We start from the raw sequence: 57,671 nt of genomic DNA on the forward strand, positions 1-57,671 counted from the left end.
CGTTGAGATAGACGGGGATCGTCTTGAGCCCCGGCACGTCGCGCACGGCGAGATGATAGGGAATGGCCACCGAGTGATCGACCGTCAGCGCCTTGGCATAGGCCCAGTCGATACCCTCGCCATAGCCCGTCTTCAGGATGTGGTTGGCCAGCGGCACGTTGTTTTCGATCGGTGATCGTTCGATGCCGAGGAACGGCTCGACCGGGCCTTCGACATCGCCGATCGCGATAAGGTAGGCGGGGATGCAATGCGGCCCGAAGTTGGTGTAGTGATCGTCACCGATCACGATCACCGTGTCCGCGTTCAGATCTTTCACGCGCTGCACGATCGTCTCGAAGGCGTCGAACACCACCTTCGTCTGTGCCCGATCGGCCACGTCGCGGGCCATTGCCAGCATCGGATTGTGCGGCATCAGGAACCCGCCGACTACTTCTGCCATTTCCCATTCCTCTCGAATTCGCATTCCCGGGCCGATCGGATGGCCCTCAGGAACGGCGCGTCAGCGCGGCTGGTTGATCTTGGTGACGTATTCCATCATGTCGCCTTTCCCGGCGACGGCGTTGAACGACATCATCAGCAGCATCGGATTGACGCCCCGGTCAGCGAGCCCGGCAACATCCCAATCGAGCAGCAGCGCCCGCTCCTCGTCGTCGATCCTGAAATTGTTCAGGTAGGCCTCCGGCTCGGCGCGAAACGTCCCGGCATCGGCCGGATTGCTACATGCCTGCCAGAGCAGCTTTTCGATGGCGAAATTGCTCACGTCCGATCTCTCCCGTTTGGCCTCAGGCCGCTTCCGTGGCGCTCAACTGCTTGTCAAGCGCGGCCCAGCCCGAGCCCGAGATGCGCGCACCTTCCATGTATTCATCGGGCACGAAGAGGTAGGGCGGGCGGCAGGGGCCGGCCTTCATCCAGCCGCCGGCATCGATCCGCGCCTTTTCGAGGCCGATGTTGTACTTGTTGAATTCCTCGAAGTTGTTGCCCCCGGGGATCAACGGCCAGACCGTCTTGCCGATCGCATCGGAAAGTTCCGTCGCCGCAGCCCAGTCGCCCGAGGCCTTGGCCGCTACCACCGCGTCGCGCAGGCGCGCGGCAAGCTTGGGTCCGCAGGCCGCTCCGCTCGACCAGAACGCCGTCATCTGTTCAGGCGCCGCCTGGGCTGCACCGAGATAGACCGCCTCGATCGGCATCAGCCGCACGCGCCCTTCGACGGCCGCCAGATCGGCCTGCAGCGCCGGCACCGCGCCATGCTTGGCCATGACGACCTGCGGGATCTTCGACACTTCGGCCCAGAAGCTGGGCGAGAAGGGAAAACGGAATGCGGCGATATTGGCGTAGACGCAGATCGCCATGCCCGGCACGGCTTCTGCCACGTCCTGGAAGAAGCGCACGGCCGTCTTCTCGTCGGCGGCGCACCACATCGGCAGGCCGAGCATGGTGCCGCGCGCGCCTAGATCGTAGGCCTCGCGCGTCTGCTCTATGGTTTCGCGCGTGCCGAGGCTGGTGGTGCCGGTGAAGAAGGGAACGCGCCCCGCCGCGGCCTCAACGGCTGTCGCGACGAACTTGCGCTTTTCGGTGCGGGTCAGCGTGGCGCACTCGCCAAGCGTACCGAGCGAAAGGATGCCGTCTAGTCCGGCGTCGATCATGCCTTCCACGGCCCGCGCGGTCTCTTCGGCATCGACCGTGTCGCTTGCGCGCCAGTCGGAGGCATTGTCCGTGGCAGGCGTGGGCATGATCGCCCATGCGCCATGCACCTCATCGACAGTCATCAGGTTCTTGTTGGCCATCAGGTCCCCTCCTCGGCAATCAGTAGAATCGATCAAAATGGAGCTGGCTTGCCGGCACCTTGGCCTCGAGCATCAGCATGCGGTGAACAGCGTCGGTCATCGGCGGCGGGCCGCAGAAATAGTACTCGTATTGCGCAAAGCCCTCGCCGAGACTCTCGCGCACGAGATCGTGGATGAACCCGCGGTGGCCGGCCCATTCGGCCGCGCCCGAGGCCTCGTCGTCCGAAATTGCGAGGTGCAGTTCCACCCGGTCGCGCAGGGCAGGCTCGGCGCCGAGCATTTCTGCCACGCACATGTCGGTTGGCCCGCGACCGCCGTAGAAGAACATCACCCTGCGGCCGTCAAAGCGGCTGTCGGCGCCCAGGCCCCTGAGGATCGACATGACCGGCGACAGGCCGGAGCCGCCCGCGATGCAGACGATAGGCCGCTCTGTGTCGGTGCGCAGATAGCTGTTGCCGAAAGGCCCGTCGATTTCGATGGCAGTCCCGGCCGCCAGCCCGTCGAAGAGCGCTTCGGTGCCCTGCCCGCCGGGCACCCGCTTTATGATGAAGCGCCACAGGCGTTCCTCGTTCGCGAGGTTGGACATGGAATAGGCGCGCGCGCCATCCACTCCCGGCAAGCGCAGCATGGCGAACTGGCCGGGCAGGAAACGGGCCGCCCCTTGCGAGCGGAACGTGAATTCGCTCATGTCCGGCGTCAGCTGGCGAACATCCTCGAAGATGGCGGTAAGAATCGCAGGGCATACCGGCACGGCATCCGCGCTCAGGCGCACCTTGATCGTACAATCGCCGGTCGGCACCGTTTGGCACGCCAGTCGCCGGCCACGGCCGCGCTGACGATCAGAGATTCCCGGCGCCTGCGGCCAGGCATCATCGACGTCGCCTTCCACCAGTTCGAACTGGCAGGACCCGCAGCCGCCGGAATTGCACTCGTAGGGGAAGGCAACACCGCTCCGCAGGGCCGATGCGAGAACGGTATCGCCCGCGATGCAGCGGAACCCTTCGTCGCTCCCCTGAAGCCTGATGGTATGGGCCGCCCCGCGCTGCACGTTTGCTTCTCTCATCCCTTCCCGACGCCAAATCCCGAAACCGACTGAATCATTTTTCTCGAGATTTTGATTTTTTCTCTTAATCCATCTATAAAATCAGTTGTCAAGCAATTCATCATAGATTTTTGATGGGGTTTTGCGCATGATGGCGGGACGCGGAGTTCGGACTGAAAAATCGGATACGCTCCTGCGGAAGGTGCAATTGCGGCGGTTTGCGGAGGATCGACCGCAGGGAACGAGAGGGTTGGAAGGATGCATTTCAAGGGACTCGATCTGAATCTGCTGGTGGTGCTCGATGCGCTGCTCGAGGAAGTCAGCGTCTCCAAGGCGGCCCAGCGCCTGCACGTTTCGCAGCCGGCCATCAGCGCCGCACTCGCCAAGCTGCGCTGGCACACGGGAGACGAGCTGCTCGAGAAGATCGGGCGCACGGTCAGGCTCACCCCGCGCGCGAAGGAGATGATCAAGCCCCTCAAGGAGATCCTGTTCCAGATCGAGTCGACGGTAAAAGGGCAGTCGGAGATCAATCCGCAGACCCTGAGCCGCGACTTCTCGATTTCCATGACCACCTACTGCGCCCAGATCCTGCTGCCCAGCATGATCGACAGGCTCCAGGCCATCGCCCCCAACGTGACCTGCCAGGTCGAGGACATCGCTTTCGATTCGGTCACACGCATCAAGGGCGGGGCGCTAGACCTGTGCGTGACGTTCCTGCAGACCAAGCTGCTGAACCCGCGCGAGACCCTGGACGAGCTTTCCTACGTCCCGCTTTTCAGCGATCACTGGGTTCTGGTAAGTTCCAAGACGAATCCCAAGGTCAAGCAGGGCATGAACTTCGATGCCTTCCGTGCGCTGCCCTATATCGAGGTCCGGCCGGGTGGCGTACCCAGCCTTGTCGAACGCACGCTTGACCAGCTCACCAATCGCCCTCGCCCCGTCGTGAGCGTGCCGTCGTTCAGTCTTGCGATCCGCAGCGTGATCGACACCGATTGCGTGACGATCGTTCCGTCCCGGATCATCGACAGGCACACCCGCCCCCACCTCAATGTAGTCGACGCTCCCTTTGCAATTCCCGAGATAGACGAATGCCTCGTATGGCATTCACGCAATGACGAGGAACCTGGGCATCGCTGGTTTCGCTCCCTCCTCGTCGACTGCGTGACGGAGATCATCAACGTCGGTGCCTTGGCGGATAGATGCCCCGACAAGGAAGGTGAAAAGACCGCTTCCGAACTCGATACGGAACCCGGTTGACACGAATCCAGCCGGCCCGGCCGTCTTGAGATTTCACGGGCTGGGCACACTGGCCAGTTCAAGCGCGGGTGCAAGGCGCGCGCCGAACGGACGTACGACTTTGCACGACGTGTCAACCGCGTCGGGAACGCTGCGGGCTGCAAAACCGTTGGCTTTCATGAACACATTCGCGTCACGGCGAGAGCTCCCGCAATGCGGCTATGGCCTGCGGGCGTCCTGTTGGGTCCGAACCACCGCGAAAAGAGGTGATAATGAAGGCACGCACCATTTGCTGGCTAGGCGCCGTTGCGCTGCTCGCCGGCTGCAACCAGACCACTCCCGCAAGCGAAGGGGGCAGCGACAAGCAGGTCACGGATTCGGCCACCAGCCCCGCCATGCCTGCCCAGGACTTCATCGACAAGGCGGCCGCCTACGATCTCTATGCCCTTCAGGCGGCGCGGATCGCACGCGACCACGCCCGAAGCGATGAGGTGAAGTTCTATGCGAACAACATGATCGAGGAGCTTGGCAAGGACCAGTCGCGGCTCATGACGGCAGTGGCGGCGGTCGACGGCGGTCTGCTCTACGAACCCAAGCTTGATCCCGACCAGCAAGCGCAGCTCGAAGCCTTGCGCGGTGCGGTCGGCACCGTGGACCAAGCTTACGTGCAGCAGCAGATCTCTGCCGACAAGGAAGCTCTCGCAATGATGCATGCCTATGCCGAGCGCAGCGATGTTGGGGCGCTGAGCGAATATGCCCAGAACACTGCCCAGATGGTTGCCAAGCACCTCATGCAGGCCAAGGATCTGCCAGGCGCTTCCGACACGGACATGCCGAGAGACCGCTGAGGAAGTTGGTCCTTCACCCGGGCCCTCGCAACCGTTGACGACGGCGAAGGTTGGAAAGAGGGACTACCCACTGGATCGGAGCCACCAATGACGGGACGCATCCGCGCGGAAAAACCCCTCGTGCTGATCACTGGGGCGACTGGCAATATCGGATCATCGCTGGTCGCTGCGCTCGGGCAGGACTACGGGGTGATAGGGCTGGACCGTTCGGAGGGAAACGCAGACTTCGAGGTCGTCCCTTTCGACATCACATCGAGCGATGCGGTATCGCAAGCACTGGAAAAGATCGCTCGGGACCATGGACGCAGTATCGCGGCCGTCGTGCATCTCGTTGCCTATTTCGACTGGAGCGGCGAAGCCAGCCCGCTCTACGACAAGGTCAATGTCGAGGGCACCCGCAACCTGCTGGCAGCTCTCGAAGGTTTCGAGGTCGAGCGCTTCATCTATGCCAGTACGATGCTGGTGCACGCACCGGGCAAGCCGGGCGAGCGTATCGATGAGGACAGCCCGCTGGGGCCGCGCTGGGAATATCCGCGCTCCAAGCTGCAGACGGAAAACGTGATCCGCAGCGAAGCCAGCATGCCTTTCACCATCCTACGCCTCGCCGGCGTCTACGACAGGCAGAGCGCCGTTCCGACGCTGACGCAGCAGATCGCGCGAATCTACGAGCGGCAGCTTGAATCGCATCTCTATTCCGGAAACCTCGACGCCGGCCAGTCGATGCTGCACCGCGAGGACATGATCGATGCGGTGACCCGGGCGGTCGATCACCGCGGCGACCTGCCGCCCGATGCCCACATCCTGATCGGCGAGCCCGATGCGATCGGTTACGACGATCTGCAGGACCGGATCGGCGCGCTGATCCACGGCGAGCGTGACTGGGCGACCATGCGCGTTCCCAAGCCCGTGGCCAAGGCGGGGGCGGCGATGCAGGAAAAGCTCGAGCCGGTCATTCCGGACGAGATCGACAAGGGCGAGCCGCCCTTCATTCGCCCCTTCATGGTCGAGATGGCCGACGATCACTACGCCCTCGACGTATCCCGCGCACGCGATTGGCTGGGCTGGCAGCCGCGCCATTCACTCGGCGAGGAACTGCCGGGGATGATCGACGACCTCAAGGCCGATCCAGCCGCATGGTACGCCCGCAACAAGGTCCCGGCACCCGACTGGGTTGCGACCGACAAGGTCCAGGACACGCCGCCCGAGAGCTTGCGCGCCGACGTGCAGGATTCGCGCATTGCGCAGCACCGGCGATCGCGCTGGGCGCATTTCCTGACCATGGCTCTGGCGTTCTGGCTGATTACCCAGCCGCCGCTGATCGGCATCGACCAGCCCGGCTACGCGTGGAGCGAGGTGATCCTCGGCGCGGCGCTGCTGATCACGGCCACGCTCTCTCTCAGCTGGAAGCTCGCCTGGGCACGGTGGCTCTCGGCAGGCATCGGCGCGCTGGTCATGGCGCTACCGGTCCTGTTCGTCACGCCCAATGGCGCTGCCTACCTTTCCGACACGCTGACCGGCGGGCTGATCTTCGGGCTCGCCGTCGGTGTCCTGCCGGAAGTCGGCCCCCGCATCGCCGCTCGCGAGCCTGCGCCGCAAATACCCGCGGGATGGAGCTTCAATCCCTCCGCCTGGGTGCAGCGCCTGCCAGTGATCGCGCTCGCGCTGGCGGGGCTGATGTTCTCCCGCTACCTCGCCGCCTACCAGATGGGCCATGTCGACAGCGTCTGGGAGCCGTTCTTCGCAGGCAGCGCCGCCGACCCGCGCAACGGAACCGAGGAAATCATCACCTCGAGCGTCTCGGAAGCGTGGCCCGTGCCCGATGCCGCAGTCGGCGCCTATACCTACATGCTGGAGATCCTCACCGGCATCGTCGGCTCGCGCGCGCGCTGGCGCACCATGCCGTGGCTGGTGATCGCCTTCGGCCTGATGATCGTGCCGTTGGGTATCGTCTCTATCGGCTTCATCGTCATCCAGCCCATCGTCATCGGCACGTGGAGCACGCTGGCGCTGATCGGCGCTGCCGCGATGCTGATCCAGATACCCTATTCGCTCGACGAACTCGCGGCCAGCCTGTCCTACCTGGCGCGCCGCAAGCGGCAGGGCGACAGCGTGCTCGGCACGCTTCTGTTCGGGGGCCCCGACGAAGGCACGCGCATGACCGAGCCGTATCACGAATTCGAGCGCTCCCCGCGGGCGATCCTGCACGACATGTGGACGGGGGCCGTGAACCTGCCCTGGACCCTCTGGCTGGCGCTGGCGATAGGCATCTCGTTCCTGTTCACCCGGCTCACACTGGACGCTTCTGGCGGGATGGCCGATGCGGACCATCTGCTCGGCTCGCTGGTCGTGACCACGCTTGCCGTCGCTGCTGCCGAAGTGACCCGCGTGGCACGCTTTGTCCTGATACCGCTGGGCCTTGGCATTGCGATCGCGCCCTGGATTTACCAGGCGAACACCGCGCACGTGATCGTCAGCGTGGTCGCCGGACTGGCACTGGCGGCGCTCAGCTTCAAGCGCGGGGCAATTACCGAGCGGTATGGCACGCTGCAGGCCTGGATCCGCTGAGCCGGACCATCTCCGCAAGAGCAAGCAAGGAGCCTGCGCTGCCTGACCTGACCACTCTGTCTCTTCCGATGCTCGGCCTCATCTTTGCCGCAGCCGCCGCGCTGGTCTGGTGGGCGGGGACCAAGATCGCCGCCTATGCAGACGAGATCGCGGACCGCACCGGGCTGGGCCAGGCGGCCATCGGGGTCATCCTGCTCGGCGCCGCAACCTCGCTTCCCGAAATCGCGACGACCACGGTCGCAACTCTGAACGACAATGCCCGAATGGCGGTGAATAACCTGCTGGGCGGCGTGGCGTTCCAGATCCTCGTGCTGGCGCTTGTCGACCTTTTCGTGAGGCGCGGCGCGCTGACGGTGATGGTCCCCAGCCCCAGGGTCATGCTCAATGCAGGCATCTCGATCATCCTGCTGCTGATCGCGGCCATCGGGGTGATGGTGGGCGATGTGCCGATACCCTATCTGGGGGCGGGACTGTTTTCGCTAGCGCTCGGCGTGGTTTATGTGTTCGCCGTCTGGCAGCTCAACAAGGAAGGCGCGACATCGGGCTGGGAACCGACCGAAATCTTCGTCGAGCCGGTGGAAGAGGTGGAGGCGGACCGGATGCCTGCTACCCGGCTGGCTCTCGCCACGCTCGCCGCATCGCTGGCCATCCTCGTCGGCGGAACTGCCCTCACCTTGAGCGCGGAAGGCATCGCTGCCCGAACCGGCCTCGATACCGGGCTCATGGGCCTCACGTTGCTTGCCATGGCGACATCCCTGCCCGAACTCAGCACGTCGATCGCCGCCGTCCGCCTTGGCCGCGCCGAACTGGCCATCGGCGACGTGCTGGGCGGAAACATGTTTGATGTGGCACTGATCCTGCTGGTCGATGTGCTCTACCGACAGGGATCGGCCCTGCACGAGGTCGACCGCGCGTCCATGACCATGGCGCTGAGCGGCACGTTGATGACGGCGATATTCCTGATCGGGCTGATCGAACGCCGCAACCGCTCGTTGATGCGGATCGGATACGACAGCCTGGCCGTGATCGTGGTCTATGTCGCGACCATCACCGCCGTTGCCATGGCCCTGTGAAGCTAGCTACGGCTCCATGCGCCGCGCATTAACAAGCTGTAGAGCGGTTTGGTCGCGTGTCCTCGCAGCCCCAGACGAACGAGAGCGGCGGTCTCCTTCTCGTCGGGTCTATATTTCAGACCATCGAGCGCAAGCCTGACCAATGCGCGCTTCGACGAGCCGGCCTTCTTGAGCACGCCAAGGCCGCGCAATGCGGTACGTTCGGGCTCCGTGAAGTCGCTGCCGAAGGGAAAGTCGGGAAAGAATCCATCGGCACGCGCGTCTGCCAATAGAGCTTCCAGCCGCTCCGGCCGGTTGTGCTGCCAGAGGCCCTCCTCGATGTCCGCGACCTTGCCGGCCTTCCCGGCCTTCTCGGCAAGTTCACCGGCAAATCGGGCATCGGCGATCGCAACCATGCGGCGGATGCAGGCGGCATCGCTCGCGCCCTTTAGCCGGGCCACGCCGTATTCGGTAATCACGACATCGCGCATGTGCCGCGGTATTGTGGTGCGGTCGAGTTGCCAGACCACGTTCGATTCCACCGCATCGTCCTTCGTGCGCGTGGCGTTGAGCATCAGGATCGAGTTCGCGCCCCTCAGCGCGATCGCCTGGTCGACAAAATCGTGCTGTCCGCCGACGCCACTGACCACACGGCCATCGCCCAGCGTGTCCGATTGCACAGCGCCCAGCACATCGGCCTTCATCGCGTTGTTCAGGAAGCGGGCATGCACGCGGTCGGCGCGCTTTTGCGCCTCGTCGCCATAGAGCGCGTTGGTGAAGGAGACGGCGGTCATGTCGAAGTCGGCGCGCTGCTCTTTCGGCATCGCTTTCAGGCGGTCGTAGAAGCCGCGCGAACCGACGAAGAATGCTGCGTGCAGCACCGGCCCTGCTTGTGAACGCCGCTTGAGGATGCCCGCCTCGTAGAGTTCGAGAAAGCCGTCCACGAACATCTCGCTCGCACCGTACAGGCCCACTTCGAACGGCGCGGTTTCGCGCGGCTCGTCGGTCAGCGAGGCCAGCAGGCTGCGGAACAGGGCATTGTGCTTCTGCCTCAGGATCAGGGCGTACGTCACGGCATCGCCAAGCGATCCGATGCCGATCTGCAGCGTGCCGCCGTCCTTGACGAGACTGGCTGCGTGGAGACCCGCAACGTATTCCGCCGTCGCAACCGGACGGCGCGGGGCGGCGAAGACCGGGAATTCCACCGAGGGGTCGTCCAGCACGGCATCGAAGCGGCTCGCATCGATCTCGGCCGTGCCGGGCATGAACGGCAGATCGCGGTTGACCTGCGCTACGAACAGGAACGGTGTGCCCTTGGCACGACCGGCTTCCAGCTCGGGCAGGATATCCAGCGTTACATCGGGATTGGACGCAAGGCTGTAGCGCGGCGTCGGGCCGCTTTCGTCCACCGCCACAAGCTGCGCCAGAATGTTGATCGGGCGGGCAAGGATCACGTCGCGCGCCGCCGCGCTGTAGTTCACGCTGACATAGGCTTGCTGGACTTGCGGCGTGGATAGCCAGACGCCCGAATTGAGGAAGAATTCGGTGACATGGACATTGTCCGGCAGGCGCTTGGCGCGCAAGTCGCGGGCATAGTCGAGTTCGATATAGCCCGCGAAATGCCGGTCCGCGAACGGCTCCAGAAACCGCGCCTCCAGATCCGATGAGGCATGCGGCCGTTCCAGCGTCAGCGCGGTGAAGATGTCGAGGTCGATGGTCCTGTCCTCGCGCGCCATGGCGTAGAGGGCATTGGCGATATGGGTGGCCTTGCCGATGCCCAGCGGCAGCGCCATGCGCAGGTCATGGCCCAGTTCGCCAACGATCCACCGCGCCAGATCGTCGGGATCGGCAAAGCGGCGTGTCAATCGTGCGCCCTCTGCCACCAGCGGCTCGGCGTAAAGCGCGGGCCGTGGACCAGCACCAGCTTCTCCATGGTCGCGGCGACATCCGCATAGCCGCGCTCCTTCGCATAGTGCATGGGCCCGCCACGGAACGGCGCAAAGCCGGTGCCGAAGATCATGGCTGCATCGGCGCTGTCCGCATCGGGCACGACACCGGCTTCCAGTGTAGAGGCGACGGCATCGAGCATGGGCAGGAGCATCCGGTCACGCATGGCCTTGTCGGGCGCCTGTTTGACCTTGTCCTTCTTCGGCTTGTTGTCGGAATCGTAGTCGTACAGACCCTTGCCCGTCTTGCGGCCAAGCTGCCCGGCCTGGACTTTCTCGCGCAGCCATTGCGGCACCGGCGGCATGGGCCGCTCGAGGCTCTCTGCCAGCGAATCCGCGACGGCCAGGCAGATATCGAGACCGACCTGATCGGCCAGTTCCACCGGGCCTACCGGCATTCCGAAGGCTTCGGCGGCGGCATCGATGCGTTCGGGTTGCTCGCCCTCGTCGATCATCAGCAGCGCCTCGCCGAGGTAGGGCATCAGCGCACGGTTGACGAGGAAGCCGGGCGCGGCCTTCACCGGCAGCGGCAGCTTGCCGATATCGGCGACGAAGCGCAGTGCCTTGGAATAGACCTCTTCGTCCACGCCGTCATGGCGCACCACCTCGACGAGATCGAGCTTCGACACCGGATTGAAGAAGTGGATGCCCACGAAACGGTCGGGCTTGGCGAGCCCTTCGAACAGCGCCGCCAGATCGAGGCTGGAGGTGTTGGTGGCGATGATGGTGTCGGCGCGCACTTCCTTTTCCAGCCGCGCATAGATCGAGCGCTTGAGCTCCGGCTTCTCCGGCGCCGCCTCGATCACCAGATCGGCATGGCGGAGGCCAACGCCGTTGGTGTCGGGAATGAAGCGGTCGCGCGCGTGCAGCGCCTCGGGGCCATGCAGCTTGCGGTTGATCAGCTTGTGCGCACCCGCCACGGCCCGCCCGAGCGAGGCGACCTGCGGGTCCTCAATGGTCACGCGCATACCCTTCAGCGCGCACCATGCGCCGATCTCTGCGCCCATGGTGCCGGCACCGACGACATGGACGTGGGCGATGCCCGACTTGCCCTTGCCGTTCCCCTTGAGCTTTTCGCGCAGGAAGAAGGCGCGGATGAGGTTCTGCGTCACCGGCAGCGGCAGAAGCTGCGCGAAGGACTGGCGCTCGGCCTTCAGCATGTCCGCTTCCGAACCGCCGTGTTTCTCCCACAAGTCGATCAGCGCCTGCGGGGCCGGATAGTGCTCGGCCGGCGCGCGCTTCTCGGTTTCGTTCCGCATCTGGTAGGCAGCTGCCTTGCGCGCCGGATAGAGATTGAGCGCATCGCCCGTGCGCCCGCCGCCGCGCCGCTCCATGCGGCCGGCAACCGCTTCGTCGACCGCCTTGCCGACGTCGCGTTCGGGCACCACGGCATCGACGAAACCGAGCGAGCGGCCCTTGCGGGCATCGACGGTCTTGCCGGTGAGCATCAGCGTCATCGCCTCGATGGGCTGAATCCGATGGGTGAGACGCGCCGTACCGCCCAGACCGGGGTGGAGGCCGACGAGCACTTCGGGAAAACCGAACTTCGCATCGTCGCGCGCAACGATCCGGTCGCAGGCAAGCGCCAGTTCCAGTCCGCCGCCGACGCAGGTGCCGTGCACGACGGCAATCGTCGTGGCCTTGAGCGCGGCGATGCGGTCGATAACGGCATTCGCTTCGGCGATCCGGGCATCGAGTTCGGCGCTCGGCTCAACGCCGCGGAACTGCGAAAGATCCGCCCCCGCTGCAAAGCCGCTGTACTTGGCGGAGCGGAAGACTATCGCCTTCCAGTTCTCCTGCTCGGCATGCGCCAGCAGCGCATTGAGTTCGCGGAAGACCTCCTCGTTGAAGGTATTGGTGGAGACCTCCTGCCGATCCAGCACCAGCCACAGCCGGTCGCCATCCTCATGACGGATCCAGTGCCGCCCGCGTTCGCCGTCGATGCCGGTCATCGGCTCGGGGCCGAGAAATTCCTGTACGGTTTTCATCGTCATATCCATCACGCAACCTCCACCAGCATCGCGCCCCCCTGCCCGCCGCCGATGCATTCGGTGGCAATGCCGCGCTTTCCGCCCGTGCGCCGCAGCGCGTTGACGAGGTGGAGAACGATGCGGGTGCCGCTGGTTCCAACCGGGTGACCGAGACTGACGGCGCCGCCATCGATATTGAGGCGCGCCCGATCGATCATTCCCACCGGCGCATCCAGCCCGAGCACCTCGCGGCAGAAGTCGGCGTCCGCGAACGCCTCGAGGCAAGCCAGAACCTGCGCAGCAAAGGCCTCGTTGATTTCCCAGAGGTCGATATCGTCGAGCGACAGCCCGGCGCGCGTCATCAGTGGCGAGGAAGAAAGCACCGGCCCCAGCCCCATGACCTTGGGATCGAGCGCAGCCCATTCGCTGTCGCGTATGGTCGCGAGCGGCGTCAGTCCATGGCGAGAGACCGCTTCGTCGGACGCCAGGATCATCCAGCATGCGCCGTCGGTTACCTGGCTGGCGTTGCCGGCGGTCACATCGCCGTAAGGCTCGAACACCGGCTTGAGCTTGCCCAGCGCCTCGATGGTGCTGTCGGCGCGCACGCCGTCATCGTGGTCATATGCAGTGCCATCGGGCGCGAACATCGCTTCGACTTCGCCTTCCAGCCAGCCTTCTTCCTGCGCTTTCGCCAGCCGGCGGTGGCTTTCCAGCGCATAGTCGTCCGCCTGCCAGCGAGTGATGCCGAAGCGGTGGGCCAGTTCCTCTGCGGTCTGCCCCATCGACATGCCGGTGAAGGGATCGGTGAGCCCCTGCTTCAAGCCGATTTCGGGCGAGAGGAAACCCAGTTCGAACTGCGTCAGCGCCTTGACCGTCTGGCCCGGCGTCTTGGCCTGCTGGAACTCGGCCAGCCACTCGGTCGCGTCATCGGCAAGGATCAATGGCGCGCGGCTGAGCGCTTCGGTGCCGCCGGCCAGCACCATGTCCATGTCCCCATGGGCAATCGCGCGGAAGGCGTCGTCGAGCGACTGCATGCCCGAGCCGCAATTGCGGTGCACCGTCCAGGCGGGCATCTGCTCGCCGCAGCCAAGCCGCATCGCGGCCACGCGCGCAACGTTCATTTCCCCCGCGATCTGGTTCGCGCAGCCGACGATTACCTGATCGAAGGCATCCGGCGCAAAGGGCTGGCGCATGAGCAGCGGGCGGCCGCATTGCACGGCGAGATCGGCGGGGCTGAACGGTCCGGGCTTGCCCCGCGCCTTGATGAAGGGCGTGCGCGACCCGTCGATTACGTGGACGGGACGGGCTTGCGATCGGGCTGATCGGGCGATGGCTTCTGCTCCTCTTCCGTTTTGCTGCGTCCGGCAAGAACGCCAGTCAGTTCGTCGGGATCGAAATCGTCCACGGCAATGACCGCCGCGACCGCTTCCTCGGCAGCGGCAAGCGCCTGCTGTTCGGCGTCGTTGAGCGCATCGGCACCCAACTTGCGGCGGCGATCGCGCAGCGGCTGGGTTTTCTCGACGAGATCGAGCGCGACCTCGAGCTTGGAAAGCGATGCGTCGGGCGGGCCTTCATGGACGCCGCAGGCGACGCGGTCGCGCTGCGCACCGCTCTTGAGAATGGCGTCGGCACAGGCGAAGATGCACTCGTCCGTCGGGCCGCGCGGATGGCTGCGGAACGGCAGGGTCACGGCGCGCAGCACCTTGTCGAGCACAGGCACCGGGAAGTTCACGAAGATCGCATCGAAACGGTCCTCGATCCGCGAGAACCCGGTCTCGCAGGCCCATTCCACCAGCGGCAGGTCTTCCTTGAGGCAGCCGTCGTCCTGCCAGCGCTTGAGCACGGCGCTGAGCAGATAGAGTTCGGCCAGGATGTCTCCATAGCGGGCCGAAACCGCTTCCTTGCGCTTGAGGCCCCCGCCGATGGCAATCAGCGCGCCTTCCGCCGCCGTGGCGAGCGCGGCGCTGTAGCGCGACATCTGCTTGTAGTAGCCTTTGACCGGCCCGGCCTTGGGGGCGCTGGCAAAAACACCGCCCGACCAGGCCGAGGTCATCGAGCGGGCCAGATTGCCCATGATGTGCGCCGCGTGCTTCCACACGACGTCGTCGAAGGCGGCAAGGCCTTCCTCGTCGTCGCTGCTGAGCGCGGCCATCTCGTCGATGAGATAAGGGTGATCGCGCGTCGCGCCCTGCCCGAAGATGATCAGGCTGCGCGTGACAATGTTCGCACCTTCGACGGTTATACCCACCGGCACCGAGCGATAGACATTGCCGAACCAGTTGAGCGGCCCGTCAATGATCGTCTTGCCGCCATGCACGTCCATGGTGTCGTTCACCGCTTCGCGCATGCGGTCGGTCGCGTGATATTTCATGATGGCCGAGACGATGGAGGGATGATGCCCCTGATCGATCCCGGCACAGGTGAAGCGCCGCGCGGCTTCCAAAAGATAGGCCGTGCCGGCAAGGCGGCCGAGGCGCTCCTTCACGCCCTCGAACTTGCCGACGGGGATGCCGAACTGTTCACGCACCCGCGCATAGGCACCTGTCGTACGAGCACCCAGGCACGCCGCCGCCGTGGCAAGCGAAGGCAGCGAAATGCCGCGCCCGGCCGCCAGCGCCGCCATGAGCATTTTCCAGCCCTGCCCGATCTGCTCCTGCCCGCCGATAATCGATTCAATGGGTACGAAGACGTCCTCGCCCGAAACCGGGCCGTTCTGGAAAGCCTGCATCGAGGGCAGATGGCGCCGCCCGTGCTGCAGGTTGGGCGTATCGGTGGGAATGAGCGCGACGGTAATGCCGCGGTCTTCCTCGTCCGAAAGCAGATGCTCCGGATCGCGCAGCTTGAACGCCAACCCCAGCACCGTCGCGATCGGCGCCAGTGTGATGTAGCGCTTGGAAAATGTCAGGCTGATGCCGAGCTGCTCGCGTCCATCCACCATGCGGCGGCAGACAGTGCCGCTATCCACCATCGCCGAGGCATCCGAGCCGGCCTCTTCGCTGGTGAGGGCAAAGCAGGGAATTTCGCTGCCATCGGCAAGGCGCGGCAGCCAGTGCTGCTTCTGCTCGTCGGTGCCGAACTGCAGCAGAAGCTCGCCTGGGCCCAGCGAGTTGGGCACCATGACCGTAACCGCCGCGGTTACCGACCTCGTCGAGATGCGCTTGACCACTTCGCTGTGGGCATAGGCGCTGAAGCCGAGGCCGCCGTGCGCCTTGGGAATGATCATCCCGAAGAACTTCTCGCGCTTCAGGAAGTCCCAGATATCGGGCGGCAGGTCCATGTCGATGGCCGAGATGCGCCAGTCGTCGAGGCGGTCACATAGCTCCGCAACCGGGCCGTCGAGAAACGCCTGCTCTTCGGGCGTAAACTCCGGCACGGTCATCGCCTGCATGGCCTTCCAGTCCGGGGCGCCGGAAAACAGCTCGGCATCCCACCAGACGTCCCCCGCTTCCATCGCCTCGCGCTCGGTGGGCGAGAGCGAGGGCAGACTGCCGCGCGCCCAATGGAAGATCGGGCGAGTGGCGATGCGGCGACGCAGGGATTTGAGCATGGCGGTCTTTCTCGTTTCCGGAACGGTTTCGCGGCCTTCAGGCCACTAATGAGCGGTGCCCGGTGCTGGTTCCGCCGGAGTCCTGGCCCAAGGCAAAAAAGGCGGCCAAGAATTGTGGTACACTGTCCGGAACAGATCGGGTTGCTGCAACGCTGATAGAATGAGAGAGAATTTTGCTGTGCTCAATAGCAAGGAGCAACTAATGACAGACGAGCCCATTCACCGCACCGGTCAAGAGGCACGCGGCGGCGACATCATCCTCAACACCCCGGCCAGGCGGGCGATTTTCATCAGCGGCCTTGTCGGGATGGTCATTCTTGCCCTGCTGGGCTTCGCCCTGGTCTAGGACATGGCGAACGCCCCCTCCTTCGAGGAAACGCAAGGTCTGCGCGATGCCATGGTCGAACGGCAGATCCGCGGCCGGGGCATCAGCGACGAGCGCCTTCTGAATTCCATGCGTCAGGTCCCGCGGCACATGTTCGTCGACGAGGACTTGCGCCACCGCGCCTATGACGACAGCGCGCTGCCCATTGCCGCCGGCCAGACCATCTCGCAGCCCTATATCGTCGCCCGCATGATTGCCGCGGCCGAGATCGGCCCGCAGGATCGGGTGCTCGAAGTCGGGCTGGGCTCGGGTTATGCAGCAGCGGTCATGAGCAGGATGTCCGCGCAGGTTTTCGCAATCGACCGCATTCCCGAACTGGTGGAACGGGCCAGGGAAATCCTGGCGGAACTCGGATACGACAACATCAAGGTCTGTACGGGGGACGGCACCTCCGGCTGGCCGGAAATGGCGCCTTTCGACGTGATCGTCGCATCCGCCGGCGCACCGCAGGTGCCGCCAGCCCTGCTCAGCGAGCTCGCACCCGGTGGGCGCCTCGTCATCCCTGTCGGCGATGAGGGTCTGCAAAGGCTCCTCCTTGTCCGCCGCGTCGGCCCGGACGCTTTCGAGGAAAGCGAACTGGAGCCCGTCCGCTTCGTGCCCCTGATAGGCGAGCACGGATGGAGCGCCGATCCCGGCGCCTAGAACCGATACGTCTCGGCAGCGGTGTCGTGAAACAGCCGCTCCTTCTCGTACTCGCTGCAATTCTCCGCAAGGCGCTTGAAGGCGTTCCAGACCGTGCCGAAGCTCGCGGCGATCCGGTCCGGCGGAAAATTGCTGGCGAACATGCAGCGCTGCGGCGTGAAAGCAGCAATGCAATGCTCCACCAGTGGTTTCCAACGCGCAGCCAGTTCCTTCGAACTCGCAGTTCCGGTGTGCGCCAGCATGCGTCCGGTAACATCCATCCCCATGCCGCTCAGCTTCACTCGCACGTTTGGCCGTTCGGCCAGACGGGAAATGGAGTCGCGCCACTCTTCCATGGCCTCGTCCGCCCTTCCGGCATAGCGACCGCGCAGATCGGGCGTGCCGACATGGTCGAGCACGATCTGCAGGTCAGGCAGCGCATCGGCCAGAGCGATCAGCTGCGGCAATTGCGGATGCAGACACCAGACGTCGAGACTCAATCCCATGCGCGCCAGCTGCCGGGCACCTTCCACGAAGCGCGGATCGGCAAGCCGGTCCTTTGCCGCCGGGTCCGCCGGGCCGCCGAACAGGCCCGCTTCGCTGTAGGCAGTGTTCATGCGTATGCCGCGAAAGCGCTCGCCCGCTGCCCGGCAATGGGCTTCCAGCACCGGCGCAGCCGCTTCGCCCAGGCAAAGATTCACATTCCCGACGATCCGGTGCGCCAGACGAACTGGTCCGTAATTACCGCTCGCGCTCATGGCGGCAATGCCATTGGCGAACTCGGTCTCGCCCAGCGAGCGCATCTCCTCCGGGCCATTGTCCCGATACATCGCATGGCATTCGACGAAGACGCTGTGTGTGATCCGGTGGCCACTATCGGCGATCGCCCGCACGGATTCGTCGAAGAGGAAGCACTGCGAGTCCTGCAATCCACCGGGCACGGGTTGGATATGCCAGTGATGCAAATGCGGATCGATGATCGCGCGTTCCGGGTCGAGCGGGGCTTGGTCGGCCATCAAGGCTGCTCCGTGATAACAGGGACGGGATTTTCAGGCTTCGCTCAACTGATCGTGAAGCCGCCATCCACGGCGATCACCTGATTGGTCACCAGCCGCGCCATCGGCGTCGCGAAGTACAGCACGGCCGAGGCGATGTCGCGCGGGCTGCAGTGGCCCAACGGCGGCTTGCGATTGCCCGGCCCCACCGGCGGAGGCCCTTCCGCGCCGATTGCACCGGGCGTCCCCACGCCGCCCGGCAGCACGGTGTTGACGGTGATGGCATGTTCGGCGAGTTCGAAAGCCGCACTCGTCGTCAGCGCGGCAACCGCACCCTTGGAGGCCATGTAGGCCGCCAGCCCCTGCACGAACTGGCCGACGAGCCCGGACGAGGCGCAGTTGACGATGCGGCCACCCTCGCCCTTGGCGATCATCGCCTGCGCCACTTCGCGGATCATCAGGAAGGGGGCGCGGGCATTCACGCTATTGATGCGCTCCCAGTGATCGACGGTGCCTTCGAGCAGCATCTCGCGGTGCTGCAGGCCCGCGTTGTTCGCCAGCAGCCAGGGCGCGCCATGTCGCATCACCGCTTCCGCACAGGCGCCGACGATCGAGCCCTCGTCGGTCAGGTCCACCGCCACGAAATCGGCCGCGGCCCCCGCGTCGATCTGCGCCCTGGCGCCCGCCTCGTCGCGGTCGGCAATGACCACCGTGGCGCCCGCCTCGGTCAGCAGTTCGCAGATGCCCACACCGATGCCGCTGGCCCCGCCGGTGACGAGCGCGACGCGCCCGGTGAGATCGAATGGTCCGCTCATGTCTTGAGTATTGCCTCCCGCGATGGTGTCGCCATGGCGCGAATGGCCTCGCCGCGCCCGTCGATGACCGAACGCTGGCGCGCCCGCTCCAGATTATCCTCGCCGCCCGCGATCGCGATTGGACCATTGGCGAGGTTCGCCAACGCCTTGCGCGCAACGGACGCCGGATCTTCGGCCTTGGACGTGTCGATGCCCAGCCGCTCCATCGCCGGCGTGGCGGTAAAGCCGATCACGAAGTGCAGCACGTCGACCCCGAATGCCGAACATTCCGCCCACAGCGCCTCGGTGAATGTCCGGCTGAACGCCTTGGCCGCGGTGTAGGTCGCCAGCGAGGGCGAACCCATGTAGCCGGATAGCGATCCGGTGAGGATGATGCCGCCCCTTCCCCGTTGCTTCATCAGCGCGCCGTAGTGTCGCGCGAATTCGGTCTGTCCCACCACGTTGATGGCGATGACCGAACGCGTCACTTCGGCGGGCAAATCGACGAAGTTGCCGCGCGTGTTGTTGGCCCCGGCGTTGTAGAACAGCAGACCGATCTCGATGTCGTCGGTCGCCTCTCGCACGCGGGCGAGCACATCGCCTTGCGACAGGTCGGCGCTGACGATGCGCACCCGCCGGCCGGTATCACGCAACTCGCTTGCGAGCGCCTCGAGCGGCTCCAGCTTGCGCGCGGTCAACACCAGATCGAAGCCGTCCGCTGCCAGTTGCCGCGCGCACTCGGCGCCGACACCTTCCGACCCGCCGACGACAAGCGCCCAGGGGCCATAGCGTTCAAGATCCATCTTTCCGGTCCTCTCTCCGGCCGACCGGGAAACGTTCCTCCTCGGTCCATTGCCATGCATGGCCATAGTGCACGGTTTGAACCGGCTTCACATACCCCTGAGCATCGCCGCGATGATCTATGCCTCCGCAGCCCGCCAGGACCGGCATGCCCCCGACCGCGCGCGCGTTCCCTACCTTACGCGCCCCCGCCGCTCACGACCCTGCGGTAGAGGTGCCAGGTCGCATGACCGAACACGGGGAGCGCCACCAGCAGTCCCAGGAACAGCGGAATCATGGCCATGAAGATGCCCGCCGCGATCCACACGGCCCACGTCACCATGACGAAACGGTTCGACCGCACCGTACCCAGGCTGACGATAATCGCAGTCAGAAAGTCGACCTCCCGATCCACCAGCATCGGCAGGCTGACGACCGTCACGGCAAAGAAGGCCAGCGCCATTACTGCGCCGACAACAGTCCCGACGACCAACATCGCGATCCCGGCCGGGGTCGTGAACAACGCCAGCGATTCCGATCCGATACCGGATTCCGCCATGAAGACAGCGAAGATGCCGTGCGCGATCATCAACCAGAAGCCAAAAGCAACGAATACGATGACGCCCATGCTCAGGATCTGCTCGTCGCCCCGTCCGCGCATGGCGCCAAGCACAGCCGACCATGACCTCGGCAATCCCTCCTCTCGGCAGCGGCTCACTTCATAGAGCCCGACCGCAACGAAGGGCGCCAGCAGCGGGAACCCAGCCGCGGCCGGTATCAGCCAAACCACCGCGCCCCAATTGAAGAGCGCGTAATAGAGGAAAATTCCCGCGGCCACGTAAATCCCGCCAAAGAACAGCCCGAACACCGGGCATGCCGCGAAATCGCGCCAGCCTGCCGCCAGCGCTGCGCAAAGATCCCCCAAGCGAAGATCGCTCGCCACCGTGACGGGCGCGAGTTGTACCTGTTCGCCCACCTGCATGACACCTCTCCCAAACAGAAGCGTGCCGGGATGGTGCATCAGGTCGAAAGGGGTGGCAAGCACTGGCGACCGCAATCCCCGCCCATCATTAAAAAGGGGCGCGGAAGCTTTAACTTCCGCGCCCCTTTTTATCCGTCCGCAGCCTGGGATCAGGCGGCCTGCTTGTGCCGCTCGTTGGCTTCGAGGTTGAGCAGGTCTGCCATCTCGAACGCCAGTTCGATCGACTGCGCGCCGTTGAGGCGCGGGTCGCAATGCGTGTGGTAGCGATCGCCGAGACGTTCGTCGGTGATGGCGATGGCGCCGCCGGTACACTCGGTCACGTCCTGCCCGGTCATCTCGATATGGATGCCGCCCGCATGCGTGCCTTCGGCGCGATGGACCGCGAAGAAGCCGCGCACTTCGGAAAGGATGCGGTCGAACGGACGGGTCTTGAGACCCGATTCGGTCTTGATGACGTTGCCGTGCATCGGATCGCACGACCAGACGACGGGGTGCCCTTCCGCCTTCACCGCGCGCACCAGTTTGGGCAGGCCGGCTTCGACCTTCTCGTGGCCGAAGCGGCTGATCAGGGTGATGCGACCGGCCTCGCGCGAGGGGTTGAGCGTGTCGAGCATGCGCAGCAGCGCGTCGGGCTCGAGGCTCGGGCCGCACTTCATGCCGATGGGATTGCCGACACCGCGCAGGAACTCGACGTGGGCCGAACCCTCGAAGCGGGTCCGGTCGCCGATCCACAGCATGTGCGCCGAACAGTCGTACCAGTCGCCGGTCAGCGAATCCCGGCGGGTGAGTGCTTCCTCATAAGGCAGCAACAAGGCTTCGTGGCTCGTGTAGAAGCTGGTACCTTGAAGCTGCGGCACGGTTTCGGGATCGACACCGCAGGCCGCCATGAATTCGAGTGCCTCGCCGATACGGTCCGCCATCTGCGAGAACTTCTCGCCCCAGGGGCTGCGGCTGATGTGATCGAGCGTCCACTGGTGAACCTGGCGCAGGTTGGCATAGCCGCCGGTCGCGAAGGCGCGCAGCAGATTGAGCGTCGCTGCCGACTGCGCATAGGCTTTGAGCATGCGCTCGGGATCGTTGCGGCGGGTTTCCTCGCCGAACTCGATGGCGTTGATGATATCGCCGAAGTAGCTGGGGTATTCCTCATCGCCCTGCGTTTCGGTGGGGGCCGAGCGCGGCTTGGCGAACTGCCCGGCCATGCGGCCCACCTTCACCACCGGCTGCTTGCTGGCGAAGGTCAGCACAACCGCCATCTGCAGCAACACGCGGAAGGTGTCGCGGATGTTGTCAGGGTGGAATTCGGCGAAGCTCTCGGCGCAGTCCCCACCCTGGAGCAGGAAACCGCGACCCTCGGCCACTTCGGCCAGGTCCTTCTTGAGTTCGCGCGCCTCGCCGGCAAAGACCAGCGGCGGATACTTTGCGAGCGTGGTCTCGACCTCGCTCAGCTTGTTCGCATCGCCATATTCCGGAAGGTGGCGCGCTTCCTGCGCCTTCCAGCCGTCCGGGGTCCAGTTGCTAGCCACTTCATCTACTCCTACGTCCCGGCGCACACAGCGCCGGACAGAAACAAGGGGCGCTCCCTTAGCGCTCGCGGGCAATTTTTGCAAAGCCGCTTTGCTCGATCACACTGATCGATTGCGCGGAGCTGCCGCTAAGGGCGCTGAAGCGAACCGGAATTACCGGGTGGCGATATTCGCCTTGGTATCCTCCGGGACCACCTCCAGGCGCCAGGAATTATCCTTGCCGAGGTAACGCGCAGCGAGCTGCTGCATCTTCTGCGGGGTGGTCACGGTGTAATCGCTGAGAACCGAACGCACGCTGCCGATACGGGTCGGATCGCTGGTTGCCCCTTCGAGCTGGCTCATGAAGAACGACGTGCTCGAAGCAGCACGCGTGACCTGCTGACGCAGCGGCTCGGTGACAAGTTCGAGTTCGTCGGCGGTGGGCGGATTGGCGATCAGATCCTCCGCGATTTCGTCGGCGGTCTGGAAGAACACCGGCACCGACTTGGGATCGAGCTGCGCCATGGCGGTGATCGACCCGCCCGCCTGCATGTCCACCGGCCAGGTCGAGAAGACGTAAGGCGCGTAGGACACGCCCAGCTTCTCGCGTATCGCGTCGAGCAGGCGATTGGTGAACAGTTGCGTGAGGATCTCGAGCTGACGCGATTCGTGGATGCCCATCGAGCCACCGCCGGTCGGCCAGGATATGACCGCCGCTGCTTGGTCCGGGTCTCCGTGGTGGTGCAGCACGATCGGCTTGTCGGAAGGCTTGGGAACCTTCACTTCGGCGACATCCGCCGTCGAGGGTGCCGGTGCGCGCGGCTTGAGAGCGCCGAAGGTCTTTTCAAGCGCCGCGATGGCCTTCGCCTTGTCGAAATCGCCGAATATCTGGACTTCGACCGGTCCCTGCGAGAGGGCCTTGCTCCACACGCGCTTGAACCCTTCGGGCGTCGCCGCCTCGATCTCGGCCGGCGTCGGCGTCGCGAAGCGTTCGTCCTTGCCGCGCTGGTAGAACTGCAGATCGCGGTTGAGCACGCCCTGCGGCGAAGTGGAGAACGTGTCGTACTGGATCTTCGCTGCCGCCTTCGCCCGCAGGAACGGGTTCACGTCCCACTTGGGCAGGTCGAGCTTGGCCGCGAACAGATAGAGCTGATCGGCCAGGTCCTGCGGCCGCGTTTCGGCGGAAAGCTGGAACGTCGCATCCTGAACGTCGAAATCGAAACCCATCTTGCGTCCGGTCGCGATACGGTCGAGGTCTTCCTGGCCCAGCGTCGCCAGGCCCGAGCCTACGAGCGCATACTGGCCCAGCGTGATGTAGGGCGCATCCTTTGGATCGATCGAGCGGTACCCGCCGCCGAAACGAACCTTGACCATGACGCGGCCAGGTTCCTCGGCCACAGGCCAGAGCAGCACCTTGACGCCGTTCTCGAAAGTGAGCTGCTCGATATCGAGCAGGCCTGTCGGCGTATCGGACACCGGCTCCGCCGGAGTGCCGATGGCGGGCAGCTTGTCGAAGGAGACCGGCTTGGCCTCGGCCGCCATGCGAATGCTCTGGTCCGGCTTCACCGGTTCCAGCAGCGCCTGGTGCAGCTGCTTGTCCGTCACTTCGCCGGGCTTCTGCACGGTAAACAGGGCGCGCTTTACAGTGCCGGAGAACAGCTTGCGCGTATGTTTCAGCACGGCTTCGGGCGTAAACAGCGGCTTGGATTCGCGGAAGATCTGCAGCACGTCGTCGGGCGCCGCGACCGTCTCGCGAATGTCCAGGGCATTGACGAGATCGTCCGCCAGCTTCGAGCCGGGCAGGATGCGCTGCTGTTCAACCGGCACCTGGAACGCCACGTCGAGCTCGGCCACTTCGCGATCGATCTCTTCCTGCGTCGGTGGCCGGGAAACGGCATCGGCGATCACCGCACGCACGTCGTGGAGCGCCGCCTTCCAATCATCGCCCAGCGGCGTGACCGAAACGAACGTAGCATCCGCTGAGCGCGACACATCGTCCTGGTTGACCGAAGCGGAAAGGAAACTGCCGCCCGCGCGCGCCTTGGATTCCAGCCGGCGGTTGATGATCGCCTGGGCAATCGAGTCCGTCATCAGCCCCTGGTTGTAGACGATGGTGTCGTTGACCTGACGCCACGGGCGCAGGATCGCATACATCAGCGAAGGGGGCAGATCCGGCTCGACCAGAACACGGGTCTCACCCACCGGGTTTTCCGGATCGGCGCCCTTGGGCGCCACGGGATCACCGAAACTGGGCGCGGTCGCCTTCGGTCCCGAAGCCGACCAGTCGCCGAACCACTTGCGCACGTAGGATTCCAGCATGGCCGGATCGGCATCGCCGGCGACGATCACCGTCACGTTGTCGGGCCTGTACCACCGCTCGTAGAAGGCCCGCACGGACTTTGGCGTCGCGGACGTGAGCGTGGCGACAGTGCCGATCGGCTCCCGTTCCGACAGCGGCTGCCCGGCGTAGAAGACCTGCTGCATCGCATCCTGCACGCGCTTGGCCGCCCCGCCGCGCTCGCGCATTTCGGCAAGGACGATCGGCAGATCCTTCTTGAGGTTGGAAGCCGAAAGCGTCGGTGCCGTGACCATCCCTGAAAGCAGCTTGAAGGTCTCGTCCAGCGAGGCCGGCGTCGCATTGGGCAGGTCGAGCTGGAACACCGTCTGCGTGGTGGTGGTCTGCGCATTGGTGTCGCTGCCGAAGGTCGCGCCCAGACGCTGGAAAGCGGCGATGGCGGTCCCTTCGGCGAGGTACTTGGACTGACGGAACAGCATGTGTTCCAGCAGGTGCGCATAGCCGCGTTCGGAATCGGATTCGTAGAGCGAACCGGCATCGACGCGAATGCGGATGGATACCTGCCCCGGCGGCACGCCGTTCTTGCGCACCGCATATCGCAGGCCGTTGGACATCTCTCCGAAATGCCAGGCCTTGTCGTGCGGAACGTCGCTGTTCTTGTAGAGCCACGGTTCCTGCTGATCGGCCAGCAGCGTAGGCGGCACGACTGGGTCCTGAGCGAAAACAGGCTGAGCCGGAACCTGGGCAAGAACAAGCAGACAGGCAAGCGAGCGAGCGGCGCGCGGGAATTTGATCATCACTGACGCTATAGGGTCATAGGGTATTAAGGGCCAGTGAATAGAGTGCGAGACTTGACCGCTCGCCCACTTCACCTACATCGCCAGTGTCATGTTCATAGAAACCGAAACCACGCCGAACCCCGCCACACTCAAGTTCCTGCCCGGGCGGCAGGTCATGCCGGCGGGTACCCGCGAATTCACCTCTCACGAAGAGGCTGCCGCGTCTCCGCTGGCGCAGGCGCTTTTCGATCTGGGTGACGTTACCGGCGTCTTCTTCGGTCAGGACTTCATTTCCGTTACGGCAGCACCTGGCGCAGAATGGCCGTCGCTCAAGCCGCAGGTCGTTTCCATCCTCCTCGATCATTTCGTCTCGGAAGCGCCGCTTTTCGCGGGCGGCGACGCCAGCGACATCGCCGTGCCGGCAGAAGCGGACCAGGATTTCGGAGACGATCCCGCCGATGCCGATGTCGTTGCGCAGATCCGCGAACTGATCGAAACGCGCGTCCGCCCGGCCGTTGCCAACGACGGCGGCGACATCGTCTATCGCGGTTTTCGCGAAGGCGTGGTCTTCCTCACGATGCAGGGCGCCTGTTCGGGATGCCCCTCTTCGACGGCTACGCTCAAGCACGGTATCGAGAGCCTTCTGAAGCACTACGTACCGGAAGTGACGGAAGTCAGGGCTGCCTGACGGCAGGGCAGACAGCAAGGTGAAGCGCGAAGGACGCACGCTGGTTATCGATTGCGCGACCGATGCCTGTTCGGTCGCGCTGTTCGACGGCAGCGAACTGGTTGCCGGTGACCTGCGCGTCCTGGGACGGGGCCATGCCGAAGCTCTTGTTCCGATGATCGCCGCGCTGCCCGGCAGGGGCCGGTCGGAAACTATCGCCGTCTCTCTCGGGCCTGGAAGCTTTACCGGCGTCAGGGTCGGGCTCGCAGCCGCGCGCGCGCTGGCGCTGGCCTGGAGCGCCAACCTTACAGGGTATTCCTGCCTCGCTCTGGTCGCCGCCCTCGCCAGGCAGGAGCACGGGCCGACCGGCCTCGACGTCGCAATGACCGGCGGACATGGCGAATGGTTCGTGCAATCCTTCGATACGAGAGGGCACGCCTCGAGCGAACTCGCATCGCTTCGTCCGGAAGCGGCATCCCAGCAATGCCGCCAGGAGATCGTCGCAGGAAGCCAGGCGCAAGCCTTGGTGGCCGCGCGCGGGTTCGGCCACGCCTTGCCCCTGCTACCCGATGCGCGGGCGTATTCGTGCCTTGCCCACCACGACATCCTCACCGACGTACGTCCTCTCTACGGACGCGCACCCGATGCCAAGCTGCCCGGCGGCAAGGCCGCGACGGTCGCACCATGATCGACGACATCGATCGGATCATGGCAGTCATGGCCGGCGCCTTCGAGCCGACATACGGTGAGGCATGGAACCGGCGCCAAGTCGAGGACGCCCTCGCCATCGGTAATTGCCATTACGGTCTGGTGAACGCGAGCGGAGCTCCGCCGGACGAGCGCGAGCCGGCAGCAGGTTTCTACTTGTCGCGCACTGGGTTCGACGAAGAAGAACTGCTGCTTCTGGGAGTCCTGCCGGAATTTCGCCAACGGGGACTTGGGCGGCACTTACTGGACCGGCTGGCCAAAGATGCGAGGTCGCGCGACATAAAACGGCTTTTACTTGAAATGAGACGAGGAAACCCGGCAGAGTCGCTATACCGCAGCTTCGGCTTCTATTCTATTGGGGAGCGTCGTGACTATTACCGCTCCACGAAGGGCGAACGAATCGACGCAATTACCTTTGCTTGCGACATCGTCCGATAATAGGACAGATATTACAGTCCATTTTGGCCTTATAATTCGATCGCTTGCGTAAATCGGGCCTAATTTATCTTGCACTCTCCAACAAAATGGTCCAATGGCCCAAAGGGAAAGCCTTAAGAGGCGTTCACTCCCCATAACGGTCGCACACGAGGTAAATAAAAATGGAAGATATTCAAACCGACACGAACGAGACTCTGATCACTCTGACCTCCGACATCGTCGCAGCGCACGTGAGCAACAACAGCGTTACGGTCGAGGACCTTCCCTCGCTCATCACCAATGTCTACGGCGCGCTCGCCGGGCTTGGTGGGCCGACCGCCGTGGAAGAAGAAAAGCCCGAACCGGCAGTTTCGATCCGCGCTTCGGTAAAGCCCGATTACATCGTGTGTCTTGAAGACGGCAAGAAGCTGAAGATGCTCAAGCGCCACCTCATGACCCACTACAACATGACCCCGGAAGAATATCGCGCGCGCTGGAACCTGCCCGCCGACTATCCGATGGTGGCTCCGAACTATGCCGAAAAGCGCCGCGAACTGGCAAAGAAGATCGGCCTTGGCCGCAAGCCCAACGCCCGCCGCGGGCGCAAGCCCAAGGCTGCCGCCGCTGCGTGACAGACCGCTGATCGGAGCATTGGAATCGGCACAGCGATTGCCGCGTTAGATTCCGATCTCCATGCAAACCATTGCGCTGCCGATAACCGGTGTTGCCATCATGGTTGAGATTGCGGGTGCACCGGCCTAACATGCCCGGTGCACCCCATTTCGTTTAATAGGTCTATTCGTGCATCAACCCATCGACATCGAAGCTCTCTGCGCAGAACGCGGCCTTCGCATCACCGAACAACGCCGCGTGATCGCAAAAGTGCTATCGGACAGCACCGATCATCCCGATGTCGAAAAGCTCCACGAACGGGCCACCGCGATCGACCCCGGCATTTCCATTGCCACGGTCTACCGCACCGTCCGTCTGTTCGAGGAAGCCGGCATTCTCGACCGTCATGACTTTGGCGACGGACGCGCCCGTTACGAGGCAGCACCCGAAGCCCACCATGACCACATGATCGATGTCGAAACCGGCAGCGTGATCGAATTCGTCGATCCGGAACTCGAGGCCCTGCAGCGCCAGATTGCCGAGCGGCTCGGTTTCCGGCTCGTCGACCACCGCATGGAGCTGTTCGGCGTCAAGCTGGACCGCGATGACGGCGAAGGCGCAAGCACGCGCAAGTGAACAAGGCGGCACCACCGCCCGATCCCTCGCGCCGCCGCGACATCGCCATATGGTCCTGGCCGATCATCGCCATCCGGCTTGTCGCCATGCTCGCGACCCTCGCGATCTGCGTTCCGCTCTTCTACCTGCTCTCCCCGTTCACCGCTCGCAACCCGGTTCCGCGCTGGTTTCTGCGCGCGCTGGCCGCCGTTGCCGGCCTGAGGATCCGCAAGTGCGGCATCCGGGCGCACAGAGATGCTTTCTTTCTGCCCAACCATCTGAGCTGGCTTGATATTCCAGCCCTCGCCGGCACCACCGGCAGCGCCTTCGTCGCCCATGACGGCCTGGCAGGAATTGGCCCCCTGCGCTGGCTGTGCAGCCTCAACGACACCGTTTTCGTCGCCCGCCACGACCGCCGCTCTATAGCCCATCAGGTGGAACAGGTACGCACGGCCCTGCGCGAAACCGGTGCATTGACGATCTTTCCCGAAGGCACCACTTCCGACGGTCAGGCCCTGCTGCCGTTCAAGTCCGCGCTGCTTTCCGCTCTCGACGCAGATGCAGAGCACATCCCGATCCAGCCGGTCCTGCTCGACTACGGCAAGGATACTGCAGACATCGCCTGGGTGGGAGCGGAGCCGGGGCTGGACAACGCCCTGCGCATTCTCGGACGCTGGCGGCCGATCACGCTGACCATCACCTTTCTGCCGCCCCTGACCGAGGCCGAGCGAATGGACCGCAAGACCATCGCCCGTGCAGCCCGGCTAGCCATCGAAGCCGCCATGCTCGAAGGCCGGACGCGATAGGCGCGATCAGCGCGTGGCGTTGTAGGCGAGCTGGTCCTCGCTGAGCTGGAAGCCCACGAGCACTTCGAAGGATGCCCGCGCGACGGCGGCCTTCACTTCCGGGTCGGCCAGCGGATCGAGCGCAGCATCCGCGTCTCCGGCCTTGCGCTTGCGCGTAATACGGTCGCGAATGTCGTCGGGCAGCGTCGCTGCGGCGCGATCGATATAGGCGTCCGCCGTTCCGGTTGCTTGCGCGCGGTCCTGCCCGTTGGCGAAGTTCAGAGTCACGTTGCCGACCCGCTTGCTGACGACCGAGGTGCCGCCCTGCAGCACCGACACGAAATAGGGCAGCGTCACCTGACGGGCGCCGTTGGTGTCGTTGCGACGGCCAAGGACCTTGAACGAGACCTGCGCATAGACCTTGTCGCCGGCATCCTGATTGCACTGCATGCGCACGTCGGTCATCGTCGCGACCATATCGATGTTTGGCGCCGTCTTGTCCCCGGGCGCGCGGAACATCGTGACGTCTCCGGTATAGTCGGGGATGCCGACGGCGGGGCACTTGCTGCGGATGGCAGTGATGCCCACGCCTTCGTCGACCACGATGTCTCCCTTTGTCTTGCACCCGCTGAGCGTGGTCAGCGCGGCGGCGGAGCAGAGAACAACGGCAGTCAAGCGGCGTGCATTCATCGTGAAATCCTCGAATGGCGTGCGCTTGCCCTAGCGATGCAAGCGGCAAAGCGCTAGAGGGCCGTGCATGAACGCGCCCTTTCCGTCCCCGACCAAAAAGCCCCTGCGCCTGCTGATCGCGGCGCCACGTGGATTCTGTGCCGGCGTCGACCGCGCCATCGAGATCGTGGAGCGCGCTCTCGATCTCTATGGGCCGCCGGTCTACGTCCGCCACGAGATCGTGCACAACAAGTTCGTGGTCGATTCCCTCAAGGCCAAGGGCGCCGTGTTCGTCGAGGAACTCGAAGAGGTGCCGGACGGGGTTCCGGTGATCTTCAGCGCCCACGGGGTTCCCAAGTCGGTCCCCAAGGAAGCCACCGAACGCGGCCTGGAATGGCTGGATGCTACCTGCCCGCTGGTCAGCAAGGTCCATCGCCAGGCGGAGAGGCAGATCGAGGCTGGCCGGCACATTCTGTTCATCGGCCACGCCGGCCACCCCGAAGTCATCGGCACGTTTGGGCAGGTGCCCGACGGCACCATGACCCTTGTCGAAACGATCGATGACGTTGCAAGACTGTCCTTCCCCGCCGACGCGGATCTCGCCTACCTTTCCCAGACGACGCTCTCGGTGGACGATACCGGTGCGATCATCAGGGCCATCGAGGCGCGCTATCCGCAGGTGGTGGCCCCCAAGGCCGAAGACATCTGCTATGCAACGTCAAACCGGCAGGCTGCGGTCAAGCAAATCGGCCCGCTGTGCCAGCTCGTATTCGTGATCGGTGCCCCCAACAGCTCGAACTCACTGCGCCTCGTGGAAGTGGCCCATCGCGCCGGTGCCTGCGCACAATTGATCCAGCGCGCCTCCGACATCGACCCGGCCTGGCTGACGGGCGTGGAAACGGTCGGTGTCACTGCCGGCGCTTCCGCCCCCGAAGCGCTGGTCGATGAAGTCGTGGCCCGACTCAAGGAGCTTTGCGACGTCGAAACCGAGGAAGTAGTGACCGCGAAGGAACACATAACCTTCAAGCTGCCGCGCCAGCTCGTGCGCTGAGGACACGACAGTATGGCGGTCTATACCCGGCTCGGCGCGGAGGAAATGGCCGCGATCATCGCGGCTTTCGATGTCGGCACCCTGATCTCGGCCAAGGGCATCGCGGAAGGTGTGTCCAACAGCAACTGGCTGATCGAGACGCAGGACGCGCAAGGCGCACTGCATCGGTTCATTCTGACCGTCTACGAAACGCGGACCGATACTGCCGACCTGCCGTTTTTCCTCGACCTTCTCGACCATCTGGCAGCGCGCGATTGTCCGGTGCCGCGGACCATTCATGATCGCAACGGGGCCAGCCATCGCTTTCACGAGGGCAAGGCGCTGGCTCTGATCGAATTCCTCCCCGGTATCTCGGTGTCGGAGCCGACGCGGGCACAGGCCCGCGCCGTCGGTGCCGCCCTGGCGCAGGTTCACCTGGCCGCAGCCGATTTCCCTGCCGAGCGCAGGAATTCGATGGGCCCGGACGCCTGGCGGCAATTGCTGGGGGACTGTGGAAGCGAGGGGCTGGAGTCCATTCATCCCGGCCTCGCGGCCATCGTTGATCGCGAACTGGCGGCCCTTTCGTCCGGATGGCCGTCGGACCTGCCGAGCGGCGTCATCCATGCCGACCTGTTTCCGGACAACGTGCTCATGCTGGGCGATGAGGTGACCGGCCTTATCGATTTCTATTTCGCCTGCACCGATATCACCGCCTACGACGTTGCCGTGACGCACGCGGCCTGGTGTTTCAGTGCCGACGGAGCCGGCTTCCTTCCCGACCTGTCCGTGGCCCTGATGGAAGGGTACGAAAGCGTGCGGCCGCTCTCGCAGATGGAACGCGACGCCCTGCCTTTGCTGGCCCAGGGCGCGGCGATGCGGTTTCTTGCCACGCGCGCCTACGACTGGCTCAATACGCCGAACGACGCACTGGTGACGCCCAAGGATCCGATGGCCTTCGTCCGGCGACTGGAATTCTATGCCGATCCGGCCAACGCGGGAGTTTTCTCCTCATGAAGAAGATCGATGTCTTCACCGACGGCGCCTGCAAGGGTAATCCGGGGCCCGGCGGCTGGGGCGTGCTGCTGCGCATGGGACCGCATGAAAAGGAAATGTCCGGCCGCGATCCCGAAACGACGAACAACCGCATGGAAATGACCGCCGTCATCAAGGCGCTCAACGCCCTAACCGAACCGTGCGAGGTGACGCTCCACACCGACAGCCGCTACGTGATCGACGGGATCACGAAGTGGGTCCATGGCTGGAAGAAGAAGGGCTGGGTCAACGCCAGCAAGCAGCCGGTGCGCAACGCCGATCTCTGGCATGACCTGATCGAAGCCGTCGCGCGTCACCGGGTACAGTGGGAATGGGTCCGCGGCCACTCCGGTCACCCGGAAAACGAGAGGGTAGACCAGTTGGCAAGCGATGCAGCCCAATCGGCAAGCTGAGCGCTGCCGGTCGGCGCCGATTCGAAACCAGTGGCGCAACGAGTCACTGGTGCGGGCGCCAAGTATATATCGCGGCGAGCCGGGCCGGCCCGCCGCATCGGTTTGAAACCCTATTCGGTCGTATCGACGACTTCGGCGGAGGGACCGTTCTTCTGGATCGATTCGATGGCATTCCTGGCCGAAGCCTTCGACGTATAGCCTTCGGTCCAGAACATGGTTTCCGAGTTGTAGCAGAAGTAGGCCACGAACTCGCCGGCCTTGTTCTTGCGGATCTCAAAACGGTGCGCCATCGGTGGTCTCCTTTCGAATGGTCCGTTCAATACTGACCAGTTCGCCAGCCTATGCAACCGCCGCGGGCGACTTGCGCACCGGTCAGGCGAAACGCGCCGGCGAATAAGGCGCGGGATCGACCGCCCCTCCCGTTTCGCCGAGCAAGAGCCTTCCGGCGAGCTCGGCAGCGGCCGGCGCCGTCTGGATGCCGAAGCCGCCTTGTCCGGCGAACCAGAAAAACGCCGGTTCCTGCGGCGCGAAACCGTAGACCGGCAGGCGGTCGGGGGCGAACGACCTGAGCCCGGCCCAGCGGTGCTCGAGTCTCTCGATCTCCCAGTCGACTACATGTTCGAAGCGGTCGATCGCCAGTGCCACGTCGAGTTCTTCCGGCGCCGCATCGCATGGAGGGCTTGGAGTCTCGTCATGCGGGCTGAGCCAGAGCCGGCCGCTTTCCGGCTTGAAATAGAAGCTGCCGGATATGTCCAGAACCAGCGGCAGATCGGCAGGGGCGGCCGGGGATACGGCAAGCTGGGCCACGGTTCGCCGGTAGGGCGTGATTCCCAGTGGCGAGAGACCGGCCATGCTAGCAACCGGATCGGCCCATGCACCGGCTGCATTTACAAGGATTTCGGCGTTAACCCGACGTCCGTCGGCCAGCGTCAGATGCCACCCCTGCCCGGTACGCTCCACTTCGCGCAATCCCGCCCGGCACCAAAGATCCACTCCGGCACTATGCGAGGCGCGCAAATAGTGCTGGTGCAGGCCGCCCACATCGATATCGCAGCAGCTCGGTTCGAACGCGCCGCAAGTCCAGACGTCGCGCAGACCGGAAACCTTGCGTGCGATCCCCGCGCGGTCGAGCAAATCGACTTCCAGCCCAATGCCGCTGTATGTTTCGGCGAAGGCCGCGACCTCGTCTTCCTGTCCCTTCCGCCCGAGAGTAAGCGCCGTTCGCGGCGTCAGCAGGTCAAGTTCGCGCAGCAGCGGACCGGAAGCGGTCGTCAGCGGTTGCACGCCGGGCCCGCCGTAGCTCTCCGACCAGAAGGCGGCCGAGCGGCCGGTGGTGTGATAGCCCGGCCGGTCTTCTGCTTCCAGCACGAGCACGCGCGCTTTTGTGCCAATCGTAGCGGCAAGCGAGGCCCCGGCCATGCCGGCGCCGACGACGACGATATCGTAACGGGCATCCATCGCGCTCAGCCCCTAGCGGGAACGACGCGATCAAGAAACTCCCCGATGGCATTCATCGCCCGGTCGCGCACTGGATCGACCTCGCGCAGGATCTCGTGGCGGCACTCGCTGCCGAAAGCGACGAGTTCGGACTTCGGCAGGCGATCGGCAGCACGGCGGATCGCCGGCCATGAGACGAGCCGATCCGCCCGCGTGGCCAGGATCAGCGTCGGCACTTCGACCGCTTCCAGCATGCCGGGCCGCTCAAGCCAGCGAATCGAGGCCAGCGCGCGTTCGATCCAGCCCCAACTTGCCGCTCCCATCAGGATGGCGGGCCGCTTTGTGCGCCACCATTCCTCGTCTTCATACCGGGATTCGTCGTGGGTCAGCAGGCGGTGGCGCGTGCGGGGGATGATTTCGGGCTTTTCACTGTTCTTCCAGGCCGGACGGCGGCGGTCTCCCAGGGCCGCAATTCCCCTAGCAACGAGATGAAGCGCGGCACTGGGGAGCCACGTCGGGTGCAGCCCCAGCATCGGCGCAGACAGGACGAGCGCATCGGGACGGACCCAACCTTCCGCGACGGCACGCAACGCGATGTGCCCGCCCATGGAATGGGCAACCGCGACGTGCGGCCGTGGCGTCTGGGCCGACCAGTCGGTCCACAGCGCGGCATAGTCGTCCACCCAGGTGGTGAAATCATCGATGTGGCCAGTCAGGGCATCGCGCCCCAGCCGGCCGCTGAAAGCCTGACCGCGCCAGTCGGCAGACGTGACGTTCCAGCCTTCGCGATGCCACTGGTCGAGCGATTCGAGCCACTTCTCATAGGCATCGCCGCGTCCCGGCATAAAGAGGATCGACCCGCGCCCGTCGGCATCGGATACCGGCCAGTCCATACGCCGCACGCCATAGCCGTCGCGCGCATGCCAGGTCGTCTCGCGGGCATTCGCGGGGATCTCCCGCCGCGCAGGCGATGGCGTCTGGCAAAACAGGGAAGAGGACACTTGGCTAATTCCGTGCTCAGCCGACTGGTTACTTTTTAGTAAGCGATACCCGGTAGATCATATCCCGACTTAGGGGGACATTCACATGTCGGGCGGGATTTTTTCGTACGCACTGCTGGCAGCATTGGCAACCGCCCTGCTCGTTGCCGCCTTCACCGATCTTCGGCGCAGGGAAATCGACAACGGCCTCAACGCGGCCATTGCTCTGGCCGCGCCGCTTTGGTGGCTATCCATGGGATTCACCTGGATCGACGTCGCCTTCCAGCTTGGTCTTGCAGCGATCACCTTCGTGTTCGCATGCATCCTCTTCGCGATGCGGCAGATGGGCGGCGGAGACGTAAAACTGCTCACCGCGCTCGCCCTGTGGGTCTCCCCTCTCAACTTCGTTCAGTTGATCGTGCTCATGGCCGTGATCGGGGGCGCTGCATCGGTTGCCATGGCCGCGTTCAACATGAAGCGCGTTCCCGGCGAAACCGCCCGCGATGCCCTAGCTCTGTTCGTTGCGGCAGCCTGGGTCTGGGGTGCCTGCGCAATCATTTTTTCTCTCGTCACGGGCCGGCCGCTGATCGGCGCCGAGACCGCGAACGCCGTTGCCGCATTTCTTCCCCATGCCTGGATATTCGCCCTCGCGGGTCTCGGCATGGTCGTAATCTTCACCCTCGGGTTTTTCCATATCATGCGCCGACAGAATTCGAGACTTCCCATTCCCTATGGGATCGCGATCTCCGCGGCAGGCCTGTGGGTGCTGGGCGAACAAACACTTTACGCAGCCCGGTTGGCGGCGATTTCGGGATGAACCCGATTTTAACCAATTTGCCCGAAGGTAACCACTCCAATCGGGGATTCTCAGGGGGCTTATCAAGCCATGGATAAGAAGAAGCTGGTGCTGCTGGTCGTCGCTCTGCTTGTTGCAGCAGGCACGGCATTTGCTGCCCGATCGCTGTTTACCGGTGCCTCGGCACCTCAGGCGGAGGCAGTTCCCGTCCAACCCAAGGGCCCCAAGGTCCTGGTCGCCCAGCGCGCGCTACCGGTCGGCACGATCATCACTGCAGACGCAGTGTCGTTTCAGGACTGGCCGGAAGAGCTCGTCAAGGACGCCTACTTCATCGACGGCGAAGCCGACATGACGAAGCTGCTGGGCACCGTGGTGCGCTACCAGATCACCGCCGGCCAGCCGCTGACCCAGGGCGCGCTCGTCGCACCGGGGGACCGCGGCTTCCTCGCCGCCGCGCTCGGTCCGGGCATGCGCGCCGTGACAATCCCCGTTTCCGCCAAGACCGGCGTCGGCGGCTTCGTCTTCCCGGGCGATCACGTCGACCTCGTGCTGACCCAGCAGGTCAAGGGCGAAGGCGATCCCCTGCGCACGGCCGAAACCATCCTGCGCAATCTGCGCGTCCTCGCGACGGACCAGGCCACCGACAACGATGTGGTCGACGGCAAGACCGTGGTTCGCGCCTTCCGCACCGTCACGCTGGAAGTCACGCCGCGCATCGCCGAGAAGGTCGCCGTGGCCCAGGAAATCGGCGAGATCAGCCTCTCGCTGCGCTCCATCGCCGACAATCAGGCCGAGTTCGAACGTGCTCTTGCCGACGGTGACGTCAAGGTTCCCGAAGGCGCGACCAAGGAGCAGGAAGAACAGCTCATGCGTCAGGCGATGAACAAGCCGATCGAGGGCAAGACCACTTACGTGACCGGTGGCGATGTCTCGCGCTTCCAGCGCTCCAGCCGCCCGGCCCTGCCCAACGAAATCGGTTCGCGTCCGGCGATGGCTGCTGCCTTCACGCCCGGCACTGCGGCCCCGAGCCGGCCCGCTCGCAGCGGTCCCGTCGTCCGTGTGACCCGCGGCAAGGAAACCACCGAAGAAGTCGTGGGGAGCAAGTGATGGTCACCGGTACCGCGAAACGCCTCTCCGTCGCCTGTTTCTCCGCCTTTGAGGGCAACTCTATGAAACCGCGCTTTATCAAGACCATGCTGACCGCCGCCTGTGCGCTTACGCCACTGACGGCGACGGTTTCGGCTCCTGTCGTTGCCCAGTCCGTGGTGCGTCCGACGCAGAGCATCGACTTGTCCATCGGCAATGGCCAACTGGTCAATGTTCCGGGTTCGATGACCGATGTCTTCGTTGCGAACGACCAGGTCGCGGACGTTCAGGTCAAGTCCCGCAGCCAGTTCTACGTATTCGGCAAGGCGGGCGGCACCACCACCGTCTACGCGAGCGACGCGAGCGGCAAGGTCATCTGGTCGGGCACGATCCGGGTTGGCTCCAACCTCGACAGCGTGGACTCCATGCTGCGTCTGGCGATGCCGGAAGCGAAGATCGGCGTCTCGACCATGGGTTCGAACACCTTCCTGCTGACCGGTACGGTCAAGACTCCTGAAGATGCATCCGAGGCCGAACGTCTCGTGCAGGCCTATGTCGGGGACGCGGCGAACGTGATCAGCCGCTTGCGCATGGCCACGCCTCTACAGGTCAACCTCCAGGTGCGCATCGCCGAAGTCAGCCGTTCGCTGGTCAAGTCGCTGGGTGTCAACCTGACGACCATGGATGGAACCGGCGGCTTCAAGTTCGGCATTGGCCAGGGCTCGCCGATCTCGTCGGACGGGGTCTTCGCTCCGGGCCGCGTACTGGGCGTCGGAAATGTCCCGTCGCAATATGTCGTCGATCCTGTCACGGGCGTACTGACAAAGGTTCCGGGAACCAGCGTTGCACAGGCCGAGACGGGTACGACGCTGGGCATGGCGGGCAAGCTGTTCGGTCTCAATATTCTGGGAGCGCTCGATGCGGGCGAAACTGTCGGCCTCGTGTCGACGCTGGCCCAGCCAAACCTGACGGCTCTCTCCGGGGAAACCGCAGAGTTTCTTGCCGGCGGCGAATACCCGATCCCGATCAGCCAGGGCCTCGGCTCGACCTCGGTCGAATACAAGAAATACGGTGTCAGCCTTTCCTATACGCCCACCGTTCTTGCCGATGGCCGCATCTCGATGCGCGTCCGCCCCGAGGTCTCGGAACTTTCCAGCCAGGGTTCGGTCAACCTCAACGGCTATGAAGTGCCTGCACTCACCGTGCGTCGCACCGAAACCACCATCGAACTCGGTTCCGGCCAGAGCTTCATGATTGCCGGCCTGCTGAGCAACAACACGGCCAACACGATCCAGAAGATGCCCGGTGCAGGCGACATCCCGATCCTGGGATCGCTGTTCCGCTCGACCAGCTACAAGCGCGGCGAGACCGAACTGGTAATCGTGGTCACGCCCTACCTCGTCAATCCGGTGAATGCCTCGCAGATCGCGCTTCCCACGGACGGCTTCAACTCGCCCAACGAGCTGCAGCGCCTGCTGGGCAACATGGAAAACGACGGCGTCAGCGGCGCCAAGCGTCCTGGGCCGACACAGGCTCCCGCACCGGTTGACGGCCCGAGCGTCGGCGCCGCCGACGTTCCCGCGAAGCCCAAGTCGGTCAAGCACACCGCAGCCGACGACAGCGCCAAGCCCGGCTTCAGCCTGAAGTGAGAAAGGTGAACACAATGCGTTCTTCCAAATCCGCACACGCCTTCCGCTTCGGCGGTCCCGCGCTCGCCCTCTCGCTTGGCCTCGCCCTCGCCGGATGCGGCGGCATCCCCACCAATCGCTCGATGAACTCGGTGCACCAGCCCGTCGTCGAGAAGGTCAACTATACGCTCGATGTGTCCACCGACGGCGCGGGCCTGGCCTACGGCGAACAGGCCCGGCTAGCAGGATGGTTCGACGCCATGGACCTGAAATACGGCGACAAGGTCTACGTCGACGACCCCAATGCCAGTTCGGCCACGCGCAGCGCAGTCGAAGCTGTGGCCTCCCGTTACGGCATCCTGCTCGGCGGCGAACCGCCGCGCACGGGCGGCTACGTCACGCCGGGCACCGCCCGCGTGGTGATCGTCCGCAGCAAGGCTTCGGTGCCGGGCTGCCCGGACTGGTCGGCCAAGAACGACTTCAATCCCAACAACGGGCTCACCAGCAACTACGGTTGCGCAACCAACAGCAACATCGCTGCGATGGTCGCCAATCCGGAGGACCTGCTGCGCGGTTCCGAAGGCACGGGATCGACTGTGTCGATGAGCTCCAACAAGGCGATCGACGCATATCGCAAGGCCGAGCCTACGGGCAAAGGAAACACCGTCTCCCAAACCAAAAGCACGAGCAACTAAGCCATGAACGCACCTTGGAAAACCGGCAGCGGAAACGGCCGAGACCAGTTCGCAGCCTATCTCTGCGACGAAGCCTCGCTCGATGTCCTGCGCCCCGTGGCGATGGAAATGGGCTGGCAGCCCGAGAAGTGCAACAAGGGTGGCCTTCGCAACGCCGTCCAGTCGCTCTCGATCACGGCAAGCCCCAACATCCTTTTGGTCGATCTGTCTGAAAGCGGGGACCCGCTCAACGACATCAACGCTCTGGCCGAAGTGTGCGAACCGGGCACGATCGTGGTTGCCGTAGGGCAGGTCAACGACGTCCGCCTCTATCGCGACCTGCTCGCCAGCGGCATCCACGACTATCTCCTCAAGCCGCTTTCGCCCGGACAGCTGCGCGATGCGCTCTCCCAGGCACAGGCTGTCTTCGCGGCGCCCAAGAGCCAGGACCACGGCACGGCCAAGGAACACATTTCGACCGCCGTCATCGGTACGCGCGGTGGTGTCGGTGCCTCGACCCTGGCAACGTCGCTTGCCTGGCTGTTCAGCACCGACGACAAGCTGCCGACAGCGCTGCTCGATCTCGACATCCACTTCGGCACCGGCGCGCTTTGCCTCGACCTCGAGCCGGGGCGCGGCCTGACCGACGCGATCGAGAATCCCAGCCGTATCGACGGGCTGTTCATCGAACGTGCCATGATCCGCGCCAACGACAACCTCGCAATCCTCTCGGCCGAAGCACCGATCAACTCGCCGCTCATGACCGACGGCACCGCCTTCGTTCAACTTGAGGAAGAGTTCCGTCAGGCGTTCGACATGACGGTGATCGACATGCCGCGCAACATGCTGATCAACTTCCCGCAGCTGATCAGCGACGTGAATGTTGTGGTACTGGTCGCGGAAATGACGCTCGCCTCGGCGCGCGACACCATCCGCCTGTTGTCCTGGTTCAAGGCCAACGCCCCCCAGGCCCGCTTGATTGTCGTTACCAACAAGGTCCAGTCCAGTCTGGCCGAGATCAACCGTGCCGATTTCGAGGCATCGATCGAAACCGACATCGACATCTCGATCCCCTACGACATCAAGGCCGCCTCCATGGCTGCCAAGCTCGGACAGACCTTCATCGAGGCCAACCGTTCGAGCAAGGCGGGGTCAGCGATCCGTGACCTGGCGCGCATGATCGCCGATCGGAGCGACAGCGAGGACGGGACATCCGCGAAGAAATCGCTGTTGGGCAAGCTCGACATCAAGTCGATCATTCCCAAGGCCAAGAAGGCGGAACCGGCGGCGTAAAAGCCGGCGAGGGGCGCCTTCGTGCGCTCCAGCCGAGCCAAGCGCCGAGGACGTAGAGGCACAGGAAGCAGATGAACATTATTCAGTTGATCCTGGTGGCGGCGGGCCTGATGAGCGTGATGGTGCTCGTCTGGACGGCGTTCTCCGGCCCTTCCGCAGCAAAGGAATCGACACGTCGCCTGCGCGCCGTGCGTTTTCGCCATTCGGAAAGTACCAAGGACCGCGTCGAGGCGCAGATGCGCAAGGCGATTGCCGCGCGCAAACCCAGGGTCAAGAGCATTGCCGGTTCAAGCTCGCGCATGGAAGCGCTGGCGCTGCGTTTGCATCGTACCGGCATGCCCTGGACGATCACGCAGTACCTTTACGCGTCGCTGGGCCTGGCCACGTTCATCACCATCATCTTCTACCTGAAGTCCGGCGCCCTGTTCCTCTCGCTGGCCGTCGGCATGGCGGTGGGCGCGGGCCTTCCGCACATGGTCGTGAACCATTTCATCAAGCGACGCACCAACCAGTTCACCGTCAAGTTTGCAGACGCCATCGAACTGCTCGTGCGCGGCCTGCGTTCAGGCCTTCCGGTCACCGAGACGCTGGCTGTCGTGGCGCAGGAAGTACCGGGCCCGGTGGGCGAGGAATTCAAGCTCGTCACCGAACGCATCAAGATCGGCAAGACCATGGAGGACGCGCTCCAGGAAACCGCCGACCGTCTGGCAATGCCCGAATTCAACTTCTTCTGCATCACGCTCGCGATCCAGCGCGAAACTGGTGGCAACCTTGCCGAAACGCTGGCGAACCTGGCCGACGTGTTGCGCAAGCGCGCGCAGATGAAGCTCAAGATCCGCGCCATGAGCTCTGAGTCCAAGGCTTCCGCCTACATCGTCGGTGCCCTGCCCTTCATCGTCTTCGGCATGATCTGGTGGATCAACCCGGGCTACATCGGCGACTTCTTCATCGACGAACGACTCATCGTGGCCGGCCTTGGCGGCATGGTCTGGATGGGCATCGGCGCATTCATCATGGCCAAGATGGTCAGCTTCGAGATCTGATCGGGGAAGGCAAGGATCATGTTCCAAAATCAGGGCCCTACCCTTCTCGGCTTCGACGTCATCTTCGTCGCCACCGTGCTCGCGCTCGTCGCGGCCGGCGCGATGATGCTGGCGATCTATGCCGCGGTCACCGTCACCGATCCGATGGCCAAGCGCGTCAAGGCGCTCAACCAGCGCCGCGAAGCGCTCAAGGCCGGTATCGTCACGACTGCGCGCAAGCGCCAGAGCGTGGTGCGCCGCAACGATACCACCGACCGCATCGGCAGCTTCCTCACCTCCTTCAAGATGCTGCAGGACAGCCAACTCAAGGATATCCAGCAGAAGCTGGCGCAGGCCGGCATCCGCAAGAAGGAATGGGCCGTCGGCGTCGTCTTCGCGCGCCTCGTGGCGCCGATCGTGCTGGGCGGGCTGGCCGCCCTCGTGATCTACTGGATCGACTACTTTCCGGAGTGGAGCAGCTTCAAGAAGTTCATGGGCTTCGCGGCCATGCTTGGTGCCGGCTACAAGGGACCGGACATCTTCATCCAAAACCTCGTCACGAAGCGTACCGATGCCATTCGCAAGGGCCTTCCCGACGCGCTCGACCTGCTGGTCATCTGCGCCGAGGCCGGCCTTACCGTCGACGCCGCTTTCGAGCGCGTCGCTCGCGAGCTGGGTCGCGCCTATCCGGAACTGGGCGACGAGTTCTCGCTCACGTCGATCGAACTGTCGTTCCTTACCGAGCGCCGTCAGGCCTTCGAGAACCTCGCCTGGCGCGTGAACCTCGATGCGGTCAAGGGCGTGGTCACGACGATGATCCAGACCGAACGCTACGGCACTCCGCTGGCATCAGCGCTGCGCGTGCTGTCGGCCGAATTCCGCAACGAGCGCATGATGCGCGCCGAGGAAAAGGCCGCCCGCCTGCCCGCGATCATGACGGTGCCGCTGATCCTGTTCATTCTGCCGACGCTCTTCATCGTCATTCTCGGCCCGGCTGCCTGCTCGATCGCAGACGCCTTCTCCGGCGGAGATCCGCATCCGCCCAAGGCCGGCTGACGCAGGCCACACGAATTTCCCGGCCGGTTCCCTCGCCGCGTGCGAGAGGGCCGGCCGGGCAGAGCCCCGCCACCCACAAAGCGCGCCCCGCCGGCCGGTTGCGGAACCGCCGCGACGCTTGACCATCAATGAGCGCTTGGAAGCTGGAAGGACATCTCAATCCGCAGCCCGTCTGGCCGGTAGTGACGCGTCACGCGGCCATCGGGCAGGCTCTTGATCAGGGTCTTGATGAGCCGCGATCCGAACCCATCCTGTGCCGGCTTCTCGACGCGCGGTCCGTTGGATTCCTGCCAGATGCAGACGAGGCGCCTGCCATCATCATCGCCATCCATCGTCCAGGACACGTCCAGCCTTCCCGAATCGCGCGACATTGCCCCGTACTTGCAGGCATTGGTGATCAGCTCGTGGAAGATCATGCCAAGGTTCTGTCCGCTCGCCGGTTCCACCTGTACGTCGGGCCCGTCGATCGACACGCGCCCGGTGGCACTGCCCACCACCGGGGTTATCGAATTCTCGATGAGCTGGCGCCAACTGACACTCTTCCAGTCACCGACATAACCTAGTTCCTTGAACCGCGAGAGCGACAGAAGGCGCTCTTCATAGGCGCTGTAGATCTCCTTCGGCAGGTGCCGGCTGATGGTCATTCTCGAGATCGCCGTAATCAGCGCCGTATTGTTCTTGAGCCGATGGGACATCTCACGCGACATCATGTCGGCAATGCCCAGTTCGCCCATCCGCGGGGTGATATCGATGAAAGCGCCAATACTGCCGCGCAATGCCCCCGCCTTGTCGCGTAGGGGTATCGTGTGACCGGAAATGAAGATGGTTCCCCCGTCGTCGAAGCGAATCTCGCATTCCGAGCGGGCCACAGTCCTGCCGGTGGCGGCGGCGACCTGCAAGGGCAGTTCCTCGGGCGGGACAAGCCGGTCGCCATGGTACACCCGGAAGGGCGGCGCTTCGTCTTCTGCAGCGCTTTGCGACAGGTTGCCGCCGTGTGGCACCCGCAGCAAAGACTTTGCAGCCAAGTTGCCGAAAATCTTGCTGCAATATTGATCGCTGCTGACCAATATCGCGACCGGAATCTGGTCAAGCAGATCCCATAGCTCGCGTTTATCTACCTGTATAGCCTCGCAATTCGCAACCAAATCCTCTTGTAGCCAAGCATGCAGATTCTCCTGGAGTGCAGTCATTAACTGTCGCACGCGCCCACTCCGAGTCGACGAATTTGGGGCAGACAAACATATTCGTAAACGAACCCGATGCAATAATCTCAAATAACAGGAACGAGGTTTGCGCGATTGGCGCACCTTTACCCGGGTGGCGGCTCTCCCCACAGCGCGAGGCCGTCTCGACGTTGCTTGCCCGATGCGTCTGCGGCGAAACGCCCGGAGCGTATGTCCACTTGAATACGCGTGTCAGCTTGCCGTCAGCTCCGACGTTCAAACCGCAATGCGACGGGCAGCATTGTCGGGGGCAACGACAGAGGAGTTTTGAAAGTCATGTTCTCGAACACATCGAAGGCCCGCATTCTGGCTGGCGCAGCTCTTGGTCTTTCGCTCGTCGCAAGCCCGGCACTTGCCGGCCCCGGCGGCGGCATGGGTGGCGCAATGCGGGGATCCATGGGCAGCGGAATGATGATGGGATCGTCATCGGGCATGGGCTCGATGGACCGCATCAGAACCCGGGACCTCAGCCGCGACCAAGTGCGCGAGATGCGGCAGGAACGCGATCGCACCCGCACGCAGAGCCAGACCCGCACACAAGACCAGTCCCAGACCCATGCCATGACTCAGGCGCAGAACCGGACGCAGGACATGGGAAGCGGCGCGGCAGCAACCCCCGGCAGCTAAGCGCCTTTCGCCCCCCACCCCTGCCCCTCCCCGGCGCAAGCTGTGGGAGGGGTTTTCTTTGATCACGGCGTAGGCGCTCAATCCCTTTCGCCGAAGACCCGGCAGGCAACGGCATCGACCCGGGAAATCATTTCGGGATCGCGCGCTTCCGGAGCCGTGATGAAGGCATGCTCCAGCGCGGTGTCGATCGGACTCGGATCGCGTAAATTCTGCAGCTTGAGAGCCATGGCGCTCAACGTGTCGCGCGCGGTGCGGGCATTGGCGTGAAGCACGGAGAGCACGTCGGTCACTTCCACCCCGGCCTCTTCCTCACGCCAGCAGTCGTAATCGGTGACCATCGCCAGCAGCGCGTAGGGCAGTTCCGCCTCGCGGGCGAGCCGCACTTCGGGCATCGCGGTCATGCCAATGACGTCGGCGCCCCATGCCCGATACATGCGGCTTTCGGCACGGGTGGAGAATTGCGGCCCCTCGATCGCGACATAACAGCCGCCGGTGTGCACCTGACCGCCCGCCTCATGCGCTGCGGCCGCCAGCATGCCGGACAACCGCGCGCAGACCGGATCGGCAAGGCTCACGTGGGCGACGAGGCCTGGGCCGAAGAAGCTGTTCTCGCGTGAATTGGTGCGGTCGATGAACTGGTCCACCGCCACAAACTGCCCGGGCACCAGTTCCTCGCGCAAAGAGCCCACCGCGGAGAGCGAAACCAGATCGGTCACGCCGCAGCGCTTCAAAACGTCGATATTGGCGCGGTAGTTCACTTGCGAGGGCGGGATGCGGTGCCCTGCCCCGTGGCGCGCGAGAAAGGTGAAACGCACGCCATTGAGGCGGCCGGTAATGACCGGGCCCGACGGCTCGCCAAAGGGGCTGGAGACGGCGATCTCCTGCGCGTCCTCCAGATCGATGCCCGCGGCCAGTCCCGAGCCGCCGATCACCCCGATGTGCCAGTAGCTGCTTTTCTCAGCGCGCAAGGATACCTGCCATGATGATGTCTATGGTGTGTTCGCGGTAGCGGTCGCGCAGTTCCTCGGTCAACGTGTCCTGATCGAAGCAGTGCTTGAGCACGAGACGCGTGGAGAAGAACCGGTCCACCGCGCCGGTCACCGTGAAGTAGAAAAGTTGCGGATCGATTTCACGGAACACGCCCGCCTTCACCCCCTCGCCGATGAGTTGCTCGTAGGCGCGATAGATCGGCGAGAGATAGCACTCGGCGATGCGGCGCGCCTCGGCATCGTCGCTCTCGCGGATGACGCGCATCGTCAGGCGGTTGAGATAGGGCACCGCGTAGAAGGTATCGACGACCTTCCACAAGTGGCGGCGCAGCTTGTCTTCCGGGTTCCACTGGTCCTTCGCCACCAGCGCATCCACACTGGTGACGATCACCTGCCAGTCGCGCTCGAGCAAGGCCTTGAGCAGACCGGCCTTGTTGCCGAAGTAGTATTTGACCAGCGCCGAATTGAGACCCGAGCGGAGCGACAGCTCCGACAGCGAAATGTCGATCACGTCGCCTTCGCGCATGATCGCACTGGCCGTATCCAGCAGCAGGGCACGCGCACCCGGAGGGGCCGCCAGACCGGCCGCGCCCCCCGCCTGCGTCGTGTTGCGACCCGCCATGGCCGTCCTTACTTCGGCCCCATGCGGATCGCGCCGTCGAGGCGGACCGATTCGCCGTTCATGTAGTCATGCTCGACCATGAAGAGCGCAAGCTTGGCATATTCCTCGGGCTTGCCCAGGCGCTTGGGGAACGGGACCATCTCGGCCAGGGCGTCCTGCACCTGCTGCGGCATGCCGGCCATCATCGGCGTTTCGAAAATGCCCGGCAGGATCGTGTTCACGCGAATGCCGTTGGCCATGAGATCGCGCGCGACCGGCAGCGTCATCGCCAGCACGCCGCCCTTCGAGGCCGCATAGGCAGCCTGGCCGATCTGGCCATCCTGCGCTGCAACCGAGGCCGTGTTGACGATCGCGCCCCGCGAACCGGCCTCGTCCACCGGATCGAGCGCGACCATGCCCGCGGCCGACTTGCTGATGCAGCGGAAGGTGCCGACGAGGTTGATGGCAATCGCCTTCTCGAACAGGCCCATGTCGTGCGCCTTGGGCTCGCCGGTCTCGCGGTTCTTGCCCACCGTCTTGCAGGCCGGGGCGATACCTGCGCAGTTGACGAGGATGCGCTCCTGTCCATGCGCCTCTCGCGCCTTCGCGAACCCGGCGTCGACACTTGCATCGTCGGTGACGTTGACTTCGCAGAAGACGCCGCCGATCTCCTTGGCGATCGTCTCGCCCGCCTCGGTGTTGAGGTCGAAGATCGCGACTTTCACCCCCTGCGCCGCCAGCGCGCGCGCCGTGGCTGCACCCAACCCAGAGGCGGCACCAGTCACGACCGCGGCAACGCTGCTATCAAGCTTCATGTGTGTTTCCCTTCCTGCATCAGCCCTGCTCTCCTTGCCGCCGGGGGCGGACAAGTGCGGTCCGTTGATTTAATCAACCGGTTAAACAGCAGGCACGGACAGGTCAATCAGGCAGGATGAAATCCGCTCCGGCGTCTTTGGAACACCGAGCCGCAGCGTACGTCGCCATTGATCTCCGATCAGCCCGCCGGCTGGAGACCGCGCTGGACCTGCGAACGTTCAATGTTCGAACGATCCCCCCGGCGCTGCGCTTCCCATTCGCTCTTGTGCATGCAGACCTTCTTGGACCGCAAAAGCGAACCCACTTCCTTGATGCGTTCGCAGATCACGGGATCGGCTTTCGCTTCGCTCTCGGCGGGGTCGGCTGCTGCCGTCTTGGCCTTTACGTCGGCTTCGGCAGTCGGATCTGCAATGGCAGGAAAAGAGACCACGAGAGCCGTGGCGGCAACAACACCGGAAAGGATACGCATGAATGTCTCCGCGGCACGATCACCAACGATCGAGTGCCTGTTCTGAAGGATATTTCAGAGTAATTCGAATTGAATGGAGCTTCAAGTGCGCGCGACGTCGAAGGCGATAGTCATGCGCTCGCCGGCACGGAAAGGCCGCGTGCCATGCCACATCCAGGACGGGAACAGCACAAGGCGCGCTTCTCGCGGTTCGACGCAATGGCGAGGATCGAGAGCCAGACCCAGTTCCGCCGGCGCACCGCCAAGATCGAGTTGCCCTTCCCTGCCGTTCAGGTCGTCGGGCAGCGACAGATAGAGGGCCGAACTGATCCAGCCCTGCGGGTGATGATGGGGCGTGTGGAAGCCCGAACCGGTCAGCCGCACGGACCAGCTCCCGGCAAACCGGGGCCGCGAGGTACGCTTCTGCGAGAGCATCGGATGTGCCGGATCGGAATCGGGCAGATCGGCAGCGAAACGCGTCACCTCACGGCGGAGCACTTCCCGTACGCGCGCGATTTGCGGATCGATCCGGGCCAGCAGCGCGCCTTCCGTCTGCGTGCCATTGCGCACCGACTGGTCCAGGAACCGTCCGGACCCTTCGTGCAATTGCCGCAGCAGCTCGCGCAGCGATTCGAGGCCGAGTTCATCCGGATCGAGATCGACGACCTTCCAGAGGCCGGGCTGCCCGCCGAGCCAATCGGCGCGGGGGTCATTGCAAAGCCGCCAGGCCAATTCGGCATAGGGCCATACACCCTCGGCGCCCGGCTGCGACAGCCATGGCTCGACTACCGCGGCGGCCTGGTCGGGCTGGCCATTGCGCAGGTAATGCCGGGCAAGCCAGACCGCATGTCCCGCATCGCCCGGCGCCCCCAATGCATCGTACAGGTGCGCAGCCTCGTCGCCGCGACCCGTCTCGTCGAGCGCAGCGGCGCGCATCAGAACATAGGGGGCCAGCGCACCGCGCGTCGCAATGGCGCTTTTGGCCCGCTCCAGCGCCTCCGGATACCGCTCGCCTTCCAGCAGCAAGGCGATGCCCATGCGGTGGAGTTCGTCACCCTGCGGAAACCGGGCCAATGCGCGGTCGATACTGGAAAGTGCCGAGCCATCCTGACCCAATAGCGCGGCCAACTGGGCATATTGCCTGTGGCCTTCCATCCATCCGGGGTTGGCCGCGAGCATCGCATCGAGCTCGGCCAAGCCCCGCGCGCCGTCGCCTTCGGCAAACCGGGCCGAAGCCAGGCCGAGCCGGATCTCGGGCTTGGAGGGTGCAAGCCGGATCGACTGCTCGAACAGCGCCGAAGCCGGCCGCCCGGCTTCGAGTGTGACATGGGCAAGCGCGTGAAGAATACCGGCGTTTTCAGGGACAATCCGGCGCGCCTGCACCAGCGCGGAGATTGCCGTTTCCCGGCGATCCAACGCGCGGCGTAGCATCGCCACCCAATGCAGCAGAGTGGCATTTCGCGGTTGTCGCTCAAGATACGAGGACAGCTTGCATTCCGCTTCTTCTTCGCGACCATCGGACAGCGCCTGTTCCGCGAGCCTCGCCATTGCCTCTGGATCGTCCGACATGGCCGAGTCAGCCGCCATCCGGCGTTGCTCCAGACGGCACTGCAGCGAGGTTCCGGATGCCTCCGGAGCCGGTGGGACGAGGTTCCCCCCAGCGCGGAACTCGATCGTCCTCGAGTGAATAACCGAACTGCTCCACCCACGGCCTCAGTACCTCCAGCACGGGGGCCAAATGACTTTCGTACCGACGCCAACGGCCGGCAGACCGTGTATAAAGCGGCTCCGTAACCTGAGAATAGCTCGCCGTGCGCACAAAACCACGATTCCGCGCCATTTCTCGGTGATCGAGATCTCGCCCCTCCCAAGAGACGCCCAGCCAGTCGAGCAAAGGCTGGAGTTCGCGAGCCTGGTCGGCAACCAGCCTTTCGTAGACCACCGTTGCTACTGGCAATTCAAAGATTTCCCGTGCTTTATTCCAATAAGCCAAGCTCGTGTCGTAGAGTTGGGCAGTAGTCTCCAGATCGAGAAAATTGCTCATCGCATGGTTGGTGCGGAAGTTCGTGATGTAACAGCTCAGCAAAACATCACAGGGATGCCGCATTGCAAAAATAAACTTTGCCTTTGGAAACAATCTCTTAATAATGGGAATTTTGTTCACATGCAGTGGATGTTTGTCGACGATCAGAGTCTGCGCCGTTAGGGTGCCGAGCCGGGCAGCCCGTTCGAAATAGGCCCGGCGAGCTTCGGCAATTCGCTCCGTGGACAAAGCCGGCAGAGCCTCGATCCCGCCGAGTTCATATTCGAGGTCAACCACGAAAGACTCTTCCTCGAGCACGAGAACATCGGGCGCTCCCATCAGCATCGTATCGAGCAAGGTCGTGCCCGAACGGGGAAATCCCAACAGAAAGGCCGGCGTCACGTCATCGTTGCGGGCCCCGTCCTGGCTCCACTGCGCAACCCACTCTGATGACACTCGCGCGCGACATGCTTCGACATGTTCGAAATAGGCCTTACCGCGCTCAGCGGGACGAGAGGGATCCGCTAGACGGTCGGCGTTCATCGCAGTGAATTCTGCGAAGGCCTCATCGTAACGCCCCAGACGGTCGAGCATCAGTCCGCGCAGTTGATGCCGGCGATTGGGAGCTACGGCATCCCCGGCCTTATCCAGGGCAACTAGCACGTCCTCGAAACGATCCACCCGCTTGAAGCGCAGCGCATCTATGTAGGCCAGATAGCGGTCTTCCACCGCGCTCGCTTCGGCACGTGCGCGCAAAGATTCGAGCTCGTCCTCGCGATTGGTGCGCTCAAGAAGCGCAGCCAATCCCATGATGGTAGATCCGTGATCTGCCTGCAAAGCAAGAGCGGCCTCATAGGATGCCTCCGCCGCATCGTATTCATTGAGCTGAGATGCTTGCTGAGCATGCTGGAAAAGCACTTCCGGATCCGTGTTCGCTTTGCGGGCGGCCTCGGCCAATTCTGCAAGCGCACGATATTCGTCTCCGATGGCGCGAAAGTAATCTGCCAGTCTCAGATGCGGCTTTTCGTCCTCGGGAAAGTCACGTACTGCCTCTCGCAGAACAGCCTCGGCCTCTTCGAAAGCTCCCCCTTCGAACAGCGCGTTGCCGAGGTTTACCCGGATGGGAGGGGCATCGGGCGCGAGCTTTTTGGCTTTGCGGAGGGCCTCCGCAGCCTCGGCATAGTCCTGAAGCGAGATCAACGTGGTACCCAAGTTGTTCCATAGCGCCCAGTCTTCGGGCTGCTTCGCCAGTACAAACCGATAGAGTTCTGCGGCACGATCAAAATCGCCCGTTTCCTGGGCAATATGACCGCCCAGCCGAGCCAGTTTCAACGATTCGTCAGCCCGTACTGCCTCGTCGTCGCAAAGAGCGTAAGCTTTCGAACTCTCGTTAAGACGAAAATAGCTTTCGGCAAGATTGTTCCGAATGGTCAAGTCTCGCGGCCGGAGCCGAAGCGCGTGTTCCAGATACGGCACTGCCCGGTCGAACCGGCCACGGTGAAATTCGACTGCACCGCCTAACGCGGCAAGCACAGGATCGGGAGCATCGGAAACAAAAATCTCTGCAACGCGCAGCGCGGCTTCGTCCAGTCGCCCCGTCCGGGCAAGCTGAGCTATTTTGCTGAGTTGTTCCGGGGAAGTCGTGGCTGTCATGGCAAGTCCAAATTACAACAAGCCGGGCTGGACGTCTCGCAAAGCCCGAAAATGAAACGGCGGCCTTCCCGAAGGAAGGCCGCCGCAATCCTAACCTCGCATATAAGAGATTAGAAGTTCATCGTAACGCCGGTGAAGACGTAACGACCCAGGGCGTCATAGGTGCCCGGGTAAGTGTTGCCGTTGCAGACCACGCTGGCACAGGCGCGCGACGACACCAGCGGCGGCTGCTTGTCGAACAGATTGGTCGCACCCAGACGCCACGTGAAGTGGTCACCAATGTCTGCGGTCATGGTCAGATCGAAGTAGCTCTGCGAGCCAATCTTGCGATCGATATCGCGGACCGTGCCGGCCAACGTCGAACTCGGGTTGAGCCCGTCGTTCTTGACCGAGCTAAGATACCGCCACTGCGCGGAGACACCCAGACCACCAGCGGTCCGGAAGGTAGCCCGTAGCTTGTGGCGCCACTTGGGAAGCGGAGTTCCGCAAGTCGTACCGTAATAACCCGCGCAATCGTAGATTTCGGTCAGTCCGTTATCCGTCTCGAACTTGTCCAGCGCAGTGCCGACGAAGTTGAGCGAGAGAGTACCGGCAGTTCCGATCTCACGCGAGTAGTTGCCGTTGAACTCAAAGCCCTTGGTCTTCACGTAACCGACATTGTGGTTGATGTCGGTAACGTAACCGTCGGACGTGAGCCACAGCGAACCTGCAGCATTACGATTGATCAGAGCGCAGGCTTCCGCATTCAGGTCGGTGGTACAAGCCTGCACGATGGCGTCGGCACCATAACCCTGGATGGCATCCTTCACCTTGATGTCGAAGTAGTCGACGCTCAAAGTCAGGCGGGGCACCCAGCGCGGAGCAATGACCACACCGAGGGTCTTGGTCGTCGCCTTTTCCGGATTGAGATCCGGGTTGCCGCCGATCAGCCCGTTATACTGCTGCGCAGGGTTAGCCGGCGTGCCGGTGGTCACGCCCTGCAGAGCGCAGCCTGCCGGAAGCGGACTAACACTGGCGCACGGATCCTGCGACCCGTCGAGCGCGACAATCTGCGGTGCGAACAACTCCTGGATGTTCGGCACACGAACGGCGCGGTTGTAGCCTGCACGAATACGGATGTCAGACACCGGCGCGAAATCCACGCCGAGTTTGAATGTATCCGTGTTGAAAGTGCGTCCATTCGCGATCTTATAATGCGAATAGCGATAGCCACCATTGAACGACAGGTTCGAGATGAACGAGTCCTGGACGATAGGCAGTTCGACCTCGCCAAAGAACTCGGTCACCTTGTAACCACCGTCGACGTCCTTGGTCGGAGCGCCCTGACCAGTAAGGTCGCCGGTGTTGAACGCATTGTCACCGCGCAGTTCCAGCGAGTCCTTGCGGTATTCAGCACCAAGCGCGATGCTCACACCGTCGCCGGCCCAAGGAGTCTGCAAACCATATTCGCCAAGCGCACCGGTGAAGGTGGCGCTGAGCACCTGCTGCGAGGTCTGCCCCTTGAGAAAGCCCGTGGCGGAAAGGTAATTGATCGCTTCCTGCGACGGACCGGCACCCGTGAAGATGTCGTAGGGAACGCAGTTCGTATCCTGACCACTCAGCGCGACGCGACAGACCGGATTTCCTGTTGCCGGATCCGTTACGACATCAAGGGCATTGGTCAGCCGCGCAATCGAGAACTCGTTGGAATAGACCTGCGAGTAATTGGTGCGGCCATACTGGTAGTAGGCATCATACGACCAGACATTGTCGAGATCACCACGGCTGCCCAGCACGGCACGATAAGCGGTGTGCTGAAGGTCGCTGATGCGGGGCCCACCCTCCACGTTGCGGCGGAGCACCTGCATGAAACCGATGTTGTACGGATCCCCCGTCGTGGGATCGTAGAACGTCAGCGGCGCATCGCCCGGATTGGGGTTGTAACCCGCGCCGGAAGCCAGCGGGAACGTACCCAAGTAGCCGTTGATCAGGTTAGCGGAGCTGCACAGCTGCGTGCTCTGAGCCGCGGACAGCAGGGGATTGTCGCAGTTGATCGTCAGAGTGTTGCCGAAGTCGCCCGACGGGGCGATCTGAGCAAGCGTGCGGTCATCCATGAACATGAATTCCATGTATGGATGAATGCTCTCGTTGATCTCGTAGTCAGCGAATACGCCTGCAGTGTAACGCTCGTCGGGGCGCTGCAGGTAGTTAAGCGGCGCATAGTTGTAGAGCGAGAACGTGCCCGGAGGCAGAGTTCCCGGCCCGAACGCGCCGATGGTGGAAGTCGACGTCTGCCCCGGGAGCCAGTACAGCGCGTTGCCCGAAGGCGTCGTGTAGGACCCGCCGCAGTACAACGTCTGCGAGGAACTGGCTGAAAGCGCACAGGCCGAATAATCGCGCCGGGCCTGCTTCAAAGCGTGCGCCTTGCGGTACCCAATGTATGCTGTCGCGTGACCGCGGCCGTCGTCGAACGCAGTGCCGAAAGAAACGGTGGCGTCGAACTGGGCACCGTCAGTGGACAGGCCGTTGGGATAGTCATAGCCGGCCGAATCGAGCAGCGGCTGCATCAGCGACGAGTTGTTCTCGTGCATGTACAGCCCGTAGTTGGTGTCGACCCGGAAACCCTCGAAATCCGTGTCCATCACGAAGTTGACGACACCCGCGACAGCGTCAGCACCATAGGTTGCCGACGCACCGCCCGTCAGCACGTCGACGCGCTTGACCAGCGAAGCGGGAATGAAGTTGAGGTCCGCGGCAGAACTGGTGCTGTTCGGATCACCCGTCATCAGACGACGACCATTGATAAGCACCAAAGTGCGCGACGGGCCGAGACCGCGAAGGTCGACCTGCGCAGTGCCGGTGGCGCCGTTCGCCAGAGTCGAGCTCTGCGCAGCCACCACCTGCGGCAACGAATTCAGCAGATCTTCGGTTCGGGTGGTACCCGAAAGCGAAATATCGTCCGAAGTAACGGTGGTGATCGGCGCGATCGAAGCCTGGTTCGGCGCGACGATGCGCGTGCCCGTGACGACGATGGTATCGGCAGGAGCCTCGTCCGCAGCGTCCTGCGCGTAAGCAGAGCTGCTGAACAGCGCGAAGCCCAGCACCACAGGTGCTGCGCCCGCCTTGAGAGCGGTTAGAGTTTGGTTTTTCACAAGCGTGTCCCTTTTTCTTAAGGCGCGGTGTGACCCAGTGCGCCTTTAGATTCCCCGATGTTGCCCAAACCTTTTGGCTTCACGGACAGCACCGGAAGATGAGCTTTCTTCGCCTAAAGACAGGCTTGATCAAAGGTCTTTAGCTGCCCCGCTGCAACATTAGCGTGCACTTGTGGCAAAAGAGCAACAAATCGGAAGCCGGGTTGCGCCGGGCACCGCAGATTACCATGGGTTGCCTATGGCAATATCGTGACGACCAAGGTGTCCGCAAAGCAACATCATTACGACCTCCTCCAGGAAGGCATTGCAAATGCTGCATTCCTTCCCTCAAGGCAAACCGGCAGATCCGCCGCGCCGATCTCAAGGCGGCATTGCGAAGCGAACGTGAAACGCGGGAAAAAATTATCCACAGCAGCTACCGAAAGGCCAGGACGAAGCTATGCCTGTATCTGGTGCAGCGCCTGCCGGATCAACCGGGCGATTGCTGCCACCGGCCTTCACCGAGCACTACAAGGGGACGCATCTTGGACAAAAGATATCTGCTCGCATTCGCCGTCATCACGACACTGGCCGGACCGCAAGCCGAGGCGCGGGACGACACGCAGGATGCTCCGAAACAGCCTGCGATCGTTCGCCAGCTTATGGAATGCCGGATCGAACCGGACGCCGGCAAACGCCTCGCCTGCTACGACAAGCAGACAGCAGCGCTGGACGAAGCCACCCGCAGCAAAGAAATCGTCATCGCCGACAAGGAAGCCGTCGACAATGCGCGCCGCGGTCTGTTCGGTTTTGCCGCGCCGATTGGCCGGCTTATGGGATTTGGCGGTAACGATGACGACAAGGAAGAACTCGAAGCCATCGACACGACGGTCACCGGCGTGCGCCGCACCGCGAACGGGTGGCGCCTGAGCCTCGAGAACGGCAGCATCTGGGAACAAAACGACACGCGCGACTTCGTGCTGTCCCCGAAGGTCGGAAATGACGTGCACATCAAGCGCGGCGCCCTCGGAACCTATCTCGTATCGGTGCAGGGGCAGCGCTCCATCAAGATGCGACGAATTGAATGACTGGCGGCGGCCTCCGCACTTCGCGGCTCAGTCAATTGACGTCGAAAGGTCACGCGCTCGCGAAGAAACGGATAGCACGGGCAGTATCGACTTTTGGTGGCGACCCTGCGCGCAAAAGTGAACTGCCAAGGTTGCGCGCGCAATAGTTGTTCACTCGAGACTTAAAAAGCAGCAACTTTCTCTCCTAATGACGCATTTGCGCAACACTTATGTACGCGCATACCACCGAGAAGCGCTCAGATTTTGCAACACGTTAGCAGGCCGGCCCGCCCAACTGTTGCGCTGCAGCAACACAAAATCGGGCAATCCCGGAATTCGGCAGAAAAATAGTTGAATGTCCATTCAGGGACCGCAAAAACTGGATCATTGCAGACCGCGTCCAACCGGGGGCGCCAAACTGCAGAAGATTCGGGCGCCTGAGCGGAATTGGTCACGCATCTGCCAGTGCCCGCTACAACAAGGGACATTCTACGTGAAAACTTCCATTCAAAAGGCAGCGCTGAAAGGCGCTTCTTGCCTATCCGTCATGGCATTGATGGTGCCGTTCAGCGCTCACGCCCAGGAGACCGCAGCCGCGACTGCTCCCGAGAGCGACAACGCATCGAATGACCAGGCTATCATTGTCACGGGCTCGCGAATCGAGCGTCGGAGCGTAGACACGCTCGAACCGACCATCGTCGTGGGTTCGGATCTGGTCGAAAGCCGCGGCTTCACCAACCTGGGCGACGCGCTATCGACGATTCCCGCTTTCGGCCCTTCCGCGAACAACCCGGTCGGCGGCCAGAGCGGCAGCTTCGGTTCCGGCCAGACCTTCATCGACTTCTTCGGTCTGGGTTCGCAGCGTACGCTGACGCTGGTCAACAGCCGCCGTTTCGTCAGTTCGAACACGACGTCGATCTTCGGCCCCGTCGCCGCGGGTTCGCAAGTAGACCTCAACACGATCCCGACGCTCGCTGTCGACCGTATCGAAACGGTCGCAGTTGGCGGCGCGCCGATCTATGGCTCTGACGCCATCGCCGGCACCGTCAACATCCTGCTGAAGCAGAAGTTCGACGGGGTTAAGTTCTCCGGACAGACCGGCATTTCGGATCAAGGCGATGCCGCGACCTATCGTCTCGGCGTCATGGCGGGCACCCAATTCGGCGGCGGTCGCGGCAACATTGTCGGCGCCTTCGAATGGAACCGTGCGGAAGGCCTGACCTATTCCGACCGCAAGCGCACTGCCGCTGGTCTCTACTACGCCTCGCCGTCTTCCTCGGACTTCCCGTATGCGCAGGAACTCATCTCCGATCGCCGCATTCCGATCCTGAGCGAGTATGGCGCGCCGACCAGTGCCGACATCATCCCCGGCTTCGGGTACGATTTTTACGACGCTGCAGGTAACACCCTGGTGTTCAACAAGAACGGCGAACTCATGCCGCTGGACTTCGGTGAGCGCCACGGCGTGGTGAACTCTTCGGGCGGCAATGGCTTCAGCTTGGTGCCGGTTTCCAACCTGCTTTCGCCGACCGAACGCTACCTCGGCTACGTCCATGCCGACTATGAACTGACCGATACGATCAAGCTGGTCGCCGATTTCAACTACGCGCACTCGAAGGGTACTGAACTTCGCTCACAGCCTGTCTACAACACCTGGCTGTTCGGCGACGCGGGCGACCCCTCTGGCAATCTTATCATTCCGCTTTCGAATCCGTTCCTGAGCGACTCCGCCCGTGCGACTATCGCTTCGCAGCTTCCGGCCGGACAGGACTTCTTCTACCTTGGTCGCGCCAACACCGACCTGATCTCCGGTCAGGGCAGCACGACGGTGGAACTGTACCGCATTACCGGCGGCCTTCAGGGCGACCTCTATGTCGGCGACCGCAACTTCAGGTGGGAAGTGATCGGCAACTTCGGTCGGTCGAAGACCCGCGGCAGCAGCCGCGAACTGGTACAGCAGAACTTCGAGAACGCCTTGGCCGGCTGTCCGACCGGAGCTGCAGACTCGCCGATCGCGACGGTCAGCGCGACCTGCGCGCCCTTCAATCCGTTCGGCAACCAGAACGGTCCCGAAGTGGCGAACTACATCACCACGATCGCTCATCCGACGGCCCTCAACAAGGAATGGGTGGTCACGGCCGACGTCACCGGCGATCTGTTCAACATCTGGGGCGGCCCTGTGAGCTTCGCGTTGGGTTACGAACACCGTAACGAGAAGGCTGCCTTCGATCCGGGCGCCTTTTTCTATGGCATCCCCGATCCGACCGATCCGACGGCGGATCGCGGACAGTATGGTCGTTCGATCCCGATCGATCCTGTCAACGGCAGCTACAATACGGACGAAGTCTTCGGCGAACTCCAGATCCCGCTGGTTTCGCCGGACATGGACGTGCCTTTCCTGTATTCGGCCGAACTGCATGGCGCGGGCCGCTATGTCGATCACTCGCTCGCTGGCGGTGACTTCACCTGGACGGCCGGTGGCAAGATCAGCTTCCTGCCCGACATCGGCATTCGCGGCAATTTCACCCGTTCAATCCGCTCGCCGGCTGTGACCGAGCTGTTCAACCCGACCAGTTCGATCTTCACCACCGCGGACGACCCGTGCGATGCGCGCTTCATCGATGCCGGCCCCAACCCGGCCAATCGTGCGGCGAACTGCGCAGCTGCCGGCCTGCCGGCGAACTTCACGTCCGATATTGTCGATTTCACGACGCGTGGTTCGCTTTCGGGCAATACCGGCCTGGAGAACGAGACGGCGGACAGTTGGACTCTCGGCGTGATCTTCACCCCCACCTTCCTGCGCAATCTGGCGCTTTCGGTGGACTGGGTGAACATCGACCTGAAGAATGCGATCGTCAGCCTCGATGCCGAACAGACGCTGGAAGCCTGCTACGACGCAACCAGCTTCCCCAGCGCGGCCTGTGCCCAGATCGATCGCGATGCAAACGGTCAGGTGTCCTTCATCCGTACCGGTTACGTGAACGCCGCTTCGTACAAGTACGCCGGTCTCATTGCCGATCTGACTTGGACCGCATCGACGCCGTATCTTGGCGCCGACAGTGCCATACAG

Annotated in this window: 52 protein-coding genes (2 of these 52 running past the window's edge); 25 read left to right on the top strand and 27 right to left on the bottom strand. The window is 63.5% G+C overall.

Annotated elements, in window-relative coordinates; all coding sequences use genetic code 11:
• The 4 genes in view from LK12_RS00675 to LK12_RS00690 are tightly spaced (at most 60 nt apart) and all read right to left on the bottom strand, a layout consistent with a single transcriptional unit that may run on beyond the window.
• Positions 1–439, bottom strand: partial view of a DODA-type extradiol aromatic ring-opening family dioxygenase gene (locus tag LK12_RS00675; protein WP_039278136.1) — the 5' portion only. The gene continues 392 nt to the left of window position 1, outside the view; 439 of the gene's 831 nt are visible here — the first part of the coding sequence; the start codon lies at positions 437–439; the stop codon falls past the left edge of the window.
• A 60-nt stretch (positions 440–499) separates the two neighbouring features.
• Positions 500–760 (bottom strand): hypothetical protein, encoded by a 261-nt coding sequence (locus tag LK12_RS00680; RefSeq protein ID WP_039278138.1) that lies wholly within the window; start codon positions 758–760, stop codon positions 500–502.
• Positions 761–782: 22 nt separating this feature from the next.
• Complete coding sequence (locus LK12_RS00685; RefSeq protein ID WP_039278140.1) at positions 783–1,784, bottom strand: dihydrodipicolinate synthase family protein; 1,002 nt, start codon at positions 1,782–1,784, stop codon at positions 783–785.
• 19 nt (positions 1,785–1,803) lie between these two features.
• Entirely contained in the window at positions 1,804–2,847 is a 1,044-nt protein-coding gene (locus LK12_RS00690) for a 2Fe-2S iron-sulfur cluster-binding protein (protein ID WP_039278143.1), read from the bottom strand.
• Positions 2,848–3,084: 237 nt separating this feature from the next.
• Between LK12_RS00690 and LK12_RS00695 the strand changes: the two genes are divergently transcribed.
• Entirely contained in the window at positions 3,085–4,083 is a 999-nt protein-coding gene (locus LK12_RS00695) for a LysR family transcriptional regulator (RefSeq protein ID WP_052223055.1), read from the top strand.
• Positions 4,084–4,116: 33 nt separating this feature from the next.
• Here the strand turns inward: LK12_RS00695 and LK12_RS25255 are convergent, their stop codons facing one another.
• Positions 4,117–4,242, bottom strand: coding sequence for a hypothetical protein (locus tag LK12_RS25255; RefSeq protein WP_269430622.1), 126 nt, complete (start codon positions 4,240–4,242; stop codon positions 4,117–4,119).
• 92 nt (positions 4,243–4,334) lie between these two features.
• Between LK12_RS25255 and LK12_RS00700 the strand changes: the two genes are divergently transcribed.
• The 3 genes from LK12_RS00700 (at position 4,335) to LK12_RS00710 (ending at position 8,548) form a co-directional block, all read left to right on the top strand.
• Positions 4,335–4,910 (top strand): DUF4142 domain-containing protein, encoded by a 576-nt coding sequence (locus LK12_RS00700; protein WP_039278146.1) that lies wholly within the window; start codon positions 4,335–4,337, stop codon positions 4,908–4,910.
• A gap of 87 nt (positions 4,911–4,997) precedes the next feature.
• Positions 4,998–7,475: an NAD-dependent epimerase/dehydratase family protein gene (locus LK12_RS00705; protein ID WP_039278148.1), complete on the top strand. Its 2,478-nt coding sequence runs from the start codon at positions 4,998–5,000 to the stop codon at positions 7,473–7,475.
• Positions 7,476–7,543: 68 nt separating this feature from the next.
• The gene (locus LK12_RS00710) at positions 7,544–8,548 is read left to right on the top strand and encodes a sodium:calcium antiporter (RefSeq protein ID WP_039278151.1); all 1,005 of its coding nucleotides are present in this window, start codon (positions 7,544–7,546) and stop codon (positions 8,546–8,548) included.
• 2 nt (positions 8,549–8,550) lie between these two features.
• On the opposite strand, the gene LK12_RS00715 is transcribed toward LK12_RS00710, so the two are convergent.
• Genes LK12_RS00715 through LK12_RS00730 form a run of 4 tightly spaced genes read right to left on the bottom strand, consistent with a single transcriptional unit; the run spans position 8,551 to position 15,990 of the window.
• Positions 8,551–10,392 carry an acetyl-CoA hydrolase/transferase C-terminal domain-containing protein gene (locus LK12_RS00715; protein WP_039278154.1) on the bottom strand — a complete coding sequence of 614 codons (1,842 nt, stop codon included), beginning with the start codon at positions 10,390–10,392 and terminating at the stop codon, positions 8,551–8,553.
• Entirely contained in the window at positions 10,389–12,461 is a 2,073-nt protein-coding gene (locus LK12_RS00720) for a 3-hydroxyacyl-CoA dehydrogenase NAD-binding domain-containing protein (protein ID WP_197063423.1), read from the bottom strand. Before LK12_RS00720 ends, LK12_RS00715 begins: the two co-directional genes overlap by 4 nt.
• A gap of 11 nt (positions 12,462–12,472) precedes the next feature.
• Positions 12,473–13,774: an acetyl-CoA C-acetyltransferase gene (locus LK12_RS00725; RefSeq protein ID WP_039278158.1), complete on the bottom strand. Its 1,302-nt coding sequence runs from the start codon at positions 13,772–13,774 to the stop codon at positions 12,473–12,475.
• A complete protein-coding gene (locus LK12_RS00730) occupies positions 13,732–15,990 on the bottom strand; it encodes an acyl-CoA dehydrogenase (RefSeq protein WP_039278160.1) in 2,259 nt (752 codons plus the stop codon). Before LK12_RS00730 ends, LK12_RS00725 begins: the two co-directional genes overlap by 43 nt.
• Positions 15,991–16,192: 202 nt before the next feature.
• Between LK12_RS00730 and LK12_RS00735 the strand changes: the two genes are divergently transcribed.
• Both LK12_RS00735 and LK12_RS00740 read left to right on the top strand, forming a co-directional pair.
• Complete coding sequence (locus LK12_RS00735; protein ID WP_156135342.1) at positions 16,193–16,336, top strand: peptide ABC transporter permease; 144 nt, start codon at positions 16,193–16,195, stop codon at positions 16,334–16,336.
• 3 nt (positions 16,337–16,339) lie between these two features.
• Positions 16,340–17,017: a protein-L-isoaspartate(D-aspartate) O-methyltransferase gene (locus LK12_RS00740; RefSeq protein WP_039278165.1), complete on the top strand. Its 678-nt coding sequence runs from the start codon at positions 16,340–16,342 to the stop codon at positions 17,015–17,017.
• Here LK12_RS00740 and LK12_RS00745 read toward each other — a convergent pair.
• The 6 genes from LK12_RS00745 to LK12_RS00770 form a co-directional block, all read right to left on the bottom strand.
• Entirely contained in the window at positions 17,014–18,012 is a 999-nt protein-coding gene (locus tag LK12_RS00745; protein ID WP_039278167.1) for an amidohydrolase family protein, read from the bottom strand. The genes LK12_RS00740 and LK12_RS00745 overlap by 4 nt on opposite strands.
• 44 nt (positions 18,013–18,056) lie before the next feature.
• A complete protein-coding gene (locus tag LK12_RS00750) occupies positions 18,057–18,806 on the bottom strand; it encodes an SDR family NAD(P)-dependent oxidoreductase (RefSeq protein ID WP_039278170.1) in 750 nt (249 codons plus the stop codon).
• Positions 18,803–19,588 (bottom strand): SDR family NAD(P)-dependent oxidoreductase, encoded by a 786-nt coding sequence (locus LK12_RS00755; RefSeq protein ID WP_039278172.1) that lies wholly within the window; start codon positions 19,586–19,588, stop codon positions 18,803–18,805. Before LK12_RS00755 ends, LK12_RS00750 begins: the two co-directional genes overlap by 4 nt.
• Before the next feature lie 176 nt (positions 19,589–19,764).
• Positions 19,765–20,547 carry a DUF2189 domain-containing protein gene (locus LK12_RS00760; protein WP_039278176.1) on the bottom strand — a complete coding sequence of 261 codons (783 nt, stop codon included), beginning with the start codon at positions 20,545–20,547 and terminating at the stop codon, positions 19,765–19,767.
• 149 nt (positions 20,548–20,696) lie between these two features.
• Complete coding sequence (locus tag LK12_RS00765; RefSeq protein WP_039278178.1) at positions 20,697–22,070, bottom strand: class II 3-deoxy-7-phosphoheptulonate synthase; 1,374 nt, start codon at positions 22,068–22,070, stop codon at positions 20,697–20,699.
• Positions 22,071–22,223: 153 nt separating this feature from the next.
• Positions 22,224–25,142, bottom strand: a complete 2,919-nt coding sequence (locus LK12_RS00770; protein WP_039278182.1) for a M16 family metallopeptidase — start codon at positions 25,140–25,142, stop codon at positions 22,224–22,226.
• Between the two features lie 91 nt (positions 25,143–25,233).
• On the opposite strand from LK12_RS00770, the gene LK12_RS00775 reads away from it, so the two are divergent.
• The 6 genes from LK12_RS00775 to LK12_RS00800 all read left to right on the top strand — a co-directional run bounded on the left by LK12_RS00775 (position 25,234) and on the right by LK12_RS00800 (position 28,949).
• Positions 25,234–25,812: a NifU family protein gene (locus LK12_RS00775; protein ID WP_039278184.1), complete on the top strand. Its 579-nt coding sequence runs from the start codon at positions 25,234–25,236 to the stop codon at positions 25,810–25,812.
• A 19-nt stretch (positions 25,813–25,831) separates the two neighbouring features.
• Positions 25,832–26,479: a tRNA (adenosine(37)-N6)-threonylcarbamoyltransferase complex dimerization subunit type 1 TsaB gene (tsaB, locus tag LK12_RS00780; RefSeq protein ID WP_039278186.1), complete on the top strand. Its 648-nt coding sequence runs from the start codon at positions 25,832–25,834 to the stop codon at positions 26,477–26,479.
• Positions 26,476–26,937 carry a GNAT family N-acetyltransferase gene (locus LK12_RS00785; protein ID WP_039278189.1) on the top strand — a complete coding sequence of 154 codons (462 nt, stop codon included), beginning with the start codon at positions 26,476–26,478 and terminating at the stop codon, positions 26,935–26,937. Before tsaB ends, LK12_RS00785 begins: the two co-directional genes overlap by 4 nt.
• Positions 26,938–27,098: 161 nt before the next feature.
• Positions 27,099–27,548, top strand: a complete 450-nt coding sequence (locus LK12_RS00790) for a MucR family transcriptional regulator (RefSeq protein WP_039278191.1) — start codon at positions 27,099–27,101, stop codon at positions 27,546–27,548.
• A 169-nt stretch (positions 27,549–27,717) separates the two neighbouring features.
• Positions 27,718–28,164: a Fur family transcriptional regulator gene (locus tag LK12_RS00795; RefSeq protein ID WP_039278195.1), complete on the top strand. Its 447-nt coding sequence runs from the start codon at positions 27,718–27,720 to the stop codon at positions 28,162–28,164.
• Entirely contained in the window at positions 28,161–28,949 is a 789-nt protein-coding gene (locus LK12_RS00800) for a lysophospholipid acyltransferase family protein (RefSeq protein WP_039278198.1), read from the top strand. The genes LK12_RS00795 and LK12_RS00800 overlap by 4 nt, the downstream gene beginning before the upstream one ends.
• A 6-nt stretch (positions 28,950–28,955) precedes the next feature.
• Here the strand turns inward: LK12_RS00800 and LK12_RS00805 are convergent, their stop codons facing one another.
• Positions 28,956–29,618, bottom strand: a complete 663-nt coding sequence (locus LK12_RS00805) for a hypothetical protein (RefSeq protein WP_039278201.1) — start codon at positions 29,616–29,618, stop codon at positions 28,956–28,958.
• A gap of 67 nt (positions 29,619–29,685) precedes the next feature.
• Between LK12_RS00805 and ispH the strand changes: the two genes are divergently transcribed.
• Genes ispH through rnhA form a run of 3 tightly spaced genes read left to right on the top strand, consistent with a single transcriptional unit; the run spans position 29,686 to position 32,072 of the window.
• On the top strand, positions 29,686–30,648 hold the full coding sequence (gene ispH / locus LK12_RS00810; RefSeq protein ID WP_039278202.1) for a 4-hydroxy-3-methylbut-2-enyl diphosphate reductase: 963 nt from the start codon (positions 29,686–29,688) through the stop codon (positions 30,646–30,648).
• A gap of 12 nt (positions 30,649–30,660) precedes the next feature.
• A complete protein-coding gene (gene thrB, locus LK12_RS00815) occupies positions 30,661–31,641 on the top strand; it encodes a homoserine kinase (RefSeq protein WP_039278204.1) in 981 nt (326 codons plus the stop codon).
• Positions 31,638–32,072 carry a ribonuclease HI gene (gene rnhA, locus LK12_RS00820; protein ID WP_039278206.1) on the top strand — a complete coding sequence of 145 codons (435 nt, stop codon included), beginning with the start codon at positions 31,638–31,640 and terminating at the stop codon, positions 32,070–32,072. Before thrB ends, rnhA begins: the two co-directional genes overlap by 4 nt.
• Positions 32,073–32,182: 110 nt before the next feature.
• On the opposite strand, the gene LK12_RS00825 is transcribed toward rnhA, so the two are convergent.
• The 3 genes from LK12_RS00825 to LK12_RS00835 form a co-directional block, all read right to left on the bottom strand.
• Positions 32,183–32,362 (bottom strand): YegP family protein, encoded by a 180-nt coding sequence (locus tag LK12_RS00825; protein WP_039278208.1) that lies wholly within the window; start codon positions 32,360–32,362, stop codon positions 32,183–32,185.
• A gap of 82 nt (positions 32,363–32,444) precedes the next feature.
• Entirely contained in the window at positions 32,445–33,530 is a 1,086-nt protein-coding gene (locus LK12_RS00830) for an NAD(P)/FAD-dependent oxidoreductase (protein WP_039278211.1), read from the bottom strand.
• A 5-nt stretch (positions 33,531–33,535) separates the two neighbouring features.
• Positions 33,536–34,510 carry an alpha/beta fold hydrolase gene (locus tag LK12_RS00835; protein WP_039278213.1) on the bottom strand — a complete coding sequence of 325 codons (975 nt, stop codon included), beginning with the start codon at positions 34,508–34,510 and terminating at the stop codon, positions 33,536–33,538.
• Positions 34,511–34,595: 85 nt separating this feature from the next.
• On the opposite strand from LK12_RS00835, the gene LK12_RS00840 reads away from it, so the two are divergent.
• The 7 genes from LK12_RS00840 to LK12_RS00870 all read left to right on the top strand — a co-directional run bounded on the left by LK12_RS00840 (position 34,596) and on the right by LK12_RS00870 (position 42,044).
• Positions 34,596–35,306, top strand: coding sequence for an A24 family peptidase (locus tag LK12_RS00840; RefSeq protein ID WP_039278215.1), 711 nt, complete (start codon positions 34,596–34,598; stop codon positions 35,304–35,306).
• 69 nt (positions 35,307–35,375) lie between these two features.
• Positions 35,376–36,392: a Flp pilus assembly protein CpaB gene (gene cpaB, locus LK12_RS00845; RefSeq protein ID WP_039278217.1), complete on the top strand. Its 1,017-nt coding sequence runs from the start codon at positions 35,376–35,378 to the stop codon at positions 36,390–36,392.
• A gap of 62 nt (positions 36,393–36,454) precedes the next feature.
• Positions 36,455–38,020: a type II and III secretion system protein family protein gene (locus LK12_RS00850; protein ID WP_197063424.1), complete on the top strand. Its 1,566-nt coding sequence runs from the start codon at positions 36,455–36,457 to the stop codon at positions 38,018–38,020.
• A 14-nt stretch (positions 38,021–38,034) separates the two neighbouring features.
• Entirely contained in the window at positions 38,035–38,694 is a 660-nt protein-coding gene (locus tag LK12_RS00855; protein WP_039278223.1) for a CpaD family pilus assembly protein, read from the top strand.
• Between the two features lie 3 nt (positions 38,695–38,697).
• On the top strand, positions 38,698–39,966 hold the full coding sequence (locus LK12_RS00860; RefSeq protein ID WP_039278225.1) for a P-loop NTPase family protein: 1,269 nt from the start codon (positions 38,698–38,700) through the stop codon (positions 39,964–39,966).
• 71 nt (positions 39,967–40,037) lie between these two features.
• Entirely contained in the window at positions 40,038–41,009 is a 972-nt protein-coding gene (locus tag LK12_RS00865) for a type II secretion system F family protein (RefSeq protein ID WP_039278228.1), read from the top strand.
• Positions 41,010–41,027: 18 nt separating this feature from the next.
• Positions 41,028–42,044, top strand: coding sequence for a type II secretion system F family protein (locus tag LK12_RS00870; protein WP_039278230.1), 1,017 nt, complete (start codon positions 41,028–41,030; stop codon positions 42,042–42,044).
• Positions 42,045–42,169: 125 nt separating this feature from the next.
• Here the strand turns inward: LK12_RS00870 and LK12_RS00875 are convergent, their stop codons facing one another.
• A complete protein-coding gene (locus LK12_RS00875) occupies positions 42,170–43,069 on the bottom strand; it encodes a sensor histidine kinase (RefSeq protein ID WP_231568171.1) in 900 nt (299 codons plus the stop codon).
• Between the two features lie 474 nt (positions 43,070–43,543).
• On the opposite strand from LK12_RS00875, the gene LK12_RS00880 reads away from it, so the two are divergent.
• On the top strand, positions 43,544–43,894 hold the full coding sequence (locus LK12_RS00880) for a hypothetical protein (protein WP_039278234.1): 351 nt from the start codon (positions 43,544–43,546) through the stop codon (positions 43,892–43,894).
• A gap of 77 nt (positions 43,895–43,971) precedes the next feature.
• Here the strand turns inward: LK12_RS00880 and mtnP are convergent, their stop codons facing one another.
• From mtnP to LK12_RS00915, 7 genes are all read right to left on the bottom strand, one after another.
• A complete protein-coding gene (gene mtnP, locus LK12_RS00885) occupies positions 43,972–44,862 on the bottom strand; it encodes an S-methyl-5'-thioadenosine phosphorylase (protein ID WP_197063425.1) in 891 nt (296 codons plus the stop codon).
• Positions 44,852–45,505: a TetR family transcriptional regulator gene (locus LK12_RS00890; RefSeq protein WP_039278237.1), complete on the bottom strand. Its 654-nt coding sequence runs from the start codon at positions 45,503–45,505 to the stop codon at positions 44,852–44,854. Before LK12_RS00890 ends, mtnP begins: the two co-directional genes overlap by 11 nt.
• Positions 45,506–45,513: 8 nt before the next feature.
• On the bottom strand, positions 45,514–46,299 hold the full coding sequence (locus tag LK12_RS00895) for an SDR family oxidoreductase (protein ID WP_039278240.1): 786 nt from the start codon (positions 46,297–46,299) through the stop codon (positions 45,514–45,516).
• A gap of 179 nt (positions 46,300–46,478) precedes the next feature.
• The gene (locus LK12_RS00900; RefSeq protein ID WP_039278242.1) at positions 46,479–46,769 is read right to left on the bottom strand and encodes a hypothetical protein; all 291 of its coding nucleotides are present in this window, start codon (positions 46,767–46,769) and stop codon (positions 46,479–46,481) included.
• 81 nt (positions 46,770–46,850) lie between these two features.
• Positions 46,851–48,335: a 2OG-Fe(II) oxygenase family protein gene (locus LK12_RS00905; RefSeq protein WP_052223056.1), complete on the bottom strand. Its 1,485-nt coding sequence runs from the start codon at positions 48,333–48,335 to the stop codon at positions 46,851–46,853.
• Positions 48,325–50,424, bottom strand: coding sequence for a tetratricopeptide repeat-containing sulfotransferase family protein (locus LK12_RS00910; protein WP_082010282.1), 2,100 nt, complete (start codon positions 50,422–50,424; stop codon positions 48,325–48,327). Before LK12_RS00910 ends, LK12_RS00905 begins: the two co-directional genes overlap by 11 nt.
• 110 nt (positions 50,425–50,534) lie before the next feature.
• Positions 50,535–53,555, bottom strand: a complete 3,021-nt coding sequence (locus tag LK12_RS00915; protein ID WP_039278244.1) for a TonB-dependent receptor domain-containing protein — start codon at positions 53,553–53,555, stop codon at positions 50,535–50,537.
• Between the two features lie 170 nt (positions 53,556–53,725).
• Between LK12_RS00915 and LK12_RS24480 the strand changes: the two genes are divergently transcribed.
• Positions 53,726–54,622: a hypothetical protein gene (locus tag LK12_RS24480; RefSeq protein ID WP_156135343.1), complete on the top strand. Its 897-nt coding sequence runs from the start codon at positions 53,726–53,728 to the stop codon at positions 54,620–54,622.
• 526 nt (positions 54,623–55,148) lie between these two features.
• Positions 55,149–57,671: the 5' portion of a TonB-dependent receptor domain-containing protein gene (locus LK12_RS00925; protein ID WP_052223057.1), read on the top strand. The gene runs 408 nt beyond the window's last position; the window shows 2,523 of its 2,931 coding nt (coding positions 1–2,523); its start codon is at positions 55,149–55,151; the stop codon falls past the right edge of the window.

Source organism: Novosphingobium malaysiense, assembly GCF_000802225.1.
GTDB lineage: Bacteria > Pseudomonadota > Alphaproteobacteria > Sphingomonadales > Sphingomonadaceae > Novosphingobium > Novosphingobium malaysiense.

Bases quoted from the DNA above. Each gene is read 5' to 3' on its own strand.
- LK12_RS00685 (WP_039278140.1), bottom strand. From the start codon at position 1,784: ATGGCCAACAAGAACCTGATGACTGTCGATGAGGTGCATGGCGCATGG.
- LK12_RS00690 (WP_039278143.1), bottom strand. From the start codon at position 2,847: ATGAGAGAAGCAAACGTGCAGCGCGGGGCGGCCCATACCATCAGGCTT.
- LK12_RS00695 (WP_052223055.1), top strand. From the start codon at position 3,085: ATGCATTTCAAGGGACTCGATCTGAATCTGCTGGTGGTGCTCGATGCG.
- LK12_RS25255 (WP_269430622.1), bottom strand. From the start codon at position 4,242: ATGAAAGCCAACGGTTTTGCAGCCCGCAGCGTTCCCGACGCGGTTGAC.
- LK12_RS00700 (WP_039278146.1), top strand. From the start codon at position 4,335: ATGAAGGCACGCACCATTTGCTGGCTAGGCGCCGTTGCGCTGCTCGCC.
- LK12_RS00705 (WP_039278148.1), top strand. From the start codon at position 4,998: ATGACGGGACGCATCCGCGCGGAAAAACCCCTCGTGCTGATCACTGGG.
- LK12_RS00710 (WP_039278151.1), top strand. From the start codon at position 7,544: ATGCTCGGCCTCATCTTTGCCGCAGCCGCCGCGCTGGTCTGGTGGGCG.
- LK12_RS00720 (WP_197063423.1), bottom strand. From the start codon at position 12,461: ATGAAAACCGTACAGGAATTTCTCGGCCCCGAGCCGATGACCGGCATC.
- LK12_RS00730 (WP_039278160.1), bottom strand. From the start codon at position 15,990: ATGCTCAAATCCCTGCGTCGCCGCATCGCCACTCGCCCGATCTTCCAT.
- LK12_RS00735 (WP_156135342.1), top strand. From the start codon at position 16,193: ATGACAGACGAGCCCATTCACCGCACCGGTCAAGAGGCACGCGGCGGC.
- LK12_RS00740 (WP_039278165.1), top strand. From the start codon at position 16,340: ATGGCGAACGCCCCCTCCTTCGAGGAAACGCAAGGTCTGCGCGATGCC.
- LK12_RS00745 (WP_039278167.1), bottom strand. From the start codon at position 18,012: ATGGCCGACCAAGCCCCGCTCGACCCGGAACGCGCGATCATCGATCCG.
- LK12_RS00750 (WP_039278170.1), bottom strand. From the start codon at position 18,806: ATGAGCGGACCATTCGATCTCACCGGGCGCGTCGCGCTCGTCACCGGC.
- LK12_RS00755 (WP_039278172.1), bottom strand. From the start codon at position 19,588: ATGGATCTTGAACGCTATGGCCCCTGGGCGCTTGTCGTCGGCGGGTCG.
- LK12_RS00760 (WP_039278176.1), bottom strand. From the start codon at position 20,547: ATGCAGGTGGGCGAACAGGTACAACTCGCGCCCGTCACGGTGGCGAGC.
- LK12_RS00770 (WP_039278182.1), bottom strand. From the start codon at position 25,142: ATGATCAAATTCCCGCGCGCCGCTCGCTCGCTTGCCTGTCTGCTTGTT.
- LK12_RS00775 (WP_039278184.1), top strand. From the start codon at position 25,234: ATGTTCATAGAAACCGAAACCACGCCGAACCCCGCCACACTCAAGTTC.
- LK12_RS00785 (WP_039278189.1), top strand. From the start codon at position 26,476: ATGATCGACGACATCGATCGGATCATGGCAGTCATGGCCGGCGCCTTC.
- LK12_RS00790 (WP_039278191.1), top strand. From the start codon at position 27,099: ATGGAAGATATTCAAACCGACACGAACGAGACTCTGATCACTCTGACC.
- LK12_RS00805 (WP_039278201.1), bottom strand. From the start codon at position 29,618: ATGAATGCACGCCGCTTGACTGCCGTTGTTCTCTGCTCCGCCGCCGCG.
- ispH (WP_039278202.1), top strand. From the start codon at position 29,686: ATGAACGCGCCCTTTCCGTCCCCGACCAAAAAGCCCCTGCGCCTGCTG.
- thrB (WP_039278204.1), top strand. From the start codon at position 30,661: ATGGCGGTCTATACCCGGCTCGGCGCGGAGGAAATGGCCGCGATCATC.
- rnhA (WP_039278206.1), top strand. From the start codon at position 31,638: ATGAAGAAGATCGATGTCTTCACCGACGGCGCCTGCAAGGGTAATCCG.
- LK12_RS00825 (WP_039278208.1), bottom strand. From the start codon at position 32,362: ATGGCGCACCGTTTTGAGATCCGCAAGAACAAGGCCGGCGAGTTCGTG.
- LK12_RS00830 (WP_039278211.1), bottom strand. From the start codon at position 33,530: ATGGATGCCCGTTACGATATCGTCGTCGTCGGCGCCGGCATGGCCGGG.
- LK12_RS00840 (WP_039278215.1), top strand. From the start codon at position 34,596: ATGTCGGGCGGGATTTTTTCGTACGCACTGCTGGCAGCATTGGCAACC.
- cpaB (WP_039278217.1), top strand. From the start codon at position 35,376: ATGGATAAGAAGAAGCTGGTGCTGCTGGTCGTCGCTCTGCTTGTTGCA.
- LK12_RS00850 (WP_197063424.1), top strand. From the start codon at position 36,455: ATGAAACCGCGCTTTATCAAGACCATGCTGACCGCCGCCTGTGCGCTT.
- LK12_RS00855 (WP_039278223.1), top strand. From the start codon at position 38,035: ATGCGTTCTTCCAAATCCGCACACGCCTTCCGCTTCGGCGGTCCCGCG.
- LK12_RS00860 (WP_039278225.1), top strand. From the start codon at position 38,698: ATGAACGCACCTTGGAAAACCGGCAGCGGAAACGGCCGAGACCAGTTC.
- LK12_RS00865 (WP_039278228.1), top strand. From the start codon at position 40,038: ATGAACATTATTCAGTTGATCCTGGTGGCGGCGGGCCTGATGAGCGTG.
- LK12_RS00870 (WP_039278230.1), top strand. From the start codon at position 41,028: ATGTTCCAAAATCAGGGCCCTACCCTTCTCGGCTTCGACGTCATCTTC.
- LK12_RS00880 (WP_039278234.1), top strand. From the start codon at position 43,544: ATGTTCTCGAACACATCGAAGGCCCGCATTCTGGCTGGCGCAGCTCTT.
- LK12_RS00890 (WP_039278237.1), bottom strand. From the start codon at position 45,505: ATGGCGGGTCGCAACACGACGCAGGCGGGGGGCGCGGCCGGTCTGGCG.
- LK12_RS00895 (WP_039278240.1), bottom strand. From the start codon at position 46,299: ATGAAGCTTGATAGCAGCGTTGCCGCGGTCGTGACTGGTGCCGCCTCT.
- LK12_RS00900 (WP_039278242.1), bottom strand. From the start codon at position 46,769: ATGCGTATCCTTTCCGGTGTTGTTGCCGCCACGGCTCTCGTGGTCTCT.
- LK12_RS00905 (WP_052223056.1), bottom strand. From the start codon at position 48,335: ATGGCGGCTGACTCGGCCATGTCGGACGATCCAGAGGCAATGGCGAGG.
- LK12_RS00910 (WP_082010282.1), bottom strand. From the start codon at position 50,424: ATGACAGCCACGACTTCCCCGGAACAACTCAGCAAAATAGCTCAGCTT.